This is a genomic window from Nocardioides sp. Soil777 (genome assembly GCF_001428425.1).
Taxonomy (GTDB): domain Bacteria; phylum Actinomycetota; class Actinomycetes; order Propionibacteriales; family Nocardioidaceae; genus Nocardioides; species Nocardioides terrigena.
The window spans coordinates 55957-110579 of record NZ_LMSN01000003.1; the positions used below are offsets into that span (position 1 = coordinate 55957).

A 54623-nucleotide genomic window follows, 5' to 3' on the forward strand; every position below is an offset into this window, starting at 1 on the left:
ACCCGACGGGGATCCTGCGGGCAGGAAGTGCCGCCGTCGAGGCGCGCTTCGGACAGGCGCTTCAGTCATTGCTAGATGCTCACGGATGGCTACCGGACGAGCCTTGGACGCCGCTCCACCGAGACCTCACCCAAGCCGTCGAGAGTGGGGCGCTGCGTGTCGAGACCGTCGGGCCGTCCCACGTTGAAGAACGGGTGGCAGTCCAGCGTGCTGCTTTCGCAACATCGACCTTCACGGTGGACCGCTGGCACACGATGTCCAAGGGGCTTCCCTACCGGGAAGCCCGGTGCCTCGTCGGTTACGACGACGACGGTGTCGCAGTGGCGGGCGTTACGGCGTGGTCCGCTGGTCCAGGCAGGCAGGGCCTACTGGAGCCCATGGGCGTGCACCGAGACCATGTTGGACGCGGGCACGGTACGTCAATCACGCTTGCGGCAGCCGCTGCTCTCCGGGAGATGGGTTCTTCGAGCGCCATCGTCGCCACCCCAGCTTCAAACAAGGGAGGCGTCGCCACCTACGCGGCTGCTGGCTTTGCCCCCGCTCCCGACGTAACCGATTTCCTGCGACCTGCCTAGCCCGTCGTTGTGGCGCGCTATCCGGCAGACACGAACAGGGGCACAAGCGCGCTCATCGGCATGAGCAGATGCTCGGATCGCGGCAGATGCGGACGTTTGCTGCTGACGCCCGTGAGGGGTTCCAGCGAGCGAGTCGGGCGTGCGTGCGGCTCTCATTCGGCTCGCTGTCGAACAAGTCTTCCACCGTGAAGGCTCGACCAAGTTGCATTACCGCTGACAGGAACTCGTCCGGTTGCAACGGCAGGACTTCGTCCTGTAGCCGCTCGGCCACGTCGTGGGGGGCAACGGCAAAGACGGTGTTGGTCGAGGGCCTGACGCGGTCGCGGATCTTGTTCATGAACTCTCCGGAAATGCCGACGGCGGCAAACTTATGGATCGTCGTTCTGGCCGGAGGAGAGAATGTCGCGGCGCTCAGCAGGGGCACGTAGAAACTGAGCCCGAAGAGCAGCCCCCAGAAAGCGTCGACCTGTCCATCGGGCGCTATCGGATGGGTCAGTGACGGCGCGCTTCCGCGGGCTTCCCACCTCACGGTCGCGGCGCTGGACACGCCCGACTCACTGCCGGTCACCAAGCGCCTCGCCTTCGTAGCGGTTTCCGTTCCGAAGGCTGTGTAAAAGGTCCAGGCGGCGAGAATGGTTGAGGCACGTGCCAACCCTCCTTCGGGGAGTTGAACGCGTTACGCCACTCCCATTGTCGCTGCGGAGCACTGACGATCACTATCGCGTGCCCTAGCACTGCACGTCTAGCCGTCATTCGGCTAACGGCGGGTTACGAAAGGACTGCCCGGTAAGGTCCACAAATTCAATGTCGGCATGACCGAGCGCGCGGCATGCTGCATGAGCGTGCGCTTCGCAGTCGACGGTCGAACCCTGCCGTTCGCGGGGCGAGACTCGCACCAAGGTCGCCAGCGCGTACGCTTCTCGCCAAATCCGTGATAGGACCCCCCTGACCGAGAGCGATCGATGGACGAGCCCACTCCGCAGGAGCGGCACCTCCTTGAAGCATTGCTAGAAGTGCGCCGATACTTCGGTGACGTGAGCGAACGGCACCGCGCTGCAGCAGAACATGCCTTCACGTGGCGCACGATCGACGACGAGCTGCGCGACCTCCGCTGAAACAGGACGCTCGGTCAGCGGCATGAGCGGTCACTCAGCATCCCGCGTCAGCGCACCTGCACGCGCAGCGGATCGCTCGATTCCGCCTTCAAGGTCGCTCGACCCTGGATCAGGCCTTCTGGAAGGTCCACCGTCCACTCGACGTGTCCGCGAGCCTCACCATCGGAGGCATCCTCTGAGCCCAGTTCCCATTCTCTACCGCCCTGCTGGATCCGAAGGACGACGCCCTCCATGGGACTCACCGACTCAGCCGAGCACGCCCACGTCGAGCCGGTGTCGTTGCACCCATCAACGAAGGCATCGCCTTCGATCGTGACAGTAGAACCCAGGCGCAGAACAGGCGGTTCTGCGCCGGTCGCCGAGTCTTCGAGGTATGGCGCAACACAACCCGCAGCGGCATCCCCTGCTGGCCATGGGCAGGTCGTGATGAACGCAGCGGCCGCCACCGCCACGCAAGCCTGGACGACCTTCATGGCGCGACAACTCCGTCCCTCATGGTCATGGGACGCAGTTTGCTCAGATCTAGTTCCCAACGCACGCACATCGGCAGATGTGCGAGCTCACCGCGGCAGATGCGAATGGTTGTCGCCTACGTCCACCCGTGCTCGGCGTACGTGATTCGATCCCACTCCTGGTCAGTCGTGTAGGTGCCCCAACCCATGTGTTGGTAGCAGGCAGTGATCGCATCGAAGTGCGAGTCGGCTTTCACGGTCCACGTGCGCTGAGCAGCGGACGAGAGCAGCGCGCGGGCTTGGTTGCCGTGGGTCCCGGCCAAGCAGAAGGTGTAGCGGCCTTCGTCCTCGGGGTTGTCCCACAACTCGTGAAGCGCGGGCCTGACACTAAGCGGGCTGACATCCGGACATCGGCATGTGCGGATGGGCTGATCGCGGGCTGGGGATCCACCGTGCACTCGTGGCCGCAGGCCGTGTTGGCGACAAAAACGCGCACGTGTCCACGCAACCTTCTCCCGACACCGGGAGTCTTGAGGGGTGGGGCAGCACCGCAGGGGTGCAAGGTGAGGAGTGGGGCATGTTCACGGCGACGGCCACGCAGGCACCCTCGTTCGAGGAGTACGCCGTCGTGTCCTGGGCGATGCTGTACCGCAGCGCCTACCTGCTGGCCGGCAACCACGCGGACGCCGAGGACTTGGCCCAGCAGACGCTGATGAAGGCGCACGCCTCGTGGGCGAAGGTGAGCGCCTCGGACTCGGTGCACGCCTACGTCCGGCGGATCCTTACCAACACGTTCCTTTCCTCCAGACGACCCAAGGGGCGCCGACTGGAGCTGCTGACCGACGAGGTGCCGGAGTGGGGACGTGCGCCCGGCGTGGCCGGCAGCACGGCAGGGATGCCGGGGGCGTCGGACGAGCGAATGACGCTATGGCCGCACGTCCGGCAGCTACCGCCGCAGCAGCGCGCGGTCATCGTGTTGCGGTATTACGAGCAGCTCAGTGAGGCCGAGATCGCCGACACCCTCGGGTGCTCGCGCGGCACCGTGAAGTCCACGGCTCACCGTGCCCTCAAGAGCCTGAGGGCCGCACTCGAAGTTTCCGACGACCAGACCAGAGCAGAGCCCGACGGGAAGGAGGCCTGACGTGCACGAGGACGTCGAGAACACGCTGACGCGCGAGTTGCGCCAGGTCGCCGACGGATTGGGGGTCCCACCCTTGCCCCTCCTCCCATCGGGCCCACCGCAACGGCCAATGTGGGCGCCGACGCTTGCGGCTGCCGCCGTGGTGCTGATCGTGCTCGTCACGCTGGTGGGCGTCCTATCCAATCGGGGCGGCACGTCCCAGCCGGCCCGGCAGCCGACCGAGGTGTTCACCGATGACGCGACCGAGTCGTTGCCACGGGAAGTGCCCACGGGGCCTCCGACGGTGCCCTACGTCCTCGAGCGGGTCCTGCACGTGGGCGACAAGTCGTTCCCCGGCTTCGACGTGGTGGACGGGACCCTGCAGGGCTGGGTGGCGGCGAAGCCTCCCTTCGTGTGGTCTTCGAGCGTCGGCGACGCGCCCAGCGAGCTCGGCGTCGCCCTCGAGCAACCGCCGGACGTGTCACCCAACGGCGAGTACGTCGCCTACATCACCACCGAGGGCGAGATGAACGGGTTCGAGACGGCTCCGGACGGTGAGGGGATGGGCCTGCCAGTGCCGGTTCCCGTCCGCGACGACGACGGGGTGGGCACCCGCATCGGAGCCGTCACCGACGACGGTTGGGTGATCGCGAGCGGCCGGGGTGTCGGCGTCCTGTGGCGCCCCTTCGACGGCGCCGAACCGGTAGACTTGACGCAGACCGCCCCCGGCCAGCTCGTCTGGCAGGCGACCGATGCCGGCCTGGTGGTCGTCGACGGCAGCGGCGACGCTCGGGACCCGAGTGGAGACAACCGGGTCGCGGGCGACGGCCGCGTCTACCTCGCCGACATGACGGCGGACGGCGAGCTGGTCCCGATCGCGGACCTGCCGAACTTCGGGATCGCCGACGTCTCCAGGGAGTGGGTAGCGTGGGCGCCGGCGGACGTGGTGTCGGGTGACGTCCCTGAGTACGCGGAGATCCAGGTCCGCGATCTCGACGGTGAGCGCGAGGGAGTGCTCACCCCGCCGCGGGGGTGGCGCTTCGTCAATACCGCCTTCACCTTCGAGGACGACCAGTTCCTCGTCGCCCGGGTGACCGACAGGCGACAGGACCGGATGGTGCGCTGCAGCCCGGCATTGCTGGAGTGCGTGCTGCTCGAGACACCGTGACGCCGCGCGAGGATGCGAGGTCGACCCGCACCCACCCACCGACAAGAGCGCCGACCCTGGTTCGGGGCGCTCCTGACTGACGCTCCCGTTGCCGATGTACGCCCATCGGCAATTCCGCACGCACCATCAGCGACAGATGAGTGCTCTCCGAAGTGCTAGGCGTGCCTTTCGGCGCGGTTGCTCCCGTAGGGATTTCCCGCATACTCGGCGGATGCACCCGTTGCAAGAATCTTGGGACCGCACAACCGCACATCTCGGCGCGGCCCGGGACCTGTTGCATCTCGACGCAGCGACACACCGCAACGTCAGCGAGTACCTCGATCACAACGAACTCGGCCTGGCAGTCGACGTGCTGGTTGATGCCTGTAAGCAGGCCGAATCTGCAGAGCCGTGCGCCGTTTGGTCATCATTGCGAGCAGCTGTCGATGAGATGCAGATTCGTCCCGAAGACCCAGTGCATGGCGTCTCCGTCCGCGAGGTCATGCGTCACTAGACGGCTGCTAACGCCGATGCCCGTCGACGACGGTAGGCGCACTCATCTCGGCAGATCCGTGCACGCGGTGCTCCACGCGCGACGGCGGTCAAGTGTGTGACTCGACGATCTCGACGACGGGCCAGGCGCCACCCATCGTCGTCGAGATGACCGTAGCCGTCGTGCCGCGCTGCGGGTGGTGGCTCGACCAGAACGAGACGCCGGCGTCGGCACCCGACATCGTGATTCGGACAGAGTCGTCATCCAGCCAGAAGCCGAGACCGTAGCAGCGGGACTCGCCCGGGTCGGGCTCGCTGTGCGCCCTCACCATGTCGGCGAGGGTCTCCTCACGGACGATCCGCCCTGCCGTCAGTGCTGCCCAGAACCGTGCCATGTCGGCGGTGGTCGTGTACGCCCCGCCGTCTCCGCTGGCGACCACCGGCAGGTGGAAGACGTTGGTTCGCCAATGGCCCCCACTTTCGACGTAGCCCATTGCTGCCCTGCCTGGAAGAGCGTCGGAGCGTGGGAAGCCGGTGTCGACCATGCCCGCGGGGGAACAGACGAGCTCTCCCACCAGGTCCTGGTACGGACGACCAGCGACACGCTCCGCCATCAGGGCGAGCACGACGAAGCCGCCGTTGCAGTAGGAGAACTGGTCACCGGCGCGGAACTTCGTCGGGTGGCCATCGAGGACTGGGAGGAAGTCCTCGGTCGTCACCAGGCGATGCGCCGACACCGGTAGCTCGTACTCCTCGCCGTCGAGCTCGTCCTCGTCGAGGTAATCGCCGATGCCGGACCGGTGGGAGAGCAGGTGCTCGATCGTGACGTCGTCTGCGATCAGCGGCAGATCAGTGCCAAGTACCTGACGTGCCGTGGTCGAGAGATCAAGGAGCCCCTCCTCCATGAGGCGGAGCACCACCAACGCGGTGAACGTCTTGGACCCACTCGCCATGCCCAGTTGGCTGTCGGTGGTCATGGCAATTCCGTGGCTCCGATCGGCCAGTCCGTACGCCGCGTCGAAGGCGACACCGCCAGCTCGCTCGAACCGGACGACGCCCGCGAAGCCTGTCCGCGCTGCGGTCTCGGAGACGCGACGGCTCATCTCGCTCATCGCGCCACGCTACCGGCACGAGGGGAGTCCGCGTCGCCATCGGGCCCCTCACCGGGACGCCGTTGTCGGCCCGGTGCGAAATCGCTGTAGCCGATGACTGATTCGTCGGCTCATCGGCTAGAACCGCGCACCATCGGCGGCAGATCCGGACGTTCGAGGGCGCGCCGAGTCGACCTGTGGCCGAGAGCGATTGAACAATCAGGAGCGGGCCGGCTCGGTGATGTCTACCGGGACGGGCGGCGGTCCGTCCCGCAGCAGCGCTGACAGCAGGTCTCCCAGTCCTGGCGGGAACACCGTGTCGTTCGTCTGCGACAGCTGCTCGGCATGCCACCAGCGGAACCCCAAGACGCTCTTGGACTCGTAGTCGCTCAAGTTCGCAGGGGCCGGGTCGAAGTGCTGCACCGAGTGGTGAAGCCAGTCCTCATGAACGTCCACGGTTCGACCGTCATATCGATACGTGTGATCGCGGGTCCAGACGAGCGTTCCCATCGGCAACTCCGCAAGTCCAGTTTCCTCGTAGGCCTCACGTCTGGCGGCCTGTTGAAGCGACTCGCCGGGCTCAACGCCTCCACCAACTGGATACCACCACTGACGATCCGTTCGAGGGTCGGCCGCGCGAATGAGGAGAACACGATTCTCGTCGTCCAGCAATAACAGTTTGACGGTCATTCGAGGCACGCCCGGAGTGTAGGTGCTGAGACAGACGGCTGCGCCGCCGAGACTCACGGCTCCGCAGCGCGGATCAACGTGCCCGCCTCGCGGCCAGATCAGGACGCTGGCAGGTGTCCTGGTCGCGCCCCTACGAGCCGGTTGCGCCTACCGGCCCTTTTACAGACTGGTCCGCAGCGCATGCCCCGTGATGTAGCTGCACGCAGCGAACTGATCCTCGGAGTGTCCGTCGAGCAGTGACGCGCAGCCCTGGGGCGTTTCTGTTTCACCCGCCGGACGATGGCCACAATGGGTGAGTGAGAACAGTTCCCGACGACTACACCTGGATCAATGACGCAGCTATCAGCGAAGCGGGGTGCGTGACGGTCGTCCCGGCGGCCGATCGCGATGCCGTGCTCGCCGCGTTCGGCGCCATGTCGGGCACGTCGCGCGTTGGTGGCTCGCCGGACGATGTTGATTCCGGCACCACCGGAGTCGAGTCCATCTATGTGGTCGAGATCAGCGAGGCCGTCGTGGTCATCGAGGACAACGGCTACCAAGGATCACGCAGTGAGGTGTTGCGCCCCGCGTCGAAAGCCAGCGGGACGGGGGTGGCGTCGTCCTTCTTCTGGAACGTCAACGCCGTTACTGCGTTCTCAGCCGCACGTCGAGGCAGACCGTTGTTCTCGGTGGAGCTGATCGGTGCCGAGGATGACGAGCTCGATGGCGTACCGAAGGCGTTGCGCAAACTGGTCGTCGCCGGCGGATCCGAAGGCGGCGACTTGCTGGGGGCCGGGCTGGCGTTGATCGCCGCCTTCGCCAAGACGTCGTTCAGCCACGACGACCTTCAGGGAGGCACGGTCTACGAGATCGAGCCACCGCCCGCCGATCTTCGGACGTATGGACCGGGCTACCGGTACACGTACGGCATGCCCGACGCTGCGTCGATGCTGGCATCTCTCTCGGCCGAGCAGCAGCGGCGATTCGCAGCCTGGGCGACGCGAGCAGCGGCACGCGAGGCCGCCGTGGAGGACGAGGCAGCTGCTCGAAGCGTCCTGGACCAGCTGGCAATGGGTGAGCCTCTACGCACGCCGCCATCACTCGACGTGCTGGTGCGAGCGACAGTGACGGGTCACAAGCACTTCACCGATCTCGAGGACGACGTCGAGACCGGTGGCGTCCCCATCCCTACCGATCATCCCTACTACGAAGCGCCCGGGGACCGGGGTTTTGGCACGACCCGGGGCTTCTCGCACCTCGAGGGCTGCTACCTCGGACAGCGCCGGTTCGCCGTCGAGGCGGTGAGGTACGTCGTCCATCCCGACCCACTCTCAGCAGCGATAGCGTGCGCAGGCGCCGCGAGCACCACCTTCTGGCTAGGACGTCTCACGCGTGACTGGACTTTCATCGACAACGAGAGAGGTCGCTGGCAGAGCGACACCCTGCCCAACCCGCGCCACGAGCAGTTCCTCCAAGCCGCGGCGCTTCTGATGCAAGACCTGCGAGGGCCAGGCCCTGTCGACGACGCGATCGCACGAGCTGATGCCGCGCTACCTGCCCCGCTCACGGCCACGCAGCGCACAGAGGCCATCAGGGCCGACGCACTGGCCGCTGCGCAAGGAGCCTTTGCGACCTACCAGGTCTCCCGCGGGCCGCACTCTCCCGGACCGATCGCTGCATGTCCGGATGTTGACGCGTGTGCAGCCCACGACGTGGGAGCGTGGGCGGATGGACGCGCCCTTACCGTCGCCACCGAACCTCGATCGCTCCACCGCGCAGGCTCTCGTGGAGTGGCTGGATGCCATGGCCGACTGGCTGTCGGCCGAACACGCGACTGCTCGCTCGTATGGCCACGAGGTCTTCGGTTAGACCTTGAAGAACCTGGACCTGTACACCGACGCCGCGTTGCTCTTCCGAGAGGCATACGGCTTGATCTGACGTCGCCCCTGGCCGAAGACGGAGTGCTCATCTCGGCAGATACGCGCGCATCGCGGCAGATGCGGAAGTTGTGTTTCTCGGCCGGGACGCGCCGCGTCGACCCCTACAGCCGGGCGTCAACCGCGCTGCGGATCTGCCGTGAGGCCGCGAGCGCGTCGACGGTCACGGTGTCGACGACTAGGTCGGCAGCCGGACGAAGCCAGTCCAGCGCGAACTGGAAGACGTCGACGTGCCTATGCCGCCAACGGGCGGATGCGAGCAGGCTCTTGATCATCAGCGTCGATCCGGGCGTGCAATGTTTCCGCGTCAGCGTCGAGCAGCACATGGAAGACCTCGTCGTCCCGGTCTGCGACCCCGGTGACGATTTCGCGCCAGTGGTCCGCAACTAGAACCGACTACGCAGCCCTGATCATCCGCCACGGCGAGAGCGTGAAGACCGTCCAGGCCGTCTCGGGCATGCCTCGACGGCCGAGACGCTGGACGCGTACAGCCACTTGTGGCCGGACTCGGACGACCGGACCCGGGAGGCCGTCGACCAGGTCCTCGGAAATCCTTGCGGACTGTCTGCGGACTGTTGAGGGTCCGCACACTGTTTCCGCAGGTCAGGGGCTTGTGGCGAATGGGCTGGCCTGTAGGCCGGGAAGAGTGCTCGGGGGGATGGCCGTTGGTGGCCATACACGGCGCAGGCCTCTGACCTGCGAAAACGTGATGGAGGGGCTCGGTGCTCGACGGGCAAGAACGAGAATCGCTGCCACAGTAATGCCACAGTAGAAGGCTCCTGAGTCCCCAGGAGACGTCCCATTTCGCGATCGGTTGAAGCAGAACATCGCGGGTCGACTCACTCGGTGCAGCGCGATCCGATTCACCGATCCGAACACGCAGGTAGGCGATGGAAGTCATCGCGCTTCCGGCACGAGGTCCGGACGCGGCGTCCGATGCATTGCTTCGATCGGGTGCGTCATGCCGTCTTCGTACTTCGCCTCACCAGGGAAGGCTGACGACATCCCCCTTCGGGGCAAAGAGGTGCATGTGCGTGACGTCCCACAGTGACGGCCCGTCGTTCAGCAGTTCCGCGACGATGAATACGGTCGTGAGTACCAGGATCACGACCCACGCCCGGAAGTAGTTCTTGTCGTTCACGACTCTCCTCGAAGCGCCTGAGGTGGCGTCATCGGAGACCGCCACACGGGTGCCATTCTAGTCATCTCGGCGTCGCTACAGGAGCCTGTCACCGGCCTGCCGGCCCAGTCTCCTCGTCGCAGTGCCTACGAGCCATAGACGCAACGAGCGCTGTTCGTGTCGCGAGGGGTTGCTTGCGACCAGCTAGAAGCTTCCGATTGATAGACACGCCGCCGCGCCCTGAGTTGTGGCGAGATCGTCGATCCGAACCACGGCGGCAGGTGAGTGGGACGAGCTCGCGGGACGTGCACGCGGTCGGAGTCCGCACACAAGTTGCCTGCAGAATCAACCGTCTTGATCGCGCGGATTGCATAGCGCCGCAGGGACAGTTTGCCTACGGTTGGCTGGGAAGGCGCACGGTGAATGTGCTGCCGTGCCCGACGCCTGAGCTGGTCGCTGAGATTCCACCACCATGCGCCTCGACGAGCGCCTTCGCGATGGCAAGCCCGATACCGGAACCTCCACGGCGCCGGTCTCGGCTGGTGTCGGCACGGTAGAACCGGTCGAAGAGGTGCGGCAGGTGCGCGGCCGCCACGCCGTCGCCGGTGTCGGAGACGCGGTACTCCACCCAGTCCTCGATGCGACGACACGTCAGCGTGACGGTCCCGTTTGCGCGCGTGTGCCGCAACGCGTTGTCGAGCAGGTTACCCAGCACCTGCCCCATCCGCTCTGCGTCCACTCGCACCCGGCCGGCGTCCACGAGGTCGGTGTCCAGGTGAACACCTGCGGCGACGAAACGGTCCCGAGCCGTCTCAGCCGCGGTCGCGGCGACCGTGACGGCGTCGGTGAGCCCAAGGGTGAGGTGCAGTCCCTCCTCCGCCCGGGACAGCGCGGCCATGTCCTCGGCCAGGCGCCGTAACCGTGCTGTGGAACCCCGGACGACGCCCAGCGTCTGCTCGTCGAGGGGACGGATGCCATCCTCGACGGCCTCGAGGTGCGCGTCGATGGTCGCCAGTGGGGTGCGCATCTCGTGTGCCAGGTCGCCGAGCATGCTTCGCCGTGTCGCCTCGGTCGTCTCCAACTTCTCCGCCAGCTGGTTGTAGCTGAGCGCCAGCGTCGTGAATTCCTGACCTAGGCCCGGGTCGGACACTCGCGCGCCGTAGTGACCGGTCGCGATCTGGGACGCGGCCTCGGCGACGCTGTCGATGGAGCGCTGCACCCGGCGGCTGAAATACCACGACACGGCCAGCGCTGCGAGCACCGCGGCGAGCAGTGCCAGCGAGATCGACACGAGCAGCGCCGAGGCGAACGCCTCTTCCAAGTGACCGGTCTCCTCCGTCGTGTGGTTGTCGCCGGCCTCTCGCAGGTGGTTGGTGAAGATGGCGGGTCCGACCAGAGAGGCCACCAGCCAGGTGGTGAGTGCACCCGCGACCAGGACCAGCGCCTGTGCGACCAGGAGGCGGGCCGCGAAACGCGATCGGGCGCGACTCGTGGTAGCAGCGACCGGTGGGTCGGTCACTGACTCGAACCCATCCGGTAGCCGACACCGCGCACGGTGCGCACGTACTGGCCCTCGGCCGGGTCGTCGTTGAGCTTGCGGCGCAGGTGGCCGATGTGCACGTCGACCAGGTGCTCGTCACCGACCCAGGACGGCCCCCAGACGGCTTCGATCAGCTGCTGGCGACTGAACGCCATCCGCGGGTGCTCGGCCAGGGTGGCGAGCAGGTCGAACTCGGTGCGCGTCAACGCGACCGGTGCGCCGTCCAGCCACACGTCACGACCCAGCGCATCCACGGTCAGTGCCCCGAACCGGCGAGCACCGTCCAGGGCCGCGGCGACCGTCGCGCCGGGGCGCGGGCGACGGAACATGGCCTGCACGCGTGCCATCAGCTCGCGGGGGCTGAACGGCTTGGTCATGTAGTCGTCCGCCCCGACCGAGAGCCCGATGAGGGTGTCGACCTCGTCGGTGCGTGCGGTCAGCATCACGACGTAGGCATCGGAGAACGTGCGCAGCTGGCGGCAGACCTCGACTCCGTCCAGGCCCGGCAGGCCCAGGTCGAGGACGACCACGTCGGGGTCGATCTTGCGCCCCGCCTCCACGGCGTCGAGCCCGTCGTGCACCACCGTCACCTCGAACCCGTCGTGCTCGAGGTAGCTGCCGAGCAGCTCGGCGAGCTCCTTCTCGTCCTCGACGACCAGTGCTCGCAAACCGGACGGAGGCCGGGACCCTGCGCTGGGGGCTGCTGGCGGATCGCTGCCCGTACCTCCACGTTCGGCCATACCGCTCATGGTGGCATCCCGGCACCGATCAGGGCGTCGGCGAGACCGCCCCGGCCCGCATCTTCAGCAAACCTTCACACGACCGCGACCGCCACCACGGGGTAGCCCGGCAAGGGTGGAACCACGACTAGACGAAGGAGCTGAGGACCATGATGGGCTGGTACCACGACGGCGCAGGCTGGGGCGGTTGGCTGGTGATGACCATCGCCATGATCGCGTTCTGGGCGATGGTGATCGTCGCGGTCGTCGTCCTCTTCCGCGGAAGCAAGAGCAGCGGCAAGGATCCCTCGCTGCGCCAGGACCCCATGGACATCCTCGACCAGCGCTTCGCTCGCGGTGAGATCGACGAGGACGAGTACCACACACGTAGCGCGGTCCTTCGTTCGTCGGTCCGCTGACGCGGTACCGCGTCGGCACGGACCGCTTGCCGACCCACCCCTAGCGACAGGCCAGTCATGTCCCCTGCTCGACCTGCCCAGGCCCCCGAGACGGCGGAGACCGGCAGTCGGGCAGCCCCCGAGGAGCAGCCGCAGCCCCGCGTCCGGCGGGTCTTGGCCAGCGCTTGGAATGCGGTGACGGCCGCTGTCGGCGCCGTGATGGGATTGCTACCCCACGTGCTGCATCACGTGGGGCTGCTGGGGGGCGCCGTGTTCGTGACCGGCGCGACCGGAAACATGCTGTTCGCCGTCCTGGGCATTGTGTTCTCGTTGCCGTTGCTCCGGCGTCTCTACCGACGCTTTGGCACGTGGAAGGCGCCGGGGCTCGCCCTAGCTGTCTTTGCGCTCATGTTCTCCCTGTCCGCGTTCGTCATCGGTCCCGCCATCAGCGGCGGCGACCCGGCCCCAGGCCCCGTCCCGGTACAGACACCCGACCCGGCCCAGCACGACAGTCACCACCCGTGAACGACCGAGCCCGTCCTCTGCGCAGGGATTGTTCTTCAACGAACCTTCACAACACGCGCGCGGTCTCCTTCATCCGCGACCGACACGCTGGAAGCAGACCGAAGTGCAAGGGCCGGAAGAAGGTGGAGGACGACATGAGTACCCGTTGGAGCATCAACATCACGCCTATCGAGCGTGCAGTTCGCGTCGTCCTCGGCTCCCTGACCGCGTTGGTCGGCCTTGTGCTCCTGACCAGAGCAACCTCGGCCCTCGCCGTCACCCCCGACGTGCTGCTGGTGCTGGCCGGTCTCGACCTGGTCGTCACCGGCGCGCTCGGGCACTGCCCGCCGTACTCACACCTGGGCTACGTGCCCACATCCTTGAAAGGACGGATGTGATGAACACACCGCACGCGATGGACCACCATCCGCACCCAGACCCCCAGGCGGGGCCGTACGTGACCACCGGCCCGACGCCCGCCGACCCGACGGCCGGAGGGAGCGACCCCAACGCCCAGCAGCCAGGCATACCTGAAAGCCACTCAGGACGCGGTGGACACGGGCTGATGATGCTCGTCTGCTGCATCCCCATGATCCTGATCGCCGTTGCGCTCGTGGCGACCGGTGTCGCAGGGTCCGGAGCCATCGTCGGCGCGCTGCTGTGCACCGCCATGATGGCCGTCATGATGCTCACCATGCCCGGCAGCCACGGCCACAAATAGCCCGTGACGGAGCCGGGAACCTGGGCAGGAAGGTGGGCTTCAGCATGGCCCACCGCCAGTCGTGCAGGTCGAAACCAGCAGGCAGACAACCGCTTAACGCTTCTGTCCGCAGGACTCCGCACGGTAGGTGCGCCCACGCCCCGTCTGTTCCCCGCACCCGTCACAACAACCACCAAACGAGGGGTTGGTTATATACCCCTGGGGGGTATAATCGAACCATGAGCAGCCATCAGCACGTCACCGCTCAAACTGGAGCGGTCAAGGACCCCGTGTGCGGCATGGATGTCGACCCGGCCACGACCGAGCACGTCGCCGAGCACGAGGGCGTGACCCACCACTTCTGCTCCGCGCACTGCCAGGCACGCTTCGTCGCAGACCCCCAGACGTTCCTCAGCAGCAAGCCGGCTCCGACCGCGCCGGGCGCCGAGGAGGTCGAGTACACGTGCCCGATGCACCCCGAGATCCGGCAGATGGGGCCCGGCGCGTGCCCGATCTGCGGCATGGTGCTCGAGCCGGTCACCGCGACCGCCGACATGGGACCGTCAGCGGAGCTGCGCGACATGACCCGCCGGTTCTGGGTCGGCACCGTCCTCACCATCCCGGTCATCGTGCTCGAGATGGGCCGCCACCTCATCGACCCCCTCTACGACGCCATCCCCTCCGACGTCTCCGCCTGGGCGCAGCTCCTGCTCGCCACGCCGGTGGTGTTGTGGGGCGGGTGGCCGTTCTTCGTGCGCGGCTGGCAGTCGGTGCGCACGCGCAACCTCAACATGTTCACCCTCATCGCGATGGGCACCGGCATCGCCTGGATCTACTCCGTCATCGCCACCCTGATGCCGGGCATCTTCCCCGCCGCGTTCCGCAACGACCTCTCCGAGATGAGCGACGGCATGGTCGCCGCAGCGGGTGCCGGCTCCGTCGACGTGTACTTCGAGGCGGCCGCCGTCATCACCGTCTTGGTCCTCCTCGGCCAGGTCCTCGAGCTCCGCGCCCGTGAGCAGACGTCGGGTGCCATCAAGGCCCTGCTCAACCTCGCCCCCAAGACCGCACGCCGCATCACCGGCGACGGCACCGACGAGGAGGTTGCGCTCGAGGACGTTCAGCTCGGCGACCGCCTGCGGGTCCGACCTGGCGAGAAGGTCCCCGTGGACGGCACCGTCGCCGACGGCCGCTCGTCGCTGGACGAGTCGCTGGTCACCGGTGAGTCCATGCCGGTCACCAAGACCACCGGCGACACCGTCATCGGCGGCACCCTCAACCAGACCGGCGCCCTGGTGGTCACGGCCGAGAAGGTCGGCCGCGACACCATGCTGGCCCGCATCGTGACCATGGTGGCCGAAGCGCAGCGCTCCCGGGCCCCGATCCAGCGGATGGCCGACCGGGTGGCCGGCCTGTTCGTGCCCGCCGTGATCGGCATAGCCGTCCTCGCGTTCATCGTCTGGGCCCTCGTCGGCCCCGACCCGAAGATGGCCCACGGCCTCATCGTCGCCGTCGCCGTCCTCATCATCGCCTGCCCCTGTGCCCTGGGCCTGGCTACACCGGTCTCCATCATGGTCGGCGTCGGCCGCGGCGCCAGCCAGGGCGTCCTCATCAAGAACGCAGAGGCCCTCGAGCGCATGGAGAAGGTCAACACCCTCGTCGTCGACAAGACCGGCACCTTGACCGAGGGCCGTCCGTCCGTGACCGACATCGTCACCCATGACGCCACTTCGATGCCCGAGGGTGAGCTGCTGCGCCTCGCCGCCGGAGTCGAACGTGCCTCCGAGCACCCGCTGGCCCAAGCGATCGTGACCGCCGCCACCGACCGTGGCCTTGTGATCCCCGACGTCAGTGACTTCGACTCACCCGTCGGCCGCGGCGTCCACGGCACCGTCGAAGGACACACCGTCGCGCTCGGCTCCGCCACCTTCATGACCAGCCGCAACCTGGACCCCGGTGCGCTGGATGAGCAGGCCCACTGGCTGCGCCGGGGTGGTGCTACCGCCATCTTCGTGGCCATCGACGACACGGTCGCCGGCGTGCTCGCCATCGCCGATCCCGTCAAGGCCACCACACTCGAGGCATTGGCCGCCCTGCGTGAGGAGGGCGTCGAGGTCGTCATGCTCACCGGCGACAACCGAACCACAGCGGAGGCCGTCGCCCGACACCTCGGTATCGACCGGGTCGAGGCCGAGGTGCTTCCCGACCACAAGGCCGACGTCGTCACCCGCCTCAAGGCCGAAGGCCGAGTCGTCGCCATGGCCGGCGACGGCGTCAACGACGCCCCCGCCCTGGCCGCCGCGGACGTGGGATTGGCCATGTCCTCGGGCACCGACGTGGCGATCGAGTCCGCCGGCGTCACCCTGCTGCACGGCGACCTCATGGGCATCGTCAAGGCACGACGCCTCTCGGCCATGACGATGCGCAACATCCGGCAGAACCTGGTGTTCGCGTTCATTTACAATGCCGCCGGCATCCCGATCGCGGCCGGAGTCCTGTACCCGTTCACCGGCCTGCTGCTGTCCCCTGTCATCGCCGCCGCCGCGATGGCGCTGTCGTCGGTTAGCGTTATCAGCAACGCGCTACGACTGCGGACGCAGGACCTGGGCTGAGGTGGCTACCGGTGCTCCGTACGATCGGCGTGTGACCAGCCAGCGCATCCGGCCCCGTTTCGGGGGCCGGGTGCGTCCCGCTCTGCTGGCGCCGGTGGTGGTCGCCATCGTGCTCGGCATCCTGGGCATGCACGGCATCGACGCCCACGGGATGAGCCTGCAAGGCCCGAGGACCGATGCCGCCGACGCGGCCCCTCCGACGGCCGTAGTGATGGCGGGACACGACCCCGCCACCGTCACCAGGGACGAGGTGCACTCTGCCGGCAGGGCCACCTCGAGTGCGTCCAGCCAGTCCGGAGACCGGACGGACGACGTGAGCGGCATGGGTGGCATGAGCGGGATGGTGATGTTGTGCGTGGCGATGCTCGCCGGCGCTGCCGTGGCCCTGCTCGTCGTCCTGGTCCGCCGCGGGCGGCTGCCGAAGGTGTGGGCGGTCCTCGAGCCTGCTGGTCGCGTGCGCCCGGTCGTGCCGGCCGTGCTGCGGGTCGGGGCGGGGCCACCCGCGGTGTGGAGGTTCTCGGTCATCAGGTGCTGACAGGCAGGTAGCTCGCCGACCGGCACGGTCCACGCTGCGCCAGCACGGTGTGGGCGCGTCCAGGCCGAGTGCCGCCCGAGCGTGCTGACACGTCCTCCCTGACCCTTCATGACCTCGAACAGGAGAACCAACCTCATGCGCTACCCCCGACCCACCGCGCTCACGCGCCGCCCCGCCGTACTGCTCGGCTCCCTGACCCTCGGACTTACCCTCACCCTGACGGCATGTGGCAACGACGAGCCCGCCGCCGACAACTCCGCGCAGGTGTCCGAGACCGACCACAACGACGCCGACGTTGCGTTCGCGACGGACATGATCCAGCACCACGCCCAGGCCCTGTCGATGGTGGACCTGACCGTCGATCGCACCCTCGACCCCGAGGTGCAGCAGCTCGCCGAGGAGATCCGCGATGCCCAGGGCCCCGAGATCGAGACCATGAGCGACTGGCTCCAGGAGTGGGACGAGGAGATCCCCGCAACCATGCGCGACCACTCCAACGCCGGTCACGGGTCGGACACCATGGGTGACTCCATGGAGGGCATGAACTCCGACATGCCCGGCATGATGTCCACGGGCGACTTCGACGAGCTCGAGAACGCCTCCGACGCCGACTTCCAGACCATGTGGCTCGAGATGATGATCGAGCACCACGAAGGCGCCGTCGAGATGGCCCAGGACCAGCAGGACGACGGCCAGTACCAGCCCGCCATCGACCTCGCCGGGGACGTCGTGGACACGCAGTCCGCAGAGATCCAAACCATGGAGACGCTCCTCGGCTCCTGACCCCGGCGCCAGCTCTCGGCCGAGCCGAGATGGGGCGGTCACGCGTCGAGGGTGACCGCCCCAGCCGGTGGACGGCATACCTGCTCGGGCCCTGTCACCGGACCCGCCGCACCGCACCCGACCCTCGCGAAGTGAGCACCCCCAATGCCATACAACGTCCGCACCCGAGCCACCCTCACAGCCATCGCGGCCGGAGCCGCACTGCTGCTGTCCGGCTGCAGCACGAGCGACAGCCCCGCCCCCCCGGGCGCGCCGAACGCCGCCGGCGCAGATGAGTTGGGCCACGTTCACGGTCTCGGAGTCGATCCGCAAGACGGCACTCTCTACGTGGCCTCCCATTTCGGCGTCTTCCGCATCGCCGACGACGGAACCCGCGAACGGGTGGCCGATCGATGGCAGGACACGATGGGCTTCGCCGTCGCGGGCCCCGGCCACTTTCTCGGCTCCGGACACCCCGACCTGCGCGAACGGCTTCCGTCGAGCCTGGGCCTCATCGAGTCCACGGACGGCGCTGAGACGTGGGACGCGGTGTCGCTCCTCGGCGACGCCGATCTGCACGCCATCGAGCCAGTCGGCGATCGGATCTATGCCTACGACTCCACCGGCGGGTCGCTGATGACGACCACCGACAGGACGAACTGGACCACGATAAGCACACAGCCGCTCTACGACCTCGCCGCGAAGCCCACCGACCCGGGCACCGTGTATGCGACGACGGACCGTGGGATCCTCGTCCGGTCCACGGACGGCCGTGAGCCGCGAGCGGTGCCCGACGCTCCGACGCTCACAGCGATCGACTGGCAGCCCGGTGGACCGCTGGTCGGCATCGGCGTCGACGGCACCGTGATGGTCAGTGCCGACGCCACCCTGTGGGAGCAGGTCGGTCGGCTAGACGGACCGGCCGAAGCGCTCGATGCCGTCGCTGGGCGATGGCACGCCGCAACCGAGAGCGGCGTCCATGAGTCCCTCGATGACGGACAGACCTGGCGGACGGTGGTCTCTGCGGGCAACTGATCTGGCCGGGCGACTAGGTCGGCCGGGGCGGCATGCTGGCCCGCGGCGCGGATAGGACGGGCGATGCGGGCTCAGCGGAGAGAGGAGTGATGGCTGATTCTGTGGTGGGGATCGAGCCCACCGGCCGCCTGGGGACTCACATGGATGGCGGCACTCGTCAGTTGGGGAAGCTCATGGAGCAGGCGGTGTGTGGACGTCGTGGGCGATGTCGTGGGCGGCGCGGAGGTGTCCAATCCACCGCATGCGGAGGTACCCGGCATCGATGACGCCGGCCGTTTCGCGGACGACGTCAGCCGGGTGTCGGGTGAGTGCCGGGTCCAGGGCGTCCGCTTAGTGGACGTCACCACGAGGGCAGTCCGAATTGCCCGTGTTCGTCCTTGGACGTCCTTGGGAGCCGGGGAATAGGGCTGCCGAGGGCTCTGCGAGCCCGATGTGCGGTTGGGCGTTGGAGTGGCTACCGGGACCTGGATTCGTTGAGCGTCGAAGCCAAGGCAGGCGCTCTGCGGGAGCTCACCAGCCAGTACGGAGTGGGATCGTCCGGGTCGTTGATCTCGATCCGCACCGCCTCCGGAAGGTAGGGGCGCAACAGCAGGAACGCCCTCGCGTCGGCGAGCCGTCCCGACACCTCCCGCGCGCTGGCCCGGCCGAGCGCCTGCGCCGGACCTACGAAACCCAGTTCGATCCTGGCGCGCCCCGCGCGAAGCCAACCGTCCTCCACGACGACCCGGGAACCCCCGTAGGTCCGCAGGCCCATGGCGAGGAGGAGGGCGAGTGCCGCGGAGATGCCCCACGCCAGCGCCTCGGGGACCGCCACCACGAGGGCCAACCAGAAGCTGGCCACCAGCAGGTTGCCCTGGATCCACCATCGAAGCGGCACTCGCAGTCGCTCGCGATACTGCGTGTCCGCTCGTCCCATGGTCCCGCCCTCGTCTCGAGCGGATTCGGCAACCGCTATCTCCTATGCACTATAGTAGATGCGGTTGGGTGCCACCTCGAACTCGCGGTGGCATCCGCCTTGCCGGCGGCTCGGCCCTCCCACCCATCCGCCTGCGGTCGATTCGACCGGGCAAGCGAAGCCCATGCCCCCCAGCAAAGGACTGCCGCCGTGGCCGACCCTCGCCACAAGCGGGACGCACGTTCCCGTCCCCAGCTCCGTGTGAGCATCGCAGCGGCTTCGGTCGCCGTGATGGCCACCGGCGCCGCCGTGGCCTCCGGAATCAGTGCGTCGCCTCGCGAACTCGCCCCAGTGGCCGGCGCCGCTGACCCCGCGCCCTGGCCGAGCGCCACCTCACGGCCGAGCGTCACTCCGCTCGGCGAGCGCCGACCGGTCGTCTCGCGTGCCGAGACCCGCAGGCCGCCAGGCCCCGCACGGTCGGAGCCGTCTCCGGCCGCCGTCGCGACCCGACGCCTCGTACGCAGGGCCGACGTCCAGAAGTGGACGACCGCGCCGCTCAACATCTGGACACGGCCGGGCGAGAAGGCTCGCAAGACCGGCTTGATCGATGCGCTCACCAGGGTCACCGTGACCGGTCGGACCATGCGCGGACGCGACGAGCTCGTCATCGACGGGCGCTCCCGCTGGGTGACGGGCGGCTACCTCGCCGGCCGCAAGCCTCGTCCGGAACCCGACGCGGGCGACGCGGGCGACGCCGCCGACGGACCGGCGGCGGGAGCCTCCTGCTCCAATGGCACGTCTGTGCCCTCCGGAGTGAGTTCCAACATCGTGGCGGTGCACGAAGCCGTCTGCGCGGCGTTCCCCGAGATCACCACCTACGGCACCCTGCGCAGCGATGGCGAGCACGCCCAGGGGATCGCCGTCGACATCATGGTCAGTGGTGCCCGGGGCTGGCAGGTGGCGGAGTTCGTCCGCGACAACTCAGCGGCACTTGGCGTCTCCTACGCCATCCACGCACGCAACATCTGGTCGGTCCAGCGCGCGGGGGAGGGGTGGAGGGGTATGGAGGACCGAGGTTCGGTGACCGCCAACCACTATGACCACGTGCACGTCACCACCTATTGATCGCCGTCGCCGAATTCGGCTTGGGCCCAGCGCCGCCACGCCGTCACGTGCGTTCGGTTTCGACGAGGCCTACAGCAGCGTCGACCAGTAGGTCCAGAAGCGGACTCCGATGAGCGCCAGAGCCCCGAGGAGGACCAGCAGGAGTGCGGGAGCGTGCCACTCGCGAGCGACGCGCGTCCACCGGCTCCGGGCGGCTCGGGCACCCAGCACTCCCTGCTCGAGATTGCGCAGCGTGACGTACAAGAACGTCGGTACGACGACCACCCAGACCGCCATGCAGTAGGGGCAGAGTGCGTTGATGCGGTACAGGCTCTGGAACATGAGCCATCCCACCAGGGCGAGACCCGCGGTGACGCCGAGCTGCAGCCCCGTCCAGTACCAGCGGGCAAACCTGCCGCCCGCCACCAGCGCTGCTCCCGTCGTCAACACGACCGGGAACGCAGCCACTCCCAGGATTGGATTGGGAAAGCCCAGCAGCGAGGCCTGTGAGGACTCCATCACCGACCCGCAGCTCAGCACCGGGTTCAGGCTGCACGAGGGCACGTACGCCGAGTCCGCGGCCAGCCGGATGCGTTCGACCAGCAGGACGGCAGAAGCCACCAGTCCCACGGCGCCGGCCACGATGAGCCCCCACGCCAGCGTGGGGGACTCGCCGCGCGCGGCGACGGATCCGCGTGTCACTCGGCGAGGGCCTCGTCGAGCACCGCGCTGAAGTCCTCCACGGACTCCGGCTGGAAGGGCTCGCCGTTGACGAAGAAGGTCGGGGTGCCCTGGACGCCGAGGCTCAAACCGTCGTCCACGTCCCGCTGGACCCGCTCCTTGACCTCTGGGGAGGCGTAGTCGGCGTCGTACTGCTCCATGTCGAGCCCGATGTCCTCGGCGAAGCCGCGGAACAGGTCGTCGTGAGGCACCTGGGCCTCGCCCCAGGACTCCTGGGTCTCGTACATCTTCTGGTACATGGCCTCGAACTCACCCTGACGAGCCGCTGACTCCACCGCTCGCGCGGCCCGCTCGGCATTGAAGTGACCAGGAAGCGGGAAGTACCGGGCCACGAAGGTGACCTCGCCGGCGTACTTCTCACGCAGGTCCTCCACGATGGGAAACGCAGCTCCGCACGCCTCGCACTCGAAGTCGAGGAACTCCACAAAGGTGACGTCCTGCTCGCCCGGTTCGCCCAGGACATGGCTGTCCGACCTGACCAGGGCCGACTCCTCCTCAGGGGTGTCGGCCGCTGCGGGGCCTTCCTCACCACCCCGGACGGTCACCGCGATCAGGGCCGCCAGCACGACCGCCAGCGCGACAGCCACGAACGCGGCCACCTTGGTCTGAATACGCATGGAACTCCGATCCATCGAACGCGAAATACTAGGACGGATAGTAACAACCCACTCCTCAGGCCCGTTGCCGGCGGTGGCGGTCGGTGGCGACATGGGCAGGCTTGTACTATCGGTCGTAGTAGCCAGGTGAGGTGACGCCCGCCTGCATTGTCAGCAGGAAGGTACGTCTGTGACGCCCGACCCTCAGGCCGGTGGGCCCATCGACGGGGCTACGCGGTCGGTGCCACCTCGGAGACGGTGGCTCCTGCCGGCCGTCGCGGTACTCGTCGTGGCAGCTCTCGCCATCTGGGTGACCCTCAGTTGGGCAGACCCGCCCACCACGGGCCGTTCGGCCGGGGATGCAGTGATCCAGCAGTATGCCGTCGCCGAACGCGCGGACCTCGCGGACTTCGAGGGCGCCCTGCTGGACGGCACGGAATTCTCCAGCGCGGACCTGGGCGGCCGAGTGGCGGTCTACAACGTCTGGGGCTCGTGGTGCGTGCCCTGCCGAACGGAGGCGCCGGACCTGATCAAGGTCGCTGAGGAGTTCGCCGACGACGTGTCCTTCGTCGGCATCAACGTGCGCGACGGGCTCGATGCCGCGCAGGCCTTCGAACGACGCCTGGCCGTGCCCTACCCCAGTCTGCGTGCCGAGGACAGTGACCGGGCGTTGCTCGCCTTCGGGAGCTCGGTCGCGGTGGCCGCTGTGCCCACCACCGTCGTTGTCGACCGCGAGGGAAGGATCGCCGCGCGAGTCGTCGGTCCCACGACCTACTCGACACTCAAGGCGCTGGTGGACGACGTCGTCACCGAAGCCGGCGGGTCACGACCACGGTCGGCTCCGCGCGGCGGTTGAGACCGTCGAGGTCGCCGACCATCACCGCTTCAGGGGCTCCGACGGGAGCGCCACGTGACAGCAGTCGCGCGCCGACGCCTCGAGCGCCGGAGAGAGCGCCAGGGCCAGCGGGGCAGCCAGGAGGGCCAGGACACCGAGGCCCACGGCGGCGCGGTGACGAGGAAGGACACGACCCTGGGTCCCGACCAGGCGCCCCACCCGCGACGGGACAGAGCCCGCGGGCGTGGTCCCTGCGCGGGTCGGGCGCGGAGGCGCTGCCCCCGAGGCGCCCAAGGTGACCAACGCTGTCGCCATCGCGCGGCGCGAGAGCCTGTTCTGGGCGGAGTCGTCGGCCTGCATCTCGGCCAGCATCCCGATCTGGTGGTGCGCTGTCCGGAACACCGCGACGCCCGCGAAGGCGCGGGCGAGAGCGCTGCTGACCGTCAACGCCAGGTCGTGGCGGGCCCGCAAGTGGCCGCGTTCGTGGGCCAGCACCGAGGCGAGCTCCGCAGGAGTGAGCGCCACCAGTGCGGCGCTGGTGACCACCACCGTCCGGTGTCTCCCGGGGAGGCAGTAGACCAGCGGCATCGCGTGGTCGATCACCGTGTATCCCTCGGGGGACGGCGACCCCACCAGGCGTAGCGCCTGGAGCTGCGCCCGACGCTCCCGGCTCGCGCGCCGCAGCGTGACGGCGAGCGCGAGGATGACCCGAAGAGTCATGGCCGCGGCCGCGAGGAGTGCCAGGGAGGCCAGCCCGTTGCCCGCCGGTGTCGCGTAGTGGTCGGTGACATCGAGGTGCGTCGTCCTGACCAGACTGGTCAGCTGCGGGCCCACCGGCAAGATGGGCAGCGCCAGCGTGAGGCCGATGAGGATGGCGGAGGAGGCGACGGCCGCGCTGACCGCCTGCCAGGCCAGGATCCCGCCGCTGGGACTGCGCAGCACCCACTGCGCAGCCACGAGGTAGCGGGGAGCGAGTATTGCCGTAGCCAGTGCGAAGACGGCCAGGACCAGGGGCGCTGTCATCGCGTGGCGTCGGGTGTGTCGGTGGGGTCGCGGTGGTCGAGCGCCGAGCGCAGCTCCGCCAGGTCGTCCTTGGACATGTGGCCCACGAAGTGCAGGAGGGTGGCTCCACGGTCCTCGCTCTGGGAGAGCACCTGATCCAGCAGTCCTGCTGTGTGCTCCTCGCGGGAGAGTGTGGGGGCGTAGAGGTAGGCCCGGCCCTGCTTCTCGCGCCTGACCAGTCCCTTGCCGTGCAGGTTGTCGAGCACCGTCATCACCGTGGTGTAGGCGATGCCACGCTCGCGCTGCAGGTCCTCCAGGACCTCGCGTACGGAGACCGGGTGGTCGCCCGTCCACAGTCGCTGCATCACCACCGCCTCCAGCTGTCCCAGCTGTCCCAGCTGTCGCATCCTGCCCACCCGTCTCCTGGTCTGCCGACCCTCGCCGTACTATCGACCATAGTAGTGCCCGTCATCGATCACTGAGGTCACCATGCCCGTCGCCCTGCTCGCCGGCAACGTCCAGGACGCCGTGCTCTCGGGCCCCATCATCCTCGCCCTCGCCGTCGCAGCCCTGGCCGGGCTCGTGTCCTTCTTCTCGCCCTGCTGCCTGCCCCTGGTGCCGGTCTACCTCGGGTACGTGTCGGGCCTGGCTGACCCTGCCTCCGGGGCGCCGTCCGACCGGACGTCCGCGGGGGTTGGACCCCCGCCCGGTGCACACCCCGGCAGGGTCGTCCTCGGCACGGCGTTGTTCGTGGTGGGCTTCTCGCTGGTCTTCACCGCCTACGGGGCGGCTTTCGGGCACCTCGGTCGACTGCTGGTCCAGCACCAGGACCTGCTGGTGCGGATCTCCGGGGTGATCACCGTCCTCATGGGTCTGGTCTTCCTCGGGGCCTTCCGCCGGGTCCCGCTGCTGACGGGCACCTACAAGCCCTCGATGACTCCTCGCCTGGGCCTCGCCGGGGCGCCGCTGCTCGGCGGCCTCTTCGCCGTGGGCTGGACTCCGTGCATCGGGCCCACCCTGGCCGCGGTCCTCACCCTGTCCACCACCTCCGCGACGGCGGGTCGCGGCGCACTCCTCACCTTCGTGTACAGCCTGGGTCTCGGGCTTCCCTTCCTGTTCGCCGCGTTCTCCTTCGGCCGCAGCGCCCGGACCTTCGCCTGGGTGCGCGGCCACATGGCCGTCGTGTCGCGTGCGGGAGGGTTCTTTCTCGTGCTGATCGGCCTTGCGCAGGTCAGCGGCGCCTGGTCGGTGGCGCTCGCGTCGATGCAGGGGTTCATCGGCGGCTGGCAGACCCCGCTGTGACCAGTCGGTCGATTCCTCTCGTGGTGAACCGGCCGGTCGGCGACGACGCATCCGCTTCCGATCTGCCTCGCGGCACCGGGCGACGACGTGGCGTGGTCCTCGCGGTCGTTGGCGGGGCGAGCCTGGCCGTGGGGTTCGAGCCGGCTGGTCTGTGGCCGATGGGGCTCCTCGGACCGCTGCTCCTCGTGGTCGCGCTGCGGGGACGCACCGTGCGTGGGGGAGCCGTCGTCGGTGCCACGTTCGGACTGGTCTTCCACGGGCTGCTACTCGTGTGGTTGGCAGAGTCCATGGGGGCGGGTGCCTGGATCGCCGTCGTCCTGGTCCAGGCGGGCTGGTTCGCCGTGCTGGGTGTCGCCGTGCGTCTCACTGCGCACCTCCCGCTGTCCGCCGCGTGGTTCGCGGTTGTCTGGGTGGCCGTGGAGACGGCTCGATCGTCCTGGCCCTTCGGCGGCCTGCCGTGGGGACGACTCGGGTTTCTGGTCATCGACACCCCGTGGGAGGGCCTCCTGCCGTACCTGGGTGTGGCTGCCGTCGGAGGGCTGCTCGCCTTCACGGCCGCGCTGCTGGGGCAGGGGTTCGCTCCCGACACGGCCGACCGGCGCCCGGCGCTGATGAGCGGCGCGGCCGTCCTGGTCCTGGGCGCCGCCACGATCCCGTGGGCCTGGGATCCGGGCGCGAAGGCGTCGATGCGGGTGGCGGTGGTGCAGGGCGGTGTCCCGGGCAACGGACGCCACCTCGTGGATCGTCACCGCGAGGTGACCGACAACCACCTCCGGGCCACCCGGGGCCTGTCGGCACAGGTCGCGGAAGGCGAGCAACCCCGGCCACAGCTGGTGGTGTGGCCCGAGAACTCGACGGCAGTCGACCCGACGAACGATGCCATCGCCCGGAGGGCCGTGCAGAGCGCCGTCGACGCCATACGGGCGCCGCTTCTGGTGGGCGGCATGGTGGACGGCCCGACCCCGGGCACAGTCCTCAACCAGGGCCTGGTCTGGGACGACAGCGGACCGACGTCGTTGCGCTACACCAAGCGCCACCCGGTGCCGTTCGGCGAGTACATCCCGTTCCGCAGCTACCTCGGCGGCCTCTCACCGCGTCTGGCCGAGGTGCCGCGCGACATGCTCCCCGGCACCGCGACCCCCCCGCTCGAGGTGGCTGGCACCCCCATCGCCGACGTGATCTGTTTCGACGTGGCGTATGACGACGTGCTGCCCCAGCAGATCCGCGACGGGGCGCAATTGGTGGTCGTGCAGACGAGCAACGCCAGCTTCATCGGGAGCGCCCAGCTCGAGCAGCAGTTCGCGATCACCCGGGTCCGAGCGCTGGAGACGGGCCGTGCCGTGGCGGTGGCATCCACCAACGGGGTCAGCGCCCTGATCGACCCGTCCGGGCGGGTGCTCGAGCGAGCCCCGCTGCGCGACACCGCAGTCCTGGCGACTGACCTGCCGCTGGCCAATGCCGTGTCGCCGGCCATGCGGTGGGGGAGCGCGCCCGGGACAACAGCCCTGATCGTCGCGCTCCTCGGGTCGACCTGGGGAGCCGCCAGGCTACGGGGGATCCGTGTCGGAGGCGGGTGACTCATTGCCCGCAGCCGAGCTGCGCGCCGGCACCCGGGGGGAGCCGGAATCGGAGGCCGCGGCGAGACGGGCGAGGTAGTCGTTGTACGACGTGAGCTCCCGGTCCCCGTCGCGTGCCGCCTGACGGTCGTACCGCCGCCGTTCGCGCTGGTCGGCATGCACCCAGGAGGCCACCAGGGCCACCGCCAGGATCGCCAACGGGTAGTCGCCCAATGCCCAACCCAGCGAGGCGCCGAGGTACTGGTCGTCCGCCAGTGACGCCCCCCACGTGCGGCCGAGGGGCTCGAACCACCCTCGCGCTAGCACCTGATCACTGGCCATCAGCGACACCGAGAACAAGGCATGGAAGCCGAAGGTCACCAGGATCAGCAGCACTCGCAGCGGGTAGGCGGGTCGACGAGGACCGGGATCAATACCCACGAGGCAGTTGGCGAACAGATACCCGCTGAGCAGGAAGTGCGCCGTCATCACGAGGTGTGCGGTATGCGTGCGCAGCGAGAGCTCGAAGAGCGACGAGTAGTAGAACGCTACGAGGCTGACGACGACCAGGGCCGCCGCGACGATTGGTGATCCCGCCAGCCGAGCAGGTCCGGAGTGGACCAGCCGTAGCAGCCACTCCCGCGGGCCCATGGACCCGTCGGCACGCCGTGACAGGGTGCGGAGGGCCAGCGACACGGGAGCCGCCAACACCAGGAACGTCGGCACGGCCAACGCGATCGTCATGTGCTGGACCATGTGCATGCTGAACAGCACGCGCCCGTACGCCCCGGGGGCACCACTCGTGGCCCACACCAGCAGCAGCCACCCGAAGGCCCAGGCGACTGTGCGTCCTACCGGCCACCGGTCGCCGCGGGACCGCAGTCGGACGACCGCAGCCGAGTACCAGATGAGCATCGCCGCGGCCACGGGCAGCCAGAACGTGTCCGGCCGCCACTGCGTGAACCACTCGGCGGCACCGAGCTCCGGAGGCATCTCGTGCCCGAGGAACGCCTGCGCGGTCGTCAGCCGAGGCTCCGGCCCGGTCGTCGGAGGCACGGTCCGGCTCAAGGCCACACCGGCCCCGGCCGCGACGGCCAGCACGGCCACCTCGAGCAGGACGATGCGCACGAAGGATCCGCGAATCCCCGATGCAAGACCCACCAGACCAACCCTGCGCTGCCACCAGCCCACTCCGGCGAGAACGGCGATCGCGACGACCTTGATGGCGAGCAGCGCGCCGTACGCCGAGGCGAGAGACGACAGGTCCGGCAGCCGGAGCAAGACCCCGAGCATCCCCGAGAAGGTCACCAGGGCCAGGCACCATCCCGCCAGGGCCGAGAAGCGCCGGCTGGTGCTGGTGAGCTCGTCGACACCGAGCCGGGCACGTACGACCACCAGCGCGGCCAAACCGCCGGCCCAGACCGACACACCCACGAGGTGGACGGCCTGCAGGTTGACGGCGTCGTCGTGGTTGAGGCTGCCCGCGGCGTGACCGGCCAACGCCATCGGCCACAGCGCCGCCATCGAGGTCGCTGCCAGCAGGCCGACGCTGGTGATCGTCCGAGCCGCCAGGGCGCCGGTCGCCACCAGGGCGGCCAACACCGCGGTGACCACGAGGTAGCGCCCCAAGTCGTAGCTCTGGCCGAAGAGGACCGCCTGTTGGGCGAAACCTGCCGTGGTGACGGGCATGCCCAGGGCGTCCGACTGGGTGAGACCGACCAGAGCCAGACTGGTCCACATCCACGTGCTGGCAGCCACCACGACGAGGTCCAGAAGGGCACGCCGAGCTCCGGTGACCCTGTTGCGGTCGTCCGACTGCGGGGGAACGCACACCGACGCCAGGACCAGCGCGCCTACCGTGAGGCCCGCGGCGATGTTGCGCACAGCCTGGATCAGCGGCAGCCCGTAGCGGGTCAGGCCGCCGGGGTCGGGCAGTCCGGGAACCGGGTCGGCGGTCATGGCCCCGGTCGCGCCGAGGAGGACGAGCGTGACCGCGGGACCGATGGCCAGCAGCGCGAGACCGCGCACGATGCCCGCCGAAGAGGTCACTGCTGCTCCCCACGCGACGGGCCAGCCTGGTCGCGGCGCCGCCGGAGCAGCACCAGACCGGCAGGGACGACCAGGACGAGCAACATCAGTGCTCCAGCGACGAGTACCCATGCCGAGCCACTCCCCTCAGCAACCTCCGCGGCTTCGGGAGGAGTGGAGTGCGGCTCAAGCTCTGCCGGCGGGGATTGGTCGTCGCTCGGTGCCACGGCCGCGACGGAGAAGGAGATGTCACCCACGATGGGATGGCCGTCCACCGAGGTCACCCGGTAGTCCACCCGCCACTCCGTGACCTCAGCCGTCGAGCTGATGGACGTCGGGACGATCGCGCTCACGAAGGAAGACGAGTCGCCGGCGGAGACCTCGAGGCGCACCGGCTTGTCGCCGTCGACCGAGACAACCATGGCCGCGAAGCTGGGGTCGACGGCTTGGCTGAACTCGAGCGAAATGCTGGCGGGGGCCGCGACCAGCCGCGCCCCTTCCTTCGGTGTCGAGTCGACGAGCTCGGTGTGCGCCGAGGCAGGTGAGGGTGTCAACAGCGCGAGCGCGACGACCAGCATGACGAGGATCGCCGCTCGGAGATCGGTCGCTGCGCAACGGCTGAGATGATTCGTGGATCGGGTCATGCGGCGCTCTCCACCGGGTCGGTCGTGTGTGGATTGGGTCTGCTCGAACGTGACGACGGAATCGCTGGACGGGCATGGGATTGGCCTCGAACGAGGGAGGCGATGCGACAATCTACTATGTGGCTTCGTAGGTAATACTGTGGCCCGGCCCCCGCAGGCCGCCATCTGCCGGCGCGCACGTAGCGACCAAGGGCTCAAGGACATGACGACTCGAGGAGTGCCATGGGTGCAGGACACGGTCACGGCGGGGCCAGCGGCCACGCCGGAGCCAACCATCGCTGGCGGCTCGCTGTCGCGTTCGGGCTGGTAGCGACGTTTTTCGTCGTGGAGCTGGTCGTCGGCATCCTCAGCGGATCCTTGGCACTGCTCTCCGACGCCGGACACATGGCTGCCGACGTCGTCGCGCTGGGCGCCGCCCTGGTCGCGACAAAGATCGCCGCGCGTCCGGATTCCACGGGTCGTCGCACCTATGGCTCGTACCGGGCCGAGGTGTTCGCCTCCGGGCTGTCCGTGCTTCTCATGCTCGGCGTGGCCGCGTTCGTCGTGGTCGAGGCGCTCGGACGTATCGGCGACACGGTCGAGGTCGAGACCGGTCCCATGCTCGTGGTCGGGACCGTGGGGCTGGCGATCAACGTCGTCTCGATCTTCTTGCTCCGGGGTGGCGCGGAGGAGTCGCTCAACATCAAGGGCGCGTACCTCGAGGTCGTCGCCGACGCCGCCGGCAGCGTCGGTGTCATCGCCGCCGGGCTGCTGGTCGCCTGGACCGGACGCAGCTGGTGGGACACGCTCGTCGCGCTGGCGATCGGCGCCTTCGTGGCCGTGCGGGCCGTGGGGCTAGGGCGTCAGGTGCTGGCCGTGCTGGGGCAGCATGCCCCGGCCGGCGTGGACGTCGACGCGATGGCCGATGACCTGGCTGCGGTGCCCGGCGTCGATGACGTGCACGACCTCCATGCCTGGACGCTGACCTCGGGGATGCATGTGGCCACGGCACACCTGCTGCTGGCGGCGCACACCGACTCGCAGGGCGTGCTCCACGAGGCCCAACGCCTGCTGCGCGTCGACTACGGCATCGAGCACGCGACCCTGCAGGTCGAGTCGAGTCCCACAGCCGGATGCGAGGAAGTCACCTGGTGATGTCGCGCGGGGCGTTCACTCCTTGTTCCGGGGCCCCCGGGCGATGAGATACATGATCAGGACGGTCGACACCAGGGTGAACAGCCCGATCACCGCCGTTGACAGCGTCTGATTCCCACCGGCAGACGCGGCCAGCAGGTCGCGGGCGATGAGTGCACCTCGGGTGGTCCCGGGCATGGTCACACCCCCGCATAGGAGTGCAACCCGCTGATCCACAGGTTCACCCCGAAGAAGTTGAAGAGGAACGCCGCGTATCCCGCCAGGGCGAACCAGGCGGCCCTGCGTCCCCGCCAGCCGGCCGTCGACTCGGCGTGCAGGTAGGCGGCATACATCACCCAGGTGATGAACGCCCACGTCTCCTTCGGGTCCCAACCCCAGTAGCGGCCCCACGAGTTCTCGGCCCAGACCGCGCCCGCGAGGACCGCGAAGGTCCAGATCGGGAAGGCGAACATGTGTGCGGCGTGGGCGACCTGAGCAAGCGTCGTGCTGGCGGGCAGGGTCGCGGCGTAGCGGCCGCGGGGAGCGGGGGCTCCGGATGAGAGAGCACGGCGCTCGGCGCGGTCTCGTACCAGGAACAGTGCGGTCGCCACCGCGCCGAGGCTGAAGATGCCGCCCGAGAGGATCGCGGCGGCCACATGGATGACCAACCAGTACGAGTCCAGAACGGGAACCAGCTCGTCGACAGGCGTGTAGAAGACGGTGACCGCCATGCCCAGTGCGAGCAGCACGAGTGCCACGATCCAGACACCGAACGCCCTGACCGGTTCGCGGGTCAGGAAGAAGAGATAGGCGCCCCCGACCGCCACGGTGCTGACCAGCGCGAACTCGTACATGTTCCCCCAGGGCGCCCGTCCCGCCGCCAGGCCCCGGGTCACCGTCGCGGCCAGGGTGAGCACGAACCCGGCCAACGCGAGCGATGTGCCGACAGCGCCCCACCGCGCGCTGCGGGGCGTCTGTGTGGTGGCGGTCGAGGGGGGCTCCTGGGCCGTCACGCCGGCCGGGGTGACCATGGCACGGGCCCGGGGGGTGGTGCGCGTCGCGGTCTCGGCCGCGTGGGCCAGGAGAGCCAGTGAGTAGACGGCGATCGCCGAGTAGACGAACAGGTTGGAGAGGCTCTCCATCATCGTCGGATCAGTCATCGTCGGTGTCCTTCATCGGTCGAGTCTGCGGGGCGGGGGAGCGGGCCGGGTCTGAGGGCGGCGCCGACGGCGTCGGTGTCGCGCGCGTCGAGAGGCCAACGGGTCAGCGACTGTCCCGCCACCTCGACCGTGCATCGCGATCCGCTGTCCTGAGTGACCCGGACCCATACGCGTCGTCGGCGGATCGCCAGCGAGGTCGTGAGACCGACCAGCAGCATCAGCCCTGCGGCCAGGGATATCTCCTTGCCGGGGTCGTAGGCGATCTGGAAGTTCGCGAACCGGGCCACCTCGTCGAAGGTCAGGCTGCCCGCGCCCCCGGGGAGGCTCATCGTCTCGCCCACCCGCAGCGCGCGCGAGAACGGTTGTCCATCGCGCTGCATCGCCTGTTCCATCCCGCTCTTGTCGAGGGTGAAGACAGACTGGGGACTACCGGCGTCCATGCCGAGGTCACCGGTGAAGGCCGTCAGGAACAGTTGCGGGTTGAAGGCATCGGGAAACGCGGAGTACGGCCCCTGCTCCCCGATGTCGGCTGTCGGCAGGAAGAAGCCCTCGAACCCCAGCTGCTGCGGCACCGCGTCAGGTGCCTTGATGACACCGTCGGAGGCATACGAGCTGTCGTTGGGCAAGAAGATCACCGGTCCGGAGAACGCCACGTCGCCGCGAGCGTCGCGCACCGTCACCACGGGTGCATACCCGTGACCGGTGAGGAAGGCCTTCGTCTCATTGATGTCGAGGGGGTGGTTGGGGCGGACCTCCTGTCTCCTCGCCTCCGGGTTCGTGCCCGTGCGATACGACAGTGCAGCGTTGAAGTACCTCGGTTCGCCGATCTTGGCGCCACTGGTCTCGAACTTCGCCTCGAAGTCTTCGAGCGTGATCGAGAACGGCTCCAGGTTCTCCGTGTCCGTCCACACCGAGGGCGTGAAGGCGTCGTACTCCGATCGGACGTTGGTGAAGGTGGATCCCTCGGCGAGCGCGATCCTGCCCTCGAAGCCGAACAACCGCCCGGCCGCGACGCCGACGAGCAACACGAGCAGCGACAGGTGGAAGACGAGATTCCCCAGCTCGCGGACGTAGCCCTTCTCGGCGCGCACCTCATTGCCTCGAGCCTCCACCCGGAAGCCGCGGCGCCGCAGCACGCGCTGCGCCACATCCAACGGAGACTCCTCGGTGCTCGAACCGCCTCCGGGCACCGTGTCCGACCATCGCGAGTGGCATTCCATGCGCGCCAGATTCGTGGGTGCGGCGACGGGGGCGGAGCGCACCGATCGCCACAATCGGGCGCATCGGGGCAGCACGCACCCGGTCATGGACACGAGGAGCAGTAGATAGATGGCGGCGAACCACGGAGAGGCGTAGACCTCGAACATGCCCAGGCGATCCAGCCATGGGTAGAGATCGGGATTGTCGCGCGCGAACTGAGTCACCGCAGCGGGATCGCTGGCGACATTGCGCTGCGGCAGAAGCGACCCCGGGATTGCCGCGACGGCCAGGAAGGTCAGGAGGATGACCGCGGTCCGCATCGATGTGAGCGACCGCCATCCCCACCGGAGCCACCCCCACCCGTGCGTGGGCGAGCCGTTGGTCTCGGTCGACGCCCCGACACTCTCGGTGATCTGTGTGGACACGGCCTGCCTCAGGGAGATGCGACGGGGGAGTGGACGCCACGGTACTACTATCCGATCTAGTAGTCGCTGGCGGGCCAATTCTGCGCTAACATCGCCACATGACGATGAATCAAACCGATGTGGACCCGGGCGGGGTCCCCGACTCCGCGGGGCTGCTGCCCGCGGCGAGCCTCTTCCACGGGTTCAGCGACCCGACCCGGCTGACGATTCTGCGACACCTGGCGCTGGGTGAGCACCGCGTGGTCGACCTGACCGAGCATCTCGGTCTGGCCCAGAGCACGGTGTCGAAGCACCTGGCCTGCCTTCGCGGATGTGGCCTGGTGCAGTCGCGACCCGAGGGGCGGGCCTCAATGTTCTCCCTCACCCACCGCGATGCCCTGATGGGGCTCCTGGCGGCGGCCGAGCGGCTGCTTGCCCTGACGGGCGACGCCGTCGCGCTGTGCCCCACCTACCGTCTCGAGACGCTGGAGGGCGGGTCATGAGCACTCCCCTGGAGATCACGCATCGACCCCTGGCCCCGGAGGACCGGGCCCGACTGGGCCGGCGTGCCCAGCTGCTCGCCGGTGCCTCCGTCGCCTACAACATGATCGAGGCCGTGGTAGCGGTGACGGCCGGCCTCGTGGCCGGGTCGGTCGCCCTGGTGGGCTTCGGCCTGGATTCCGTCGTCGAGGTCTCCAGCGGCCTGATCATCTTGTGGCAGTTCCGCCACCCGCTTCCCGAGAGTCGGGAGCGACGGGCACTGCGCCTGATGGCCCTGTCGTTCTTCGCACTGGCGGGCTACGTCGGCTTCGAGTCCGTCCGCGCGCTGCTCACGGACCACGACCCGGACGCCTCGCCGATCGGCATCGGGCTGGCCGCACTGTCGCTGCTCGTGATGCCGTTCCTGTCGTGGGCGCAGCGCCGGACCGGGAAGGAGCTCGGCTCCAACGCCGTTGTCGCCGACTCCACCCAGACCCTCCTGTGCACCTACCTGTCCGCGGTGCTGCTGGTGGGCCTGCTCCTCAACGCCACCCTGGGATGGAGCTGGGCAGACCCGGTCGCCGGACTTGTCATCGCCGCGGTCGCGGTGCGGGAGGGCCTCGAGGCATGGCGAGGTGAAGGGTGCTGCGCTCCCCTCACCGCGTCGGGAACGGAAGGCCCCGGCTGCGGCTGTGGAGACGGAGGGTGCGCGAGCGCATGCTGTGCCCCGCAACCGTCGGTGACCATCGAGGCACCCGAGCACAACGGTCGCGCGTCATGACGGTCGCGGCCCTCACGGTCTATGCGGTCTACCTCGGTGTCGCGTTCGGGGTGCGGACCTGGGTGCAGTGGCGCAGGACGGGTGACACCGGCTTCCGCGGGCTGTCCGGACGCCCGCTCAGCGCGGAGTGGTGGGCCGGCGCGCTGTTCGCGGTGGCCCTCGCCGCCGGTCTCCTCGGACCCGTTCTCGCCCTCGCAGGCTCGCCCCTCGTCGGCCCCCTCGACCACGACCTCGTCGCCTGGGCCGGACTGCTCGTGGCCACGGTCGGTGTGGCCGCCACCTTCGCCACACAGCTGGACATGGGCACCAGCTGGCGGATCGGCGTGGATGCCGAGGAACGCACGGAGCTGGTCACCGGCGGGACCTTCCGGTACGTGCGCAACCCCATCTTCACCGCCATGGCGGTGACGGGCCTGGGCCTCACGATGATGGTGCCCCATGTCGTCACCGTGCTGGGCACCGTCCTTCTCCTGGTCGCGCTGGAGCTGCAGGTCCGTGTCGTGGAGGAGCCCTACCTGAGCACGATGCACGGGGCGTCGTACGCGGAGTACACCGCCGGCGCGGGCCGGTTCCTGCCCGGCGTCGGCCGGCTGAACCCTCCGGTGGTCGGCGTCCCTCACACCCCGAACAACAGGTAGAGCCCACTGAAGGTGTAGAGCGTCATGGCGGCCAGCAGGGGGAGCTGCCCGGTGGTCCGCAGACGCGCGGGCAGGAGTTCCAGGGAGCGGTCGTGGGCGGCGATCACGCCGAGCACGTGGCCGCTCACGATGGCCAGGACCTTGGTGGTGGCCAAGAACGTCGGATGGAGGGAGAGCCAGTAGTTGACCTGCAGGCCGGCCGTTCCGATGAGGTTGGACCCGTTGTCGAGGGGATCGCTCATGAGGATGAGCGTCTCCTGGCCCGTCTCCACGAAGTAGGTCAGGTAGTGGGCGACCATGTAGCCCACGATGATGGGTACGAGCGAGTGGGCGAGCGCGGCCGGGTGCAGGCGACGCGACGGACCGATGTCCCCGACGCCCACCGTGGTGGCAGCCGTGAACGTGAGTCCCACGATGAGGCACGCCGCCAGGAGCAGTCCCGTCTCCAGCAGGGCAACGTTAGCGGTGGTCTGCTGGGAGAAGCGCAGCCAGGAGTTCGACGAGCGGAAGCTGTCGAACGCCGTGCTCCCCAACAGCACGGAGACCACCGCCACCAGCCCCGGGCCGGCAGGGACGTGCGCGAGGTTGTACAGCGGGTTGCGCACGACCAGCACGTCGTCGTCGCGTCGAGCCCACGGAGAGAGATGGGCGACCAACGTGGAGTACACCTCGAACGGATCGACACGCTCGAGCCATCGCGACCCCCAGAGCAGGCTCCCGATGATGGTCACGGCGAAATACAGCGCGAACCACAACCGGACGGGGCCCAGGTACTGGTTACCGGGATAGACCAGCTCCAGCCAGACGAACGCGAACAACCCGACGGACGCCCCCCAGTAGCCGAGGCGTTCGGGGAAGGGCGCGAGACCACGTCCGTGGTCGAGACCGGCCGCTCGGGACAGAACCAGATGCGCGGTGCGCGATGGGCTGACTGCCTTGAAGAACGGACCGAACAGCAAGGACATGGGCACGATGCCCACCCACAACCAGACGTAGACGACACCGAAGGTGGGGTTCACCAACAGGTCTGGACCGAGGATCGCGGCCCAGGCGACGTAGGCCGCCACCAAGAGACCCACGGCCCGCAATGCCCACACGAAGAACGTGCTGTCGACGAGGCGCGAGATCGCTGCGGGCGCGGTCCTCCCTGCGTCACGTCCGCCGAACCTGGGTCGACGCCACGCAAAGAACAGGATCACGAACGACAACGCCAGTGCGGCCGTACCACCGAGGATGGCGAAGGACGCGGGGATGGGTAGGTCACTGGCTCCGCCGAGCCCATGCGCGAGAGTCACGACAGTTCACCGAAGGTCACAGGCCGCAACCCGCGGGTCCCCACCGGGATCGTCGAGCGGAAGCGTGTGGGGTGTCCAGACACGGTCATGCGCCATCCCTTCCGTCCTCCGGGCTCATGGTCAGCGCCGGCAATCTACTACCCATGCTCGTAGTCGCGGTGGGGTGCTCCCCGACCATCGCTAGAGCAGAACTCCGCGGTCCATCAAGGCTGCGTAGGGATCCACCGGATCCCCACCGCCTGGGCGAACCTCGATGTGCAGGTGCGCACCGGTGACGTTGCCCGTGGCGCCGACCAGCCCGATCTGTTGGGCGCGGTCCACCGACTGACCGGCCTCGACGTCGATCCGGGACTGGTGGCAGTACCAGATCTGCGTGCCATCGGTTGCCGTCACGATGGTCCGATAGCCGTAGGACCCCGCCCAACCCGCCTCGCTCACCTGTCCCGAGCTCACGGCCATGACGGGTGTGCCCGTCGGTGCCGCGAGATCAAGACCGGTGTGAGTGGAGCTCCACAACGAGCTGCTCAGTCCGTACGTCCCCGTGATGCGGTATGACCCCAGAGGCGCGACCCACTGCATGTCTCGGAGGTCGCTCTCGCGTCTCCCCGCCTGGGACACCATCTCGCTGATCGCGCGACCTCGGCGCGCTGTGGCCCGTTGTGCCGAGACCACGATCGACGGTGCCCCGCGTGCCCCGGATCTGCTCACCACCCCCGGCCGCATCCTCCGTCCCGTCGCTTCGACAGCAGCGCCAGCCGTTGATGCAACGGTTGGGGTCGACGACGCCGCGAGCTCCCGCAGGGGGGCGGCGTCGGTGGACAGAGTTCCAGCGATGGAAACGACGAGGGCCACGGCGCCCAACGCCCCGGGGGCGAGAAGCGGCACGCTTCCGCCCCCACGTCCGACCGGGCGGCGCCGGTCACGGTGTCGACTCACGTAGGAACCTCGTGTCTCGTAGCTGCGTGAGCCCCTCCCTCACCCGGAGCGGCGGGCATTCGAAAGGGGAAGTCGGACGCCCGCCGCATCTACTATGCAACATAGTGGAGAGGCGAATGGCAAACTCGCGGACGTCCTGCACGTGCCGGATCCCGGCTGCGTCACAGTCCCTTGTGTCCCAATCCTCTGGTGCGGACCGTTCGGGATCGTGGGTCCTGGCGCATCCACCGGAAGCTGGCGAGAGGCCTTGCAATGTGGGCCCCGACTGCCCCATCAGGCCGACCATTCGGCGGTGGTGCGTCAGACGATGATCACCACCCTCCCCACTGCTTGACCCGAGGCCAGGTATCTGAGCGCCTCGGGCGTGTGGGACAGCGGAAAGCTCCGATCGACCACCACTCGAAGCTGGCCGTCCTCCATGAACTGAGCGAGCATGCTCATCAGTCGGGGCTTGTCGGGTGAGACCACCAAGCCATCCCGTAGAGCCGGGGTTGTTGTCGCGCGGGCCATCAGTCCCACCATGCGCGGGAGACTGCCCAGCAAGGTGTGCCCACCGGCGCCGAACGCGTCGTGTCCGATCAGGACGTAGCTACCGTGCGGGGCCAGTGCTCGGCGTACCTGCCTGAAGGAGTAGTTGCCGGGCACGTCGTAGATGAGGTCCCATCGCTCGCCGCCGCGGGTGAAGTCCTCGCGTGTGTAGTCGATGGTCCGATCCGCGCCCAGGGACTCCACGAGCCCGAGCTTGCGGGTGTGGTCCACGCCGGTGACCTCAGCTCCGTAGGCCTTGGCGAGCTGGACCGCGAACGCCCCGACGCCTCCAGCCGCACCGTTGACCAGCACGCGGGAACCGGGTCGCACCCGACGTCGCGGAAGGTTGCTGAGGGCAATGAGGCCCGAGGTGGGCACTGCTGCGGCTTCCTGGAAGCTGACGCCTCGAGGCTTGAGGCAAACTCCATCTTCGGGCGCCACGGCGTACTCCGCGAACGCACCGCCATTGCGCCACTGGACGCCGCGGATGGTCTCGGCAAAGACTTCGTCCCCAGGGCGAAACCGTAGGACCGTGCGGCCGATGGACGCCACAACCCCGGCAAGGTCGGTGCCGGGCACCCGATTCTTGGGACGCTTGACGCCGGCGCCCATCAGGCGGAGTATCGCTGGCCGGCCGGTCACCACATGCCAGACGTCGGGATGCACCGACGCGGCACGTACTTTGATCAACACCTCGTCCTCGGCGGGCTCCGGGCACGGAACCTCACCCACTCGGAGGTCGTCGACCGACCCATAACGGGATTGCACGATCGCTCTCATACCGGAGCGTACTGCGGGTGATCCGGGTCATGCCCTCATCCCCAGACAGACCGCGCCGTCGCCAGCCGCGACGCAGGCCGATGACAGTCGACGGGCGATGTGCTGAGGGAAGACACGGGCGAGCTTGTCCCCTTCAGGACGCGAAGGGCGGCCTTGAGCAAGTGTTCGTCACAGCACGCGGCCGAGTTCGTCGGGGCCCATCGCCGAGGCGAGTACCGTGGTGAAGGTGACGCAGCTGGGTGTGCCGGGATGGAGTCGGTTGCCTGGTTACGCCTGCTGTGACGACGAGGACGGGCGCTGAGGTAACTCAATCCCTGTACGCCGGTCTCCTTCTCCGCATGAGGTGTCACAGCCATGCCCGCGTACTCGCATGCTCGGAGCGTCGTCCTGCTGATCACGGCCGCTGCCTGCTGGGGTGTCGGCACCGTCATCACGAAACAGATGCTGTTCGACGTCCCTGCGCTCACCCTGCTTCCTCTTCAGCTCCTGGCCAGTTGTGCGTTCCTCGCCGCTGCTGCCCGGGCCGGGCGGAACCGCATCACCTGGTCTCCTGCCATGCGCCGGTTGACCCTGCTGGGGGTGCTGAATCCCGGGCTGGCCTATGCGCTTGCCCTTGTCGGTCTGACTTCGATCTCGGCGAGCATGTCGGTGTTGTTGTGGGCGACAGAGCCGTTGCTCATTCTGGTGCTGGCCGTCGTCCTGCTCCGAGAACGCGTCGCCCGGCGACAGAGCGGTGCGATGCTGATGGCTCTCGCGGGGGTGGGGCTGGTCGTGTACAGCCCCGGCGCTGCCGGCAACCTGATGGGTGTGGCGCTGACCTTGACGGCCGTCGCGGCGTGCGCGGTCTACACGGTGCTGGCGCGGCGGTGGTTCCTTGACGATGCGTCCCTGACCGTCGCATTCGCTCAGCAGGTGGCGGCGCTGAGCTTTGCGGTGGTCATCGCGGCGGGTGCGCAGTTGGGGGGCGGCCAGGGGTGGGACCTCGGTGCGCTGTCGCCGCGGGCGTGGGTGGGGGCCGCGGCGTCCGGGGTGCTGTACTACGGCCTCGCGTTCTGGCTGTACCTGACTGGGCTCCAGCGGGTGCCCGCTTCCGTTGCTGGGTCGTTCATCACCCTGGTGCCGGTGTTCGGGGTCGTGGCGGGTTACCTCGTGGGTGAGCGGCTCACGGAGCGGCAGTGGGTGGGTGCGGTGATCGTCGTCGTCGCGATGGTTGTCGTGGCGATGCCACCGCAGATGAGGCGTACCCGGCCGGTGGCCGGGGCGGGGTGAGCCCGCCCCGACCGGCCGCCGCGTGCGGTTAGGCCCGGGTCGCGACCAGGTCGGCGAGCAGGTCTTGGACGCGCTGGTCGATGTCGTCGCGGATGGCGCGGACCGCGTCGGGGCCTTGGCCGGAGGGGTCGTTCAGTGCCCAGTCCTCGTAGCGCTTGCCGGGGAAGATGGGGCAGGCGTCTCCGCAGCCCATGGTGATGACCACGTCGGAGGCGGCCACGTCCTCGGTGAGCAGCTTCTTGGGGAACTCCTGGGAGATGTCGAGGCCGACTTCCGCCATGACCTCGACGACGGCGGGGTTGACGCTGTCGGCGGGCGCGGAGCCGGCGGAGCGGACGCGGACTCGGCCCTGTCCGTGGTGGTTCAGCAGGGCGGCGGCCATCTGGGAGCGGCCCTGGTTGTGGACGCATACGAAGAGGACCTCGGGGACGGTGGTCATGTGGATGTTCTCCTGTCGGGCGGCGAGGCGGACGAGCGAGTCGCGGGCGATGCGCCCGGTGAGGATGGGCAGGTAGGTCTGGATCCGGGCCTCGCCGGCGATGCGCTGGTAGGCGTCGGCGACGTAGGCCCGTACGGTCTCGGGGCCGAAGACGCCGGAGAAGGTCGGGGCGAGGTCCTCGGCGATGCGGTCGAGGAGGGAGGCCTCCTTCAAGGGCTCCGGACGGGTGCTGTTGTTGGTGGTCATGCGCGGACCTCACTGTCGGGGCTCGTTGCGGGGGTGTTGGCGGGGTAGAACCTGCGGCGCGCCCACAGGGCGACGTACACGAGGGCGACGAGGACGGGGACCTCGATGAGGGGTCCGACGACTCCGGCGAGGGCCTGCCCGGAGGTGACCCCGAAGACGCCGATGGCGACCGCGATGGCCAGCTCGAAGTTGTTGCCGGCTGCGGTGAACGCGAGCGTGGTGGTGCGTTCGTAGGTCATCCCGAGTCCCACGCCGAGCGCGAAGGACCCGGCCCACATGAGCGCGAAGTAGGCCAGCAGGGGCAGGGCGATGCGGGCCACGTCGAGGGGCTGGTTGGTGATGGTGTCGCCCTGGAGGGCGAACAGGATGACGATGGTGAACAGCAGCCCGTACAGGGCGACCGGTCCGATCTTGGGCAGGAACCGTGTCTCGTACCAGTCACGACCCTTGGCCCTCTCGCCGAACGTGCGCGTCAGGAACCCGGCTAAGAGTGGGATGCCGAGGAAGATCAGGACCGACTGGGCGATCTCCCACACCGACACGTCCAGCCCGGCACCAGCGGCTCCGTCTCCGAGACCGAGCCAGCCGGGCAGGAGCTCGAGGTAGAAGTAGCCGAGGCCGGCGAACGCGACGATCTGGAAGACCGAGTTGATGGCCACCAAGATCGCGGCGGCCTCGCGGTCACCGCACGCCAGGTCGTTCCAGATGAGGACCATCGCGATGCAGCGGGCCAGGCCGACGATGATGAGACCGGTGCGGTACTCGGGCAGGTCGGGCAGCGTCAGCCACGCGAGGGCGAACATGAGCGCCGGGCCCACGACCCAGTTGAGGAAGATCGAAGCGCCCAGCAGCCGCTTGTCGGCCGTGACGTGACCCAGTTCGTCGTAGCGGACCTTGGCCAGCACCGGGTACATCATCACCAGCAGCCCGACGGCGATGGGCAGGGACACCGAACCGACCTCCACGCGGGCCAGGGCGTCGTCGAGGCCTGGCACGAGGCGCCCGAGCAGTAGTCCGAGGACCATGGCGGCGACGATCCACACTGGCAGGAACCGGTCCAGGGTGGACAGGCGCTGCAGGACGGCCGCGTCCTCGGGTGCACCGGGGCGGGGGGACTCGTAGACGGTGTCGCTCATCAGCAGGCACCTGCCGCGGAGGTCGCGGTGATCGGCGTAAAGAGGCCCCTCATGGCCTCCATCGCCTCGGGCTTGGCTTGGTAGTACACCCAGACGCCGCGCTTCTCACGGTCCAGCAGGCCGGCCTCGTGCAGCACCTTGAGGTGGTGGCTGATCGTCGGCTGCGACAGGGCGAAGGCCGGTGTGAGGTCGCAGACGCACGCCTCACTACCCTCATGAGAGAGCACCATCGACAACAGGCGGAGACGAACCGGGTCCGCGATCGCCTTGAGCAGCGGCGCCAACCGGGCGGCCTGCTTCTCACTCATCGGTTCGCGGGAGAGGGGGATGCAGCACGCGAGAGCGGCAGTGGAAGCAGCATGGGACTCGGGGTTAGACACGCGTCTATGTTCACACCTGTCTATGTCTTGGAACGAGGGCGGCGATGTGAACGGCGTTCGACGAGTTGATGAATGGACGCCCGCCACGACCGAGACGGTGACGTCGTGAGACGTCCGTCCGGCCGCGATGCGCGCGGAGTTGCGTAGCCGATTCATCCCATGCGCGTTGCTTCGCCAGGTCCGCGTCCGGGTTCGACCTGATGCAATGAAGCCTTGTCGCCGGATGTCCCGGATGCCAGCGGATGACGGTTCTCAATGGCTCGACCATCTCTGGCCATCCAAGACGTTTGAAGACTTCTACAACGGCGGCACGCATCTAGGACGCCGCGATGCGCGGGGCGCGCCGACCTGGCACAAGAGGCCTCTGACCTGCGCTTTGGACGATCTCGGTGGGGGGTCGCTGTGTGTGTGGCGGATTTGGTGCCTGTTTGTCCCGGGGTTTCGTCCAAGTCGATATCGACCCATCGCAGGGCCAGGATCTCGCCGATGGACCGTTGTGTAAGACAGGGCATCGTCATGCGTGTGACGCTCATCGAGCGCGGGGGACCACTGTGTCGAGCGCGGCGGGGTAGGGGTTCGGGGTGCGGTGTCCGGTGGGGGTCACCGCGAGGGTGGTGCTCAGCGCCGCGCGTTGCTGGGGGCTGATGTAGGTGGCGATGGGTGCCGAGGGTGTGGGCAGGTTGACGAGGTCGGTGAGGCTGCGTTCGAGGGGGTGGCGGCGATGCACGCGGGTGCGGCCGACCTGACGGGTGGCGTCTTCCATGCGCAGGTTGCTTGTGTCCCGGAGGAGCTCGCGGCGCATCGTGGTGGCGAGGTTTTGGGTGACCTCGTGGGTGGCGGTGGCGAGGTCCTGCCACTGGGCGGTGCTGAGGGTCAGGGTGGGTGTGGTGCGCAGCAGGCGGGCCACGGCGGTGCTGAGCTCGACTTGTTGCCAGCAGGCGCCGGTGTTGCGTCCCTGCGGTTCGAGGTCCACGAGCCGGCGTAGGTGGGCGTGGATGTCGCCGAGGATCTCGCGGCGCTGGGCGAAGTGCGCGGCGAGCTCCTCGGCGCCGGGCGTCTGACGGGACAGGTGCTCGAAGCGCTCGGTGAGGGCGTGTTGGCTGGTTACGACCATCCGGACGGTGTGGGTGTCCATTTCGGGTTCGGCGTCGTAGAAGGCGTCACTGCCGTGCAGGGGTCGCAGGTAGCGCGCGAGTTGTCGTTGTGCGGCGGCGAGGTCGCCTGCTTCGTGCACGGTGTAGACGGGGCTGGAGACCCGCGGTTGGGGCCGACTCGCGGGGGAGGCGCGGTCCGGGGTGTCGCTGGTTGCACGTGGGTGTGCAGATTGGGGTCCCCGGAGCGGGCGTCGCGGTGCGTGAACGTCGCAGCGATCAGGCCCGCCGCCTTGACCTGCTGCACGCCACCCCGGCCGCGGCGGGTGAACAGCACCTCGCGTTCGAGGTAGGCCAGGGTCTCCTCGACCGCGGCGTGGTGGGCGGCCACGATCTGGTCCGCGACGTCCCGATCGGCCAGGGCCCACAGCACGGACACCGACTTCACGGGCGTGAAGGTGAGGTCGTAGCCGGCGACAGCGGTGGTCTGTTGCCGTAACGCCCGGGCCAGGAACCCCGATCGCTCCCGGTCGTCCAGCGGTGCTCGGCCGTGCTCGGTCGCGAACATCTCGTCGGCCACGGCGGTGCGGATCCGGGCCCGCACCTCGGGCGGCACGGGCGTCTGCCAATGCTGCCCCTGCTCGGCGTTGTGAGCGGCGAAGCATCGGGCCACCGTCCGTTGGAACGGGGCGGCGCCCTCGTAGACCGCGAACGCCCGACCCAAGGCACCGGCCCTCGCTGCGTCTCGCGGCGGACGCCCCCCTCCAAGCGCCGCACGCTCGAGCAGCTCGGCGTCCGGGTGTCGGCCATTTCCAAACAGGTTCTTCATCTGGGCTTCGGTGACCGTCGCCCCGGTCTCCATGCCAAGTCCCGCCAAGCCTGCACCCCACCAACGGCCGGGGGACTCGCCCTTCTCCGAGTAGTAATCCGCCAGCCCGGCGTGGCCACGATCGGTCGCGTCGTGGGCCGCGACCTGCCGGGTCAGGTACGTGTACCCGTCCCCGGCCGTCAGCTTGTGCAGACCCATCACACGACCCAGAAGGGACGGACATCACCGTCGCTGGTGAGGCCAGAAGTGCATGAGGTGTGCAGGCTTTGCGACTCCGTCGCCGGCTTGGAGGCGAGGCTGATCGGGTCGCTCGGCGACGTCGGATTGCACGCTGCTGGGCGTGAGCCTTTTGAGGTGTCAGGAGTGGGGTCAGGTGCCTTCAGAAATTCGTTGCAGGCACTCAGGGTCAGTGTCAGGGAGCTCCTACCGGGCCGATACCCGGCCCCGCCGCCCAATCGGCTGAGCAAGGCACTTGTTGACCTCGGCGAGGTGCGCCCGGCACTACCGCCTAGCCGGGCACACCGCGCCGCATGTCGTTCCCCGTGGCTGGTAGCGATGGGGTTAGAAGGCCGTGGAACGCTTCGCGTGTGGCACGCGACTGGCCCATGAGGGACTCCACACCCCTCAAGGGGACGTCACCCGGGCGGACGCCCTCTGGGGCCATCGCCTCGTCGTCGTATACGGAACTCAAGAACTATGACGTTGTGGACGCCGCGTATGGCCCGCCAGGCTCAGCGGCCTTCGAGTTCGGTGCGGTTGATGAGTGGCGGGTGGGTCGGGGCGGGTCACTGCAGTCCCGCGGGCGAGATGGTGTTCGGCGAGGGGGTGCCGCCGGCGAGGAGGAAGCCGTGGTCCGTGAACGACGCTGTCGCCACCTGCAGAGAGACCCTGATCGATGACAAGGCGCCGTAGATGTGCTGGTTGCTGGGTGGGGGCGTTGTCCTGGCTGGTCCACATCGTGTCTGGGGGCGCAGGTTCCCTGCCGGTTCACGTCCCCGCCGAACAGGGGTAGCGCCAGCTTGTTCGCGTCGCTTCATCTCCGTTCGGACGTGGACACGCCGTCGGCATCGCCCGAAGTCGCACCTAGTGCTTGGGCCCCTGTTTTCGCAGGCTTTTGGAGATGGGTGTCCGTTCTCGTCATCGACCCTGCGCCTGTCACGGGTGACCATCACCCAATTCCCTTGGAGGAAGCCATGTCCGTCACGAGCAGCACTGTCCCGTTCTACCAGCGCCACGACGAGGAGCTCCTCACTCTGTCGGATGTCGCCGAGATCCTGAAGACTCCGGAGAACACGCTTCGCTGGTGGCGCCAGGTCGGCAAGGGGCCGCAGTTCTTCAAGATCGGCCGACGCCTGGTTACCACCGCCGGCGACGTGCGCCAGTTCACGCGCGAGCAGCGTCTCGCAGCCCGACCCCTCATTCCTGAACCGCGGAGGTACTGATGGCCCGCATCAGCAAACGAACGATCCGGTGGACGACCCAGGGCGGGGAGCCCAGGACGAGCGAGAAGTACGAGGCGTCGTTCCACGACCGGGTCGGCAATCGTCACCGGCGACTGTTCAGCCTCAAGAAGGACGCCCAACGCTGGCTCGACGAGCAGACTGCCGGGCTCGTCACCGGGCAGTGGGCCGATCCGCGCGCCGGACGCGAGAGCGTCCGGGCGTACGGAGAACGCTGGCTTCGCCGTCAGGTGCTTGCGGTCAACACCGCGTCGACGTACGGCACCGTCCTGTCCAACCACATCTTGCCCACCCTCGGCGCGATGCGGATGGACGCGGTCAACCGCGCCGACGTTCAGTCGCTCGTGAAGGAGTGGGAGGCATCGTCGGCCCCCAGCACCGTGGCGGCGAGGTACTCGATCCTCGCGATCATGCTGAGGGCTGCCGTCAAGGACCGAGTCATCCCGGCCACGCCTTGCGTGGACATCACCCTGCCGAAGACGGCGTCGAAAGCGGCTCTGGTGCCGATCTCCACCGACACGGTGGTCGCGCTCCGCGACGAGCTGCCGGAGCGCTATCGCGCCTTCGCCACCATCGCCGCGGGCACGGGCATGCGTCGGGGAGAGATCCTCGGACTGACGCTCGACCGGATCGCGTTCGACTTCGGCACCATCCGCATCGACCGACAGCTGGCGCGCTCCAGCCGGGCCGACCACCCGGTGTGGGGCCCGCCCAAGACCGAGTCCTCGACCCGGACGATCCCGATCGCCGACGTCGTGGTCGAGGCGATCGGCAGGCACGTCCGGGACTTCGGCCATCACGAGTCCGGTCTGCTCTTCACCACCGACGTCGGCGCCTTCATCGGCACCAGCACCCTCCACGGCGCCTGGCAGCGCGCGGCGAAACGAGTCGGCACCGACGCCACCCCGCACGACCTGCGTCACTACTTCGCCTCGGTCCAGATCCGGGGCGGCCTGTCGATCAAAGTCCTTCAGGCGCTGCTCGGCCACAAGTCTGCGGTCGAGACCTGGGACACCTACGGCCACCTGATGGGCGACGAGGACGACCGCAGCCGCGCCGTCATCGACATGGCGCTCGGCGGCGGGCCACGCCCATCCGCTGCTGCGACGCCGACGAGTGGCGACGGCCGCGCACGACGACGACCGACAGACGAGTCGAAAACGCTGCCACAGTAGTGTCACAGTAGAGGCGTGTGATTCACGTTTCCGCAGGTCAGAGGCTTGTGGCGAATGGGCTGGCCTGTAGGCCGGGTTCTGTCCGCCGTGAGGCGGGGCGACCATCCATCTAGGGGAGCCGTTGCCGACCCCCTCGAGCGATCTACCCGTGTGCTCGGGCGGGCCGCCCTCGGTCACACACTGCTCGATCTTGCTCCGGGTGGGGTTTACCTAGCTGCTCCGGTCGCCCGGCGCACTGGTGGTCTCTTGCACCACCGTTTCACCCTTGCCGCTCCCCGTGGGGAGAGGCGGTCTGTTTTCTGTGGCACTGTCCCGCGGGTTGCCCCGGATGGCTGTTAACCATCACCCTGCCCTGTGGAGCCCGGACCTTCCTCGGTCCCCCCGTGAGGGGAACGCGGTCGCCCGGCCAGCCCATTCGCTGGCCCGAGCATGACAGGTGCGGACGCGCTCAGGCCAGTCGGGTGACGGCGACCTCGACGAAGACCGACGAGGTACCGGCGCCGTGGAAGATCCCGTGCAGCGGGCGCACGTCGAGGTAGTCGCGCCCCGTGGCCACCACGACCCACCGGTCGCCCGGCTCGAGGTCGTTGGTCGGGTCGAAGCCCTGCCACCCGTCGTCCCACCACTCGACCCACGCGTGCGACTCACCCGCCACCGTCTCGCCGACCTCGGCGTCGGCCCGCGGGTGGAGATAGCCGGAGACGTAGCGGGTCGGGATGCCGATGCTCCGCAGCGCGCCGATGACGAGGTGGGCCATGTCCTGGCACACGCCCGAGCGCTGGGCCCACGCCTCGGCCGCCGGGGTGGCGACGTCGGTGGTGCCCGGGATGTAGGCGACCTGCTGGTGGACGTGGTCGCAGATCCGGCGTGCCGCCTCGCCGGGCGTCGCGCTGTCGTCGGCGATCTCGCGGGCGGTGGTGGCGACGTCCGCGGGGGGAGCGACGAGGGGCGGCAGCTCGAGGTACTCGGTCCACCGGTCGGTCACCTCGGGGTCGGCGATCTCCGCCCACGAGAGGACAGGCCCGGGGGAGGGGGCCCGCTCGGTGTGCACGGTCGACGTCGCGGTGATCGTCATCGAGTCGTGCGGGTCGAGCACCTCGAACGAAGTCACCTCGTTGCCGAAGTAGTCGCGGTAGGTGGCCGTCCACGGGGTCGGGCTCACCACGAGGCGGTTGTGCACGACGATCTGGCCGGGGGCGGTGAGCGGTGTCATCCGCGCCTGGTTGTACGACGCGAGCGCGTTGCCGTCGTACTCGAATCCGGTCGTGTGGATGATCCGGAGCTGCATCAGACCCGCCCTCCCTGCCAGTTGGTGCCCTCGGACCCGGCGAAGAAGCGCCGGGTGACCGCGTCGGTGGCCAGCGCACACGTGCGCTGGAGCTTCTCCATCTCGCCGGGCAGGTCCGCCACGACGTCGCTCAGCGAGCGGTACTCCAGGTCGGCGCGGGTGCGGCCGATGAGACGCAGGGCGTCGTTCTGGAAGCCGGCGCGGCCGCCGGCCTCGAGGTTGTGGAGGCACTGCTCGGCCCGGTTGAGCGAGAAGATCACGGACCGTGGGAAGAGCCGGTCGAGCAGCAGGAACTCGGCCGCCATGCGCTCGGTCTCGGCTCCCTTGTAGGTGCGCAGGAAGGCCTCGTAGCCGCCGCACGCACGCAGCGTGTTGGTCCACGGCGAGCCGCTGCCCCCGGCGTACGCCGCCGTGGCGACGAGGCGCGACGTCATGTCGGCCCGCTCCAGGCACCGCCCCAGCATGAGGAACTGCCAGCCCTCGTCGCGAGTCATGGTGGCGTCGGCGGCGCCGTTGATCAGCGCGGCCCGGTCGCGCACCCAGCGGAAGCCGGACGCCGGCCCCGCGGCCCGGAACTGCCCCGAGACCACGCTGCGGTGGGTCGTGTTGAGGGCCTCCCACATGGCGACCGAGAGCGTCTCGCGGGCCCGCCGGGCGCTCTCGCGGGCGGCGGCGAGGACCGCGGCGACGGACGCGGGGGCGTTGGCGTCGTAGGCCAGCTGCTCGAGCACCAGCCGGGTGTCGACGCGGGCGTCGGGGTCGAACTCGACGCCCATGATGGCCAGCAGGTTGCGGCAGGTGGTCTCCTCCGAGCCGGAGGTGTCCTCGAGCAGCAGCTGGGTCTGGACGTCGAGGATGCGGGCGGTGTCCTCCGCGCGCTCGACGTACCGGCCGATCCAGAACATCGACTCCGCGATGCGGCTCAGCATGCGGTCCCACCCTTCTCGCGCGCCTGCTGCTGCTGTTGCTCCTGCTCGCCGGGTCCGGTCAGGTCGGTGATCGCCGGACCGCTGCTGGGCGGCTCGGCCTGGTGGGCGTGGACGACCACCTCCTCGCGCACGGCGGCGACGGTCGGGCCGGCCAGCACCCAGGTGTCCTTCGAGCCGCCGCCGCGCGAGGAGTTGACGATGAGCTCGCCCTCCGGGAGCGCGACGCGGGTCAGCCCGCCGGGCAGCACCCACACCTTGGTGCCGTCGTTGACGGCGAAGGGGCGCAGGTCCACGTGCCGCGGACCCAGCTTGCCGTCGACGAAGGTCGGCACGGTGGAGAGCTGGACGACGGGCTGGGCGATCCAGTTGCGTGGCTCGGCCATCACCTTGGCCCGCAGCTCGTCGAGCTCGGGCCGCGATGCCGCCGGACCGATGACGATGCCCTTGCCGCCCGAGCCGTCGACCGGCTTGACGACCAGCTCGTCGAGGCGGTCCATGACCTCCTCGCGGGCGTCGGCGTCGCCGAGTCGCCAGGTGTCGACGTTGCGGAGCACCGGCTCCTCGTCGAGGTAGTAGCGGATCAGGTCGGGGACGTAGGTGTAGACGAGCTTGTCGTCGGCCACCCCGTTGCCGACGGCGTTGGCGAGCACGACCTGGCCGGACCGGGCCGCGTCGATGAGACCGGGGCAGCCGAGCAGCGAGTCGCCGCGGAAGTGCACCGGGTCGAGGAACTCGTCGTCCACCCGGCGGTAGATCACGTGCACCGGCTCGGGGCCGTTGGTGGTGCGCATCATCACGCGCCCACGGCGGCACTCCAGGTCGCGGCCCTCGACCAGCTCGACGCCCATCGTGCGGGCGAGCAGCGCGTGCTCGAAGTAGGCGCCGTTGAAGACGCCCGGGGTGAGCACCACGACGGTCGGGTCGGCGACACCGGCAGGGGCGGCCGCACGCAGCGCGGCCAGCAGCCGCTGCGGGTAGCCGGCCACCGGACGGATGCGGTGGTGGGCGAACGTCTCGGGCAGCGCCGAGGCAATGGCGCGCCGGTTGGTCATCACGTAGGAGACACCGGACGGGACGCGCACGTTGTCCTCGAGCACGCGGAACTCGCCGTCGTTGTCGCGGATCAGGTCGATGCCGCTGACGTGCACGCGGACGCCGTTGGGCGGGCGCACGCTGGCGGCGGCGCGATGGAAGTGGCTCGACGTGGCGATGACCCGGCGGGGGATCACGCCGTCGGTGAAGACCTGTCCGGCGTCGTACACGTCGGCGAGGAACGCCTCGAGCGCCCGCACCCGCTGCTGGACGCCGCGCTCGATGGTCGACCACGAGTCCTGCTCGATCACGCGCGGCAGGATGTCGAGCGGGAACGCCCGCTCCTCACCGCCGATGTCGAACGTGACGCCCTGGTCGAGGTAGCTGGCCTGCAGCGCCTCCACCCGGCTCGCCAGGTCGGCCATGGTCATCGTGTCGAGCGTCGAGCGGAACTGGTCGTACGCCGGGCGCATGGTGCCGGCGTCGAACATCTCGTCGTACGCCGGCCCGGTGCCCCCGGGGTATTGGTGGAACATCGAGTCCATGGCGAGTCACCCTAGGGGTAGCGGTGTTACGCCGGGGTGAACTACGGCAGGGTCAGCACCTCGGCGCCGGACGGCGTGACCAGCAGCGTGTGCTCGAACTGCGCGCTCCGCCGGCCGTCGCGGGTCACCGCGGTCCAGCCGTCGTCCCACATCTCCCACTCGTGGGTGCCGAGGTTGAGCATCGGCTCGATGGTGAAGGTCATCCCGACGCGGATCTCGTCGTCGTAGCGCGGGTCGTCGTAGTGCGGCACGACGAGCCCGCTGTGGAACGACGTACCGATCCCGTGGCCGGTGAACTCGCGGACGACGCCGTAGCCGAACCGCTTCGCGTAGGCCTCGATGACGCGGCCGATGATGTTGATCCGGCGACCGGGCTGCACCGCCCGGATAGCCCGGTCGAGGGCCTCGCGGGTGCGCTCGACGAGCAGCCGCGACTCCTCGTCGACGTCACCGGCCAGGAAGGTCGCGTTGGTGTCGCCGTGCACGCCGTCGAGGAAGGCGGTGATGTCGATGTTGACGATGTCGCCGTCCTCGACCACCCGCGAGTCGGGGATGCCGTGGCAGACCACCTCGTTGACGCTCGAGCACAGCGACTTGGGGTAGCCGCGGTAGCCCAGCGTCGAGGGGTAGGCACCGTGGTCGCAGAGGAACTCGTGGCCGATCCGGTCGAGCTCGTCGGTGGTGACGCCGGGTGCGACGTGCGAGCCCACCAGCTCGCGGGCCTGGGCGGCCAGCCGGCACGCGGCGCTCATCCGCTCGATCGTCTCGGCGTCCTTGACCTCGCTGCCCTCGAAGGGCGCGGGCGCGGGCCGGTCGACGTACTCGGGGCGGGGGATGGAGGCGGGGACGGCACGACGCGGCGAGATCGCCGCCGGAGCTAGGGCTGGCACGACGGCGAGTGTAGTTTCTCGATCATGAGCGACTCGGAGTACTGGTACTGCCTGACCCACAAGACGGTCGAGGGCCACGACGGCTGCCGCAACTCGGACCGCCTCGGCCCCTACTCCTCAGCGGAGGAGGCAGGTCGCGCGCTCGAGAAGGTCGAGGAGCGCAACGAAGAGTGGGACAACGACCCGAAGTGGAACGACGACGGCCCCGGCTCCGGTGACGGTCCGGTCGACGGCACCCCGGACAACTGAGCGGTCCCGCTCCGGCCCGCCGCGACGACGCGTCCCCGTGGGCGTTCGCGGGGATGATCGGACTCGCGTGCGTCTTCTTCCTGCTGGCGGCGACGCCGACGGTGGTCGACGCCCCGTGGTGGGTGACCGTCCTGATGCTGCTCGGGTGGGTGGTCGCCCTGGTGCAGGGCTGTCGCTGGTTCGTACGCCGCCCGCGCGCGGTCGTCGTGCTGCCCGTCCTGCTCGCGGTGGGTTGGTTCGCCGTGGTGCTGGCCGGCGCCCGCTGGCTCGGCTGGGCCTGAGCCGGCCGGTCGCGGGTCGGAGGTCTCAGCGGGGCGAGACGCGCAGCACCCTGTCGTCGGCGCCGTTGCTGGTGGTGACCAGGAGGTGCCCGTTGGCGATCCGGGTGACCGAGCGCAGTCGGCCGTAGCGCTGGAGCGCCGCCGGCGCCAACGTCCGTTGCAGGACCAGGTCGTCGTCGAAGCGGAGGAACAGCACCTCCTCGCCCTTGAGCGCCGCGACCGCGAGCGTGCCGGCGTACGAGCCCCACTGCCGGCCCTCGACCCACGTCGCACCGGACGTAGCGATGGTCGGGTTGCCGGAGCTCCAGATCGCCTCGGTCTGCTCCCCGGGCAGGGACTGGTCGGTCATCGGCACGCTCTCGTCGTAGCCGGGGCCGGGGCTCCAGCCGAAGTCGGCGCCGGGGGAGAGGGCGTTGACCTCGTCGTCGCGGTCGGAGCCGTGCTCGACGCTGACGACGGACCCGTCGGACGGGCGCTGGGCCAGGCCCTGCACGTTGCGGTGCCCGTAGGTCCACACGAGGCGCTGGCGGGGGTCGGCCGCGTCGGCGAACGGGTTGTCCGGGAGCGCCCGGCCGGTGCGGCGGTGGACGCGCAGCACCTTGCCGCCGAGCGAGGTGAGGGAGCGGGGATTGGTGGGATCGGCAGCGTCGCCGGTGCCGACGTACAACGCTGTGGACCCGGTGTCGAGCAGCACCCGGCAGCCGCCGTGGCGCCCGCTCGTCGTCGGCAGGCCGGTGACGACGTGACGCACGAGGGTGGCCCGGCGGGTGTCGTCGCTGAGCTTCCACAGGGAGACGCGGACGTCCTGGCCGCTGCCGGTCTTCCAGCCCTGGCAGGTCCAGAAGCGGCGGGTGCGGTCGAAGGCCGGGTCGACGGCCAGCGACATCAGGCCCGTCTCGCCGCTCACCCAGACCTTGGCGCTCGGGAAGCGGACGGTACGCCGCTGGCCCTTCCGCACCACGGAGAGGCGGGCGCGGTCCCGCTCGGTGACGAGGAACCGGCCGCCGCCGATGGGCTGGACGTCCCACGGGTTGGCCAAGCCGCCGACGACGGTGCGCACCCGCAGGCCCGGCGCCTTCGCCCGTGGCGCCGGCGCCTCGGCCTGGATGGGGGAGAGGCTGCCGGCCGCCTCCTTGGCGAGGGCGGGCGGGTCCGTTCCGAGCGCGCCGAGCCCGAGGGCGGCGGCCAGGACGAGGACGGCGGGCCGAGACGTCATGTGCTCGACGGTACGCCGTGGACCCGTCAGAAGGTGTGCTCCGGCCCGGGGAAGGTGCCGCCCCGGACGTCGTCGGCGTACGCGCGCGCCGCGTCGAGCAGCACGGAGTGGACGTCGGCGTACTGCTTGACGAAGCGGGCCATCCGACCGGTGCGCAGGCCGAACGCGTCCTGCCAGACGAGGACCTGGCCGTCGCAGCCGTTGCCGGCACCGATGCCGATGGTCGGGATGACCAGCTCCTTGCTGATCTGCTCGGCGACGTCGCCGGGCACCATCTCCATGACCACGGCGAACGCGCCGGCCTCCTGGACGGCGCGGGCGTCGGCGAGGACCCGGTCGCCGGCGTCGCCGCGGCCCTGGACGCGGTAGCCGCCGAGGGTGTGCTCGCTCTGTGGCGTGAAGCCGATGTGCGCCATCACGGGGATGCCGCCGCGGGTGCACTTCTCGATGACCGGCGCCATCTCGGCGCCGCCCTCGAGCTTGACCGCGTGCGCGCCCGCCTCCTTCATGAAGCGGACGGCGGTGAGGTAGCCCTGCTCCGGGCTGGCCTGGTAGCTGCCGAACGGCAGGTCGCCGACGACCATGGCGCGGCTGACGCTGCGGGAGACGGCCCGGGTGAGCGGGAGGAGCTCGTCGACGGTGACGGGCAGCGAGGTCTCGTTGCCGTAGACGTTGTTGGAGGCGGAGTCACCGACGAGCAGGAGGTCGATGCCGGCCTCGTCGAAGGTGGCGGCGGTGTACATGTCGTACGCCGTCAGCATGGTGATCTTGTCGCCGCGCTCCTTCATCTCCCGCAGGTGATGGGTGCGGACCTTCTTGACCGGGGCCGCCGCCTGCGGGGCTCCGGAGCCGTACGGCGCCGTCTCTTCGCTCATGGTGCTCTCCTCGTGACATCTCGCAGCTCCCCGATGGAGTCCACGGACCACCAGTCAGGCTAGTGCGGCTGCGCACTGGTGGCGCTGTGGCGCCGGTCACGCTGCCGCGTCACCGCAGGTAGGCCAGGTAGTCCTCGGCGGGTGCGCTCTCGGCGAAGTCGTCTCCGTCCTGGATGCCGCTGACTCCGATCCTGACGTTGAGTCCCGACCCCTTCTTCTCGGCGGTGAGCAGCGAGGCCTGGGCGATGACAGTCACGTTCCCCTTGGTGCCGGTCACGCGCCTCTGGGCGTCGTCGGTCTCGACCGCGTAGCCGTGCTGGTCGAGGATGCCCTCGACGGCCGCCAGCGACTCGGTCATGGTGCCCGACGGCTTCAGGAGGGAACCGCTGGCGGTGTAGTCCCAGATGCCGAAGCCGCCGCGCTCGAAGAACGTCGCCTGCATCCCGTTGAACTGCCCCCCGAGCCTGCCGACGAGATCGGGCAGGACGGCCTCGGCCTCGGCGTCCATCTCGGCCTTCACGGTCCGGGCGTCGGGGCCGTCTCCCGAGCCCTCCACGTCAGAGCCGCCGTCGGAGGTGCAGGCCGCGAGGAGGAGGACGACGACCAGCCCGAGCACGATGCGCGTCATGGCCGCCACCCTAGGCGTCATGGCCACAGGTCCGAGAAGTCGTCGACGCGGTCGCCGACCCAGTCCCGGCCGCCGTCGTAGATGTCCTCGATCTCCTGGCGGCCCTCCTCGATCTCCTGCTCGA

The 54623-nt window shown here is 69.0% G+C and carries 60 protein-coding genes and 1 other RNA gene (2 of these 61 only partly in view); 27 read left to right on the top strand and 34 right to left on the bottom strand.

All coding sequences use genetic code 11. The annotated features are described in order from the left end of the window. Positions 1-575, top strand: partial view of a GNAT family N-acetyltransferase gene (locus ASG88_RS04640; RefSeq protein ID WP_056886266.1) — the 3' portion only. It extends 307 nt beyond the left edge of the window; only the last 575 of its 882 coding nucleotides appear in the window; its start codon lies off the left edge, out of view; the stop codon is at positions 573-575. 52 nt (positions 576-627) lie between these two features. Here the strand turns inward: ASG88_RS04640 and ASG88_RS04645 are convergent, their stop codons facing one another. Beyond that, positions 628-1143: a DUF1269 domain-containing protein gene (locus ASG88_RS04645; protein ID WP_056886267.1), complete on the bottom strand. Its 516-nt coding sequence runs from the start codon at positions 1141-1143 to the stop codon at positions 628-630. 394 nt (positions 1144-1537) lie between these two features. On the opposite strand from ASG88_RS04645, the gene ASG88_RS22895 reads away from it, so the two are divergent. Beyond that, on the top strand, positions 1538-1690 hold the full coding sequence (locus ASG88_RS22895; protein ID WP_157559555.1) for a hypothetical protein: 153 nt from the start codon (positions 1538-1540) through the stop codon (positions 1688-1690). Between the two features lie 47 nt (positions 1691-1737). Here the strand turns inward: ASG88_RS22895 and ASG88_RS22900 are convergent, their stop codons facing one another. After that, the gene (locus tag ASG88_RS22900) at positions 1738-2163 is read right to left on the bottom strand and encodes a hypothetical protein (RefSeq protein WP_157559556.1); all 426 of its coding nucleotides are present in this window, start codon (positions 2161-2163) and stop codon (positions 1738-1740) included. Between the two features lie 556 nt (positions 2164-2719). On the opposite strand from ASG88_RS22900, the gene ASG88_RS04655 reads away from it, so the two are divergent. From ASG88_RS04655 to ASG88_RS22445, 3 genes are all read left to right on the top strand, one after another. Then, positions 2720-3283, top strand: a complete 564-nt coding sequence (locus tag ASG88_RS04655; RefSeq protein WP_056886268.1) for a SigE family RNA polymerase sigma factor — start codon at positions 2720-2722, stop codon at positions 3281-3283. Positions 3284-3422: 139 nt separating this feature from the next. Further along, a complete protein-coding gene (locus ASG88_RS22905) occupies positions 3423-4430 on the top strand; it encodes a hypothetical protein (RefSeq protein WP_056886269.1) in 1008 nt (335 codons plus the stop codon). Positions 4431-4641: 211 nt separating this feature from the next. Further along, positions 4642-4923, top strand: coding sequence for a hypothetical protein (locus ASG88_RS22445; protein WP_082599914.1), 282 nt, complete (start codon positions 4642-4644; stop codon positions 4921-4923). A gap of 88 nt (positions 4924-5011) precedes the next feature. Here the strand turns inward: ASG88_RS22445 and ASG88_RS04665 are convergent, their stop codons facing one another. Both ASG88_RS04665 and ASG88_RS22450 read right to left on the bottom strand, forming a co-directional pair. Further along, complete coding sequence (locus tag ASG88_RS04665) at positions 5012-6013, bottom strand: serine hydrolase domain-containing protein (RefSeq protein ID WP_056886270.1); 1002 nt, start codon at positions 6011-6013, stop codon at positions 5012-5014. A gap of 198 nt (positions 6014-6211) precedes the next feature. Continuing rightward, positions 6212-6682, bottom strand: a complete 471-nt coding sequence (locus ASG88_RS22450) for an NUDIX hydrolase (RefSeq protein ID WP_082599915.1) — start codon at positions 6680-6682, stop codon at positions 6212-6214. Positions 6683-6978: 296 nt separating this feature from the next. Here ASG88_RS22450 and ASG88_RS22910 point away from each other — a divergent pair, with 296 nt between their 5' ends. Then, positions 6979-8988 carry a DUF6461 domain-containing protein gene (locus ASG88_RS22910; protein WP_157559558.1) on the top strand — a complete coding sequence of 670 codons (2010 nt, stop codon included), beginning with the start codon at positions 6979-6981 and terminating at the stop codon, positions 8986-8988. 592 nt (positions 8989-9580) lie between these two features. On the opposite strand, the gene ASG88_RS22915 is transcribed toward ASG88_RS22910, so the two are convergent. The 3 genes from ASG88_RS22915 to ASG88_RS04685 form a co-directional block, all read right to left on the bottom strand. Beyond that, positions 9581-9739 carry a hypothetical protein gene (locus ASG88_RS22915; RefSeq protein WP_157559559.1) on the bottom strand — a complete coding sequence of 53 codons (159 nt, stop codon included), beginning with the start codon at positions 9737-9739 and terminating at the stop codon, positions 9581-9583. Positions 9740-10112: 373 nt separating this feature from the next. Then, positions 10113-11237 carry a sensor histidine kinase gene (locus ASG88_RS04680; RefSeq protein ID WP_056886273.1) on the bottom strand — a complete coding sequence of 375 codons (1125 nt, stop codon included), beginning with the start codon at positions 11235-11237 and terminating at the stop codon, positions 10113-10115. After that, positions 11234-11926, bottom strand: a complete 693-nt coding sequence (locus ASG88_RS04685) for a response regulator transcription factor (RefSeq protein ID WP_235534730.1) — start codon at positions 11924-11926, stop codon at positions 11234-11236. The genes ASG88_RS04680 and ASG88_RS04685 overlap by 4 nt, the downstream gene beginning before the upstream one ends. 221 nt (positions 11927-12147) lie before the next feature. Between ASG88_RS04685 and ASG88_RS04690 the strand changes: the two genes are divergently transcribed. The 8 genes from ASG88_RS04690 (at position 12148) to ASG88_RS04720 (ending at position 18523) form a co-directional block, all read left to right on the top strand. Continuing rightward, a complete protein-coding gene (locus tag ASG88_RS04690; RefSeq protein WP_200956345.1) occupies positions 12148-12396 on the top strand; it encodes an SHOCT domain-containing protein in 249 nt (82 codons plus the stop codon). Between the two features lie 174 nt (positions 12397-12570). Then, a complete protein-coding gene (locus ASG88_RS04695; RefSeq protein ID WP_056886327.1) occupies positions 12571-12900 on the top strand; it encodes a hypothetical protein in 330 nt (109 codons plus the stop codon). Positions 12901-13034: 134 nt separating this feature from the next. Further along, on the top strand, positions 13035-13277 hold the full coding sequence (locus ASG88_RS04700) for a DUF2892 domain-containing protein (RefSeq protein ID WP_056886274.1): 243 nt from the start codon (positions 13035-13037) through the stop codon (positions 13275-13277). Continuing rightward, on the top strand, positions 13277-13600 hold the full coding sequence (locus ASG88_RS22920) for a hypothetical protein (protein WP_157559560.1): 324 nt from the start codon (positions 13277-13279) through the stop codon (positions 13598-13600). The genes ASG88_RS04700 and ASG88_RS22920 overlap by 1 nt, the downstream gene beginning before the upstream one ends. A gap of 218 nt (positions 13601-13818) precedes the next feature. Then, the gene (locus ASG88_RS04705; protein WP_056886275.1) at positions 13819-16191 is read left to right on the top strand and encodes a heavy metal translocating P-type ATPase; all 2373 of its coding nucleotides are present in this window, start codon (positions 13819-13821) and stop codon (positions 16189-16191) included. A gap of 31 nt (positions 16192-16222) precedes the next feature. Next, complete coding sequence (locus tag ASG88_RS04710) at positions 16223-16726, top strand: hypothetical protein (protein ID WP_056886276.1); 504 nt, start codon at positions 16223-16225, stop codon at positions 16724-16726. A gap of 135 nt (positions 16727-16861) precedes the next feature. Further along, positions 16862-17509 carry a DUF305 domain-containing protein gene (locus ASG88_RS04715; RefSeq protein ID WP_056886277.1) on the top strand — a complete coding sequence of 216 codons (648 nt, stop codon included), beginning with the start codon at positions 16862-16864 and terminating at the stop codon, positions 17507-17509. 144 nt (positions 17510-17653) lie between these two features. Further along, positions 17654-18523, top strand: a complete 870-nt coding sequence (locus ASG88_RS04720; RefSeq protein WP_056886278.1) for a F510_1955 family glycosylhydrolase — start codon at positions 17654-17656, stop codon at positions 18521-18523. A gap of 454 nt (positions 18524-18977) precedes the next feature. On the opposite strand, the gene ASG88_RS04725 is transcribed toward ASG88_RS04720, so the two are convergent. Beyond that, positions 18978-19439 carry a DUF3093 domain-containing protein gene (locus ASG88_RS04725; RefSeq protein WP_056886279.1) on the bottom strand — a complete coding sequence of 154 codons (462 nt, stop codon included), beginning with the start codon at positions 19437-19439 and terminating at the stop codon, positions 18978-18980. 606 nt (positions 19440-20045) lie between these two features. Between ASG88_RS04725 and ASG88_RS22925 the strand changes: the two genes are divergently transcribed. Next, positions 20046-20543, top strand: coding sequence for a hypothetical protein (locus ASG88_RS22925; protein WP_157559561.1), 498 nt, complete (start codon positions 20046-20048; stop codon positions 20541-20543). A 69-nt stretch (positions 20544-20612) separates the two neighbouring features. Here ASG88_RS22925 and ASG88_RS04735 read toward each other — a convergent pair whose 3' ends face one another. Together ASG88_RS04735 and ASG88_RS04740 are read right to left on the bottom strand one after the other, a co-directional pair. After that, a complete protein-coding gene (locus ASG88_RS04735; protein WP_056886281.1) occupies positions 20613-21224 on the bottom strand; it encodes a vitamin K epoxide reductase family protein in 612 nt (203 codons plus the stop codon). Beyond that, on the bottom strand, positions 21221-21880 hold the full coding sequence (locus ASG88_RS04740; protein ID WP_056886282.1) for a DsbA family protein: 660 nt from the start codon (positions 21878-21880) through the stop codon (positions 21221-21223). Before ASG88_RS04740 ends, ASG88_RS04735 begins: the two co-directional genes overlap by 4 nt. 343 nt (positions 21881-22223) lie before the next feature. On the opposite strand from ASG88_RS04740, the gene ASG88_RS04745 reads away from it, so the two are divergent. Beyond that, positions 22224-22715: a TlpA family protein disulfide reductase gene (locus tag ASG88_RS04745; protein WP_056886283.1), complete on the top strand. Its 492-nt coding sequence runs from the start codon at positions 22224-22226 to the stop codon at positions 22713-22715. Positions 22716-22736: 21 nt separating this feature from the next. On the opposite strand, the gene ASG88_RS04750 is transcribed toward ASG88_RS04745, so the two are convergent. Together ASG88_RS04750 and ASG88_RS04755 are read right to left on the bottom strand one after the other, a co-directional pair. Beyond that, complete coding sequence (locus ASG88_RS04750; protein ID WP_056886284.1) at positions 22737-23717, bottom strand: M56 family metallopeptidase; 981 nt, start codon at positions 23715-23717, stop codon at positions 22737-22739. Continuing rightward, positions 23714-24103 (bottom strand): BlaI/MecI/CopY family transcriptional regulator, encoded by a 390-nt coding sequence (locus ASG88_RS04755; protein ID WP_235534731.1) that lies wholly within the window; start codon positions 24101-24103, stop codon positions 23714-23716. Before ASG88_RS04755 ends, ASG88_RS04750 begins: the two co-directional genes overlap by 4 nt. A gap of 82 nt (positions 24104-24185) precedes the next feature. On the opposite strand from ASG88_RS04755, the gene ASG88_RS04760 reads away from it, so the two are divergent. After that, on the top strand, positions 24186-24998 hold the full coding sequence (locus ASG88_RS04760; RefSeq protein WP_056886285.1) for a cytochrome c biogenesis CcdA family protein: 813 nt from the start codon (positions 24186-24188) through the stop codon (positions 24996-24998). 92 nt (positions 24999-25090) lie between these two features. Then, positions 25091-26575, top strand: a complete 1485-nt coding sequence (lnt, locus tag ASG88_RS04765; protein WP_056886286.1) for an apolipoprotein N-acyltransferase — start codon at positions 25091-25093, stop codon at positions 26573-26575. Here lnt and ASG88_RS04770 read toward each other — a convergent pair. Both ASG88_RS04770 and ASG88_RS22465 read right to left on the bottom strand, forming a co-directional pair. Continuing rightward, positions 26546-28603 (bottom strand): cytochrome c oxidase assembly protein, encoded by a 2058-nt coding sequence (locus ASG88_RS04770; RefSeq protein ID WP_056886287.1) that lies wholly within the window; start codon positions 28601-28603, stop codon positions 26546-26548. The two genes, lnt and ASG88_RS04770, sit on opposite strands and share 30 nt — an antisense overlap. Continuing rightward, positions 28600-29226 carry a copper resistance protein CopC gene (locus tag ASG88_RS22465; protein WP_162259809.1) on the bottom strand — a complete coding sequence of 209 codons (627 nt, stop codon included), beginning with the start codon at positions 29224-29226 and terminating at the stop codon, positions 28600-28602. The genes ASG88_RS04770 and ASG88_RS22465 overlap by 4 nt, the downstream gene beginning before the upstream one ends. Positions 29227-29448: 222 nt before the next feature. On the opposite strand from ASG88_RS22465, the gene ASG88_RS04780 reads away from it, so the two are divergent. Next, positions 29449-30360 (top strand): cation diffusion facilitator family transporter, encoded by a 912-nt coding sequence (locus ASG88_RS04780; protein WP_056886289.1) that lies wholly within the window; start codon positions 29449-29451, stop codon positions 30358-30360. Positions 30361-30375: 15 nt separating this feature from the next. On the opposite strand, the gene ASG88_RS22930 is transcribed toward ASG88_RS04780, so the two are convergent. From ASG88_RS22930 to ASG88_RS04790, 3 genes are read right to left on the bottom strand one after another with little or no spacing between them, the layout of a single operon-like run. Further along, complete coding sequence (locus ASG88_RS22930) at positions 30376-30537, bottom strand: hypothetical protein (RefSeq protein ID WP_157559564.1); 162 nt, start codon at positions 30535-30537, stop codon at positions 30376-30378. A 2-nt stretch (positions 30538-30539) separates the two neighbouring features. After that, positions 30540-31499 (bottom strand): c-type cytochrome biogenesis protein CcsB, encoded by a 960-nt coding sequence (gene ccsB / locus ASG88_RS04785; protein WP_056886290.1) that lies wholly within the window; start codon positions 31497-31499, stop codon positions 30540-30542. After that, positions 31496-33019 (bottom strand): cytochrome c biogenesis protein ResB, encoded by a 1524-nt coding sequence (locus tag ASG88_RS04790; RefSeq protein WP_157559565.1) that lies wholly within the window; start codon positions 33017-33019, stop codon positions 31496-31498. The genes ccsB and ASG88_RS04790 overlap by 4 nt, the downstream gene beginning before the upstream one ends. Before the next feature lie 203 nt (positions 33020-33222). Between ASG88_RS04790 and ASG88_RS04795 the strand changes: the two genes are divergently transcribed. From ASG88_RS04795 to ASG88_RS04805, 3 genes are read left to right on the top strand one after another with little or no spacing between them, the layout of a single operon-like run. Then, positions 33223-33606, top strand: coding sequence for an ArsR/SmtB family transcription factor (locus ASG88_RS04795; RefSeq protein WP_056886291.1), 384 nt, complete (start codon positions 33223-33225; stop codon positions 33604-33606). Then, positions 33603-34364, top strand: a complete 762-nt coding sequence (locus ASG88_RS04800) for a cation diffusion facilitator family transporter (RefSeq protein WP_082599924.1) — start codon at positions 33603-33605, stop codon at positions 34362-34364. Before ASG88_RS04795 ends, ASG88_RS04800 begins: the two co-directional genes overlap by 4 nt. Next, entirely contained in the window at positions 34361-35002 is a 642-nt protein-coding gene (locus tag ASG88_RS04805) for a methyltransferase family protein (protein ID WP_056886292.1), read from the top strand. The genes ASG88_RS04800 and ASG88_RS04805 overlap by 4 nt, the downstream gene beginning before the upstream one ends. On the opposite strand, the gene ASG88_RS04810 is transcribed toward ASG88_RS04805, so the two are convergent. The 3 genes from ASG88_RS04810 to ASG88_RS04820 form a co-directional block, all read right to left on the bottom strand. Further along, positions 34981-36297 carry a hypothetical protein gene (locus ASG88_RS04810; protein WP_056886293.1) on the bottom strand — a complete coding sequence of 439 codons (1317 nt, stop codon included), beginning with the start codon at positions 36295-36297 and terminating at the stop codon, positions 34981-34983. The two genes, ASG88_RS04805 and ASG88_RS04810, sit on opposite strands and share 22 nt — an antisense overlap. A 180-nt stretch (positions 36298-36477) precedes the next feature. Continuing rightward, on the bottom strand, positions 36478-37020 hold the full coding sequence (locus ASG88_RS04815; RefSeq protein WP_082599926.1) for a M23 family metallopeptidase: 543 nt from the start codon (positions 37018-37020) through the stop codon (positions 36478-36480). A gap of 513 nt (positions 37021-37533) precedes the next feature. Next, positions 37534-38541 carry an NAD(P)-dependent alcohol dehydrogenase gene (locus ASG88_RS04820; protein ID WP_056886295.1) on the bottom strand — a complete coding sequence of 336 codons (1008 nt, stop codon included), beginning with the start codon at positions 38539-38541 and terminating at the stop codon, positions 37534-37536. Between the two features lie 354 nt (positions 38542-38895). On the opposite strand from ASG88_RS04820, the gene ASG88_RS04825 reads away from it, so the two are divergent. Continuing rightward, the gene (locus ASG88_RS04825; RefSeq protein WP_056886296.1) at positions 38896-39810 is read left to right on the top strand and encodes a DMT family transporter; all 915 of its coding nucleotides are present in this window, start codon (positions 38896-38898) and stop codon (positions 39808-39810) included. Positions 39811-39838: 28 nt separating this feature from the next. Here ASG88_RS04825 and ASG88_RS24005 read toward each other — a convergent pair whose 3' ends face one another. The 5 genes from ASG88_RS24005 to mobF form a co-directional block, all read right to left on the bottom strand. Beyond that, on the bottom strand, positions 39839-40495 hold the full coding sequence (locus ASG88_RS24005; RefSeq protein ID WP_056886297.1) for an arsenate reductase ArsC: 657 nt from the start codon (positions 40493-40495) through the stop codon (positions 39839-39841). Next, positions 40492-41631, bottom strand: a complete 1140-nt coding sequence (arsB, locus tag ASG88_RS04835) for an ACR3 family arsenite efflux transporter (protein WP_056886298.1) — start codon at positions 41629-41631, stop codon at positions 40492-40494. Before arsB ends, ASG88_RS24005 begins: the two co-directional genes overlap by 4 nt. Continuing rightward, a complete protein-coding gene (locus ASG88_RS04840; protein WP_082599928.1) occupies positions 41631-41939 on the bottom strand; it encodes an ArsR/SmtB family transcription factor in 309 nt (102 codons plus the stop codon). The genes arsB and ASG88_RS04840 overlap by 1 nt, the downstream gene beginning before the upstream one ends. Before the next feature lie 601 nt (positions 41940-42540). Continuing rightward, positions 42541-43146 (bottom strand): hypothetical protein, encoded by a 606-nt coding sequence (locus tag ASG88_RS04845; protein WP_056886300.1) that lies wholly within the window; start codon positions 43144-43146, stop codon positions 42541-42543. Further along, positions 43116-44129 (bottom strand): MobF family relaxase, encoded by a 1014-nt coding sequence (mobF, locus tag ASG88_RS04850; protein WP_082599935.1) that lies wholly within the window; start codon positions 44127-44129, stop codon positions 43116-43118. The genes ASG88_RS04845 and mobF overlap by 31 nt, the downstream gene beginning before the upstream one ends. A 995-nt stretch (positions 44130-45124) precedes the next feature. Between mobF and ASG88_RS04860 the strand changes: the two genes are divergently transcribed. Next, on the top strand, positions 45125-45373 hold the full coding sequence (locus ASG88_RS04860; RefSeq protein ID WP_056886303.1) for a helix-turn-helix transcriptional regulator: 249 nt from the start codon (positions 45125-45127) through the stop codon (positions 45371-45373). Continuing rightward, entirely contained in the window at positions 45373-46566 is a 1194-nt protein-coding gene (locus tag ASG88_RS04865) for a tyrosine-type recombinase/integrase (protein ID WP_056886304.1), read from the top strand. The genes ASG88_RS04860 and ASG88_RS04865 overlap by 1 nt, the downstream gene beginning before the upstream one ends. Positions 46567-46617: 51 nt before the next feature. On the opposite strand, the gene rnpB is transcribed toward ASG88_RS04865, so the two are convergent. From rnpB to map, 5 genes are all read right to left on the bottom strand, one after another. Further along, positions 46618-46980, bottom strand: an RNA gene (gene rnpB, locus ASG88_RS04940) — RNase P RNA component class A. A gap of 34 nt (positions 46981-47014) precedes the next feature. Next, complete coding sequence (locus ASG88_RS04870; RefSeq protein WP_200956347.1) at positions 47015-47854, bottom strand: transglutaminase family protein; 840 nt, start codon at positions 47852-47854, stop codon at positions 47015-47017. Beyond that, positions 47854-48783, bottom strand: a complete 930-nt coding sequence (locus ASG88_RS04875) for an alpha-E domain-containing protein (RefSeq protein WP_056886305.1) — start codon at positions 48781-48783, stop codon at positions 47854-47856. Before ASG88_RS04875 ends, ASG88_RS04870 begins: the two co-directional genes overlap by 1 nt. Then, positions 48777-50360, bottom strand: a complete 1584-nt coding sequence (locus ASG88_RS04880) for a circularly permuted type 2 ATP-grasp protein (protein WP_056886306.1) — start codon at positions 50358-50360, stop codon at positions 48777-48779. Before ASG88_RS04880 ends, ASG88_RS04875 begins: the two co-directional genes overlap by 7 nt. Positions 50361-50401: 41 nt before the next feature. Further along, positions 50402-51250 (bottom strand): type I methionyl aminopeptidase, encoded by an 849-nt coding sequence (gene map, locus ASG88_RS04885; protein ID WP_056886307.1) that lies wholly within the window; start codon positions 51248-51250, stop codon positions 50402-50404. Between the two features lie 24 nt (positions 51251-51274). On the opposite strand from map, the gene ASG88_RS04890 reads away from it, so the two are divergent. Together ASG88_RS04890 and ASG88_RS22935 are read left to right on the top strand one after the other, a co-directional pair. After that, positions 51275-51499 (top strand): hypothetical protein, encoded by a 225-nt coding sequence (locus tag ASG88_RS04890; protein ID WP_056886308.1) that lies wholly within the window; start codon positions 51275-51277, stop codon positions 51497-51499. Positions 51500-51552: 53 nt separating this feature from the next. Then, complete coding sequence (locus tag ASG88_RS22935; RefSeq protein WP_056886309.1) at positions 51553-51780, top strand: hypothetical protein; 228 nt, start codon at positions 51553-51555, stop codon at positions 51778-51780. A gap of 25 nt (positions 51781-51805) precedes the next feature. On the opposite strand, the gene ASG88_RS04900 is transcribed toward ASG88_RS22935, so the two are convergent. From ASG88_RS04900 to ASG88_RS04915, 4 genes are all read right to left on the bottom strand, one after another. Continuing rightward, a complete protein-coding gene (locus ASG88_RS04900; RefSeq protein WP_056886310.1) occupies positions 51806-52996 on the bottom strand; it encodes a PQQ-dependent sugar dehydrogenase in 1191 nt (396 codons plus the stop codon). 26 nt (positions 52997-53022) lie between these two features. Continuing rightward, positions 53023-53871, bottom strand: a complete 849-nt coding sequence (gene panB, locus ASG88_RS04905) for a 3-methyl-2-oxobutanoate hydroxymethyltransferase (protein WP_056886311.1) — start codon at positions 53869-53871, stop codon at positions 53023-53025. A gap of 109 nt (positions 53872-53980) precedes the next feature. Beyond that, positions 53981-54499 carry a hypothetical protein gene (locus tag ASG88_RS04910; RefSeq protein ID WP_157559566.1) on the bottom strand — a complete coding sequence of 173 codons (519 nt, stop codon included), beginning with the start codon at positions 54497-54499 and terminating at the stop codon, positions 53981-53983. 17 nt (positions 54500-54516) lie between these two features. Continuing rightward, on the bottom strand, positions 54517-54623 hold the end of the coding sequence (locus tag ASG88_RS04915; protein WP_056886313.1) for an alpha/beta hydrolase. The gene runs 1759 nt beyond the window's last position; only the last 107 of its 1866 coding nucleotides appear in the window; its start codon lies off the right edge, out of view; the stop codon is at positions 54517-54519.

Bases quoted from the DNA above. Each gene is read 5' to 3' on its own strand.
- ASG88_RS04800 (WP_082599924.1), top strand. From the start codon at position 33,603: ATGAGCACTCCCCTGGAGATCACGCATCGACCCCTGGCCCCGGAGGAC.
- ASG88_RS24005 (WP_056886297.1), bottom strand. From the start codon at position 40,495: ATGACCACCAACAACAGCACCCGTCCGGAGCCCTTGAAGGAGGCCTCC.
- ASG88_RS04700 (WP_056886274.1), top strand. From the start codon at position 13,035: ATGAGTACCCGTTGGAGCATCAACATCACGCCTATCGAGCGTGCAGTT.
- ASG88_RS22920 (WP_157559560.1), top strand. From the start codon at position 13,277: ATGAACACACCGCACGCGATGGACCACCATCCGCACCCAGACCCCCAG.
- ASG88_RS04845 (WP_056886300.1), bottom strand. From the start codon at position 43,146: ATGGACACCCACACCGTCCGGATGGTCGTAACCAGCCAACACGCCCTC.
- ASG88_RS04860 (WP_056886303.1), top strand. From the start codon at position 45,125: ATGTCCGTCACGAGCAGCACTGTCCCGTTCTACCAGCGCCACGACGAG.
- ASG88_RS04910 (WP_157559566.1), bottom strand. From the start codon at position 54,499: ATGACGCGCATCGTGCTCGGGCTGGTCGTCGTCCTCCTCCTCGCGGCC.
- mobF (WP_082599935.1), bottom strand. From the start codon at position 44,129: ATGGGTCTGCACAAGCTGACGGCCGGGGACGGGTACACGTACCTGACC.
- ASG88_RS04665 (WP_056886270.1), bottom strand. From the start codon at position 6,013: ATGAGCGAGATGAGCCGTCGCGTCTCCGAGACCGCAGCGCGGACAGGC.
- ASG88_RS04790 (WP_157559565.1), bottom strand. From the start codon at position 33,019: ATGCGGACCGCGGTCATCCTCCTGACCTTCCTGGCCGTCGCGGCAATC.
- ASG88_RS04750 (WP_056886284.1), bottom strand. From the start codon at position 23,717: ATGACAGCGCCCCTGGTCCTGGCCGTCTTCGCACTGGCTACGGCAATA.
- ASG88_RS22895 (WP_157559555.1), top strand. From the start codon at position 1,538: ATGGACGAGCCCACTCCGCAGGAGCGGCACCTCCTTGAAGCATTGCTA.
- ASG88_RS04900 (WP_056886310.1), bottom strand. From the start codon at position 52,996: ATGACGTCTCGGCCCGCCGTCCTCGTCCTGGCCGCCGCCCTCGGGCTC.
- ASG88_RS04840 (WP_082599928.1), bottom strand. From the start codon at position 41,939: ATGAGTGAGAAGCAGGCCGCCCGGTTGGCGCCGCTGCTCAAGGCGATC.
- arsB (WP_056886298.1), bottom strand. From the start codon at position 41,631: ATGAGCGACACCGTCTACGAGTCCCCCCGCCCCGGTGCACCCGAGGAC.
- ASG88_RS04870 (WP_200956347.1), bottom strand. From the start codon at position 47,854: ATGCAGCTCCGGATCATCCACACGACCGGATTCGAGTACGACGGCAAC.
- ASG88_RS04740 (WP_056886282.1), bottom strand. From the start codon at position 21,880: ATGCGTATTCAGACCAAGGTGGCCGCGTTCGTGGCTGTCGCGCTGGCG.
- ASG88_RS04780 (WP_056886289.1), top strand. From the start codon at position 29,449: ATGGGTGCAGGACACGGTCACGGCGGGGCCAGCGGCCACGCCGGAGCC.
- ASG88_RS04865 (WP_056886304.1), top strand. From the start codon at position 45,373: ATGGCCCGCATCAGCAAACGAACGATCCGGTGGACGACCCAGGGCGGG.
- ASG88_RS04755 (WP_235534731.1), bottom strand. From the start codon at position 24,103: ATGCGACAGCTGGGACAGCTGGGACAGCTGGAGGCGGTGGTGATGCAG.
- ASG88_RS04795 (WP_056886291.1), top strand. From the start codon at position 33,223: ATGACGATGAATCAAACCGATGTGGACCCGGGCGGGGTCCCCGACTCC.
- ASG88_RS04820 (WP_056886295.1), bottom strand. From the start codon at position 38,541: ATGAGAGCGATCGTGCAATCCCGTTATGGGTCGGTCGACGACCTCCGA.
- ASG88_RS22465 (WP_162259809.1), bottom strand. From the start codon at position 29,226: ATGACCCGATCCACGAATCATCTCAGCCGTTGCGCAGCGACCGATCTC.
- ASG88_RS22445 (WP_082599914.1), top strand. From the start codon at position 4,642: ATGCACCCGTTGCAAGAATCTTGGGACCGCACAACCGCACATCTCGGC.
- ASG88_RS22930 (WP_157559564.1), bottom strand. From the start codon at position 30,537: ATGCCCGGGACCACCCGAGGTGCACTCATCGCCCGCGACCTGCTGGCC.
- ASG88_RS04805 (WP_056886292.1), top strand. From the start codon at position 34,361: ATGACGGTCGCGGCCCTCACGGTCTATGCGGTCTACCTCGGTGTCGCG.
- ccsB (WP_056886290.1), bottom strand. From the start codon at position 31,499: ATGACTGATCCGACGATGATGGAGAGCCTCTCCAACCTGTTCGTCTAC.
- ASG88_RS04725 (WP_056886279.1), bottom strand. From the start codon at position 19,439: ATGGGACGAGCGGACACGCAGTATCGCGAGCGACTGCGAGTGCCGCTT.
- ASG88_RS04705 (WP_056886275.1), top strand. From the start codon at position 13,819: ATGAGCAGCCATCAGCACGTCACCGCTCAAACTGGAGCGGTCAAGGAC.
- ASG88_RS22935 (WP_056886309.1), top strand. From the start codon at position 51,553: ATGATCGGACTCGCGTGCGTCTTCTTCCTGCTGGCGGCGACGCCGACG.
- ASG88_RS22450 (WP_082599915.1), bottom strand. From the start codon at position 6,682: ATGACCGTCAAACTGTTATTGCTGGACGACGAGAATCGTGTTCTCCTC.
- ASG88_RS04715 (WP_056886277.1), top strand. From the start codon at position 16,862: ATGCGCTACCCCCGACCCACCGCGCTCACGCGCCGCCCCGCCGTACTG.
- ASG88_RS04655 (WP_056886268.1), top strand. From the start codon at position 2,720: ATGTTCACGGCGACGGCCACGCAGGCACCCTCGTTCGAGGAGTACGCC.
- ASG88_RS04760 (WP_056886285.1), top strand. From the start codon at position 24,186: ATGCCCGTCGCCCTGCTCGCCGGCAACGTCCAGGACGCCGTGCTCTCG.
- ASG88_RS22900 (WP_157559556.1), bottom strand. From the start codon at position 2,163: ATGAAGGTCGTCCAGGCTTGCGTGGCGGTGGCGGCCGCTGCGTTCATC.
- ASG88_RS04880 (WP_056886306.1), bottom strand. From the start codon at position 50,360: ATGGACTCGATGTTCCACCAATACCCCGGGGGCACCGGGCCGGCGTAC.
- ASG88_RS04815 (WP_082599926.1), bottom strand. From the start codon at position 37,020: ATGCGGCCGGGGGTGGTGAGCAGATCCGGGGCACGCGGGGCACCGTCG.
- ASG88_RS04690 (WP_200956345.1), top strand. From the start codon at position 12,148: ATGATGGGCTGGTACCACGACGGCGCAGGCTGGGGCGGTTGGCTGGTG.
- panB (WP_056886311.1), bottom strand. From the start codon at position 53,871: ATGAGCGAAGAGACGGCGCCGTACGGCTCCGGAGCCCCGCAGGCGGCG.
- ASG88_RS04875 (WP_056886305.1), bottom strand. From the start codon at position 48,783: ATGCTGAGCCGCATCGCGGAGTCGATGTTCTGGATCGGCCGGTACGTC.
- ASG88_RS04825 (WP_056886296.1), top strand. From the start codon at position 38,896: ATGCCCGCGTACTCGCATGCTCGGAGCGTCGTCCTGCTGATCACGGCC.
- ASG88_RS04890 (WP_056886308.1), top strand. From the start codon at position 51,275: ATGAGCGACTCGGAGTACTGGTACTGCCTGACCCACAAGACGGTCGAG.
- ASG88_RS04720 (WP_056886278.1), top strand. From the start codon at position 17,654: ATGCCATACAACGTCCGCACCCGAGCCACCCTCACAGCCATCGCGGCC.